The sequence below is a fragment of the Sphingomonas sp. genome (genome assembly GCF_051962185.1).
Lineage (GTDB): Bacteria > Pseudomonadota > Alphaproteobacteria > Sphingomonadales > Sphingomonadaceae > Sphingomonas.
The window spans coordinates 1-55,147 of sequence record NZ_JBQCCN010000131.1 but is presented as its reverse complement, the minus strand read 5'-3'; the positions used below and the strand labels follow the sequence as shown (position 1 = coordinate 55,147).

Here is a 55,147-nt window from a genome sequence, read left to right as displayed (position 1 = left end):
CCCCGCGGTCTGGGCCGCGCGGTCGACCGAATGGCGCAAATTGCTGCTGCTCGTCGCCAGCTGGATATTCTACGGCGCCTGGGACTGGCGGTTCGTGCCGCTGCTGATCGGCTCGGCGTTGATCAACTGGGGCGTCGCAGCGCTGATCGCGCGAAGCGAGGTCGAACGGATCCGCAAGGCGCTGCTGATCGGCGGCGTCGCGGCCAATCTGCTGGCGCTCGGCTTCTTCAAATATTTCGACTTCTTCGCCGAACAGGCGGGCAGCCTGTTGACCTTGTTCGGCATCGGCCAGGACGCCCCGCTGATGCAGGTCATCCTGCCGGTCGGCATCTCGTTCTTCACCTTCCAGGGGATCAGCTACGTTGTCGACGTGCATCGCGGTCGCGTGCCCGCGGCACGGCTGCTCGACATATTGCTGTTGATGTCGTTCTTCCCGCATCTCGTCGCCGGGCCGATCGTCCGTGCCGCCGACCTCGTGCCCCAGTTCCAGCAGACCCCGAAGCTCAATCGCGGCATGGTGTCGATGGGGCTGCTGCTGATCGTCTGGGGCTTGTTCAAAAAAGCGGTCATCGCTTCCGAACTCGCGACGCAATTCGTCGACCCGGTATTCGCCGCGCCGTCGGCGCACGGCTCGCTCGACCTGATCCTCGCGGCCTATGGCTATGCGGTCCAGATCTATTGCGACTTCTCGGCCTATTCGGACATGGCGATCGGTATCGCGGCATTGCTCGGCTATCGCTTCCCGCGCAATTTCGACCGGCCGTATCGCTCGGCCTCGTTGCAGGAATTCTGGCGGCGCTGGCATATCAGCCTGTCGCGCTGGCTGCGCGATTACCTCTATATCGAGGCGCTGGGCGGCAGCCGCGGCGGCAAGGCCAGGCTCTATCGCAACCTGATGATCACCATGCTGCTCGGCGGGCTGTGGCATGGCGCCGCCTGGACCTTCGTGATCTGGGGCGGCCTGCACGGCGCGGCGTTGGTGGTCGAGCGCGTCTGGGCGACCTCGCCGCGTACCCGCGAAATCGTCCTGCCGCATTGGGCCAAGGTGGTGCTGACCTTCCATGTCGTGACGCTCGGCTGGATCTTCTTCCGCGCCGCGAGTTTCGGCGATGCTTTGTCCTACCTCGGCGGGATCGTCGCCCCGGCGACCGGCGCGATCACCGTCACGCCGCTGGTCGTGGTGCTGATCGCCTTCGGCCTCGCCATCCACGCATTGCGCTGGGATTCGATGGCGCGGCTCGCCGAGCGGCTGCGGGCGCTCCCCGCGCCGGCGCTCGCCGGGGCGTTCGTCGCGGCGATGCTGGTAGTCGATGCGATGCGCTTCGAAGGGATCGCGCCCTTCATCTACTTCCGCTTCTAAAGGGAAAGCCGGTGTCCGACCTCTACGAATTTCCCGCCGATCTGCCCGACCAGGGCGATAACGGCCGCGCCACGCTCCAATGGACCGGTGGCGTGATCGCCTTGACCACGCTCGGGCTGGCGCTGCTCAACCCGACCGCGATCAGCGGCTGGCTCGACGATCTGCCGCCCGGCCCCGCCACCGTCCGCCTCACCGCGATCGGCGACGGCTGGGCGGAGACCGCCGACCGTATCGGCCTGGCGGCGGGGCACGCCCGGCTTCACGCCGCATGGAAGAGCGCCGAGCGCACCGACTGGCGCGGTCGCCAGCCGGTCGAAATGGCGGCGACCGACGCGGTCGCTAATCCGTAAGGTCGCGCAGGCAGGCGATCAGCGTGCGCCGGGCGAGCACGATCTTGAAGTCGTTATGCCCATGGCCGCGCGCGCCCTCGAGCAGCGCATCGGCCGCCGCCTCGAACGCCTCGGTCCCGGCCGGCCGACCGACCAATGCCGCCTCGGCCTCGGCGCTGCGCCACGGCATCGGCGCGAGCCCGCCGAACGCCAGCCGCGCCGATGTCACCACGCCGTCCTCGACCGCCACCGCCGCCGCGACCGACACGAGCGCGAAGGCATAGGACGCGCGGTCGCGTACCTTGCGATAGAGCTGGCGGCCGGGTGGGGGCGCGGGCAGTTCGATCGCGACGATCAATTCGCCCGGCCGCAGGTCGGTCTCGACCTCGGGCGTGTCGCCGGGCAGCCGATAGAGATCGCCGAGCGCGATCCGCCGTCCCTCACCGCCGGGCAACGCCGTCACCACCATTGCGTCGAGCGCACGCAAGGCCACCGCCATGTCCGACGGATGCGTCGCGATGCATTTGTCCGAAATGCCGAGCACCGCATGGATGCGGTTGAACCCGCCGATCGCCGCGCAGCCGCTGCCGGGGTCGCGCTTGTTGCAGGCCGCCGCGGTCTCGTAGAAATAATAACAGCGCGTTCGCTGCAGCAGATTGCCGCCGGTCGACGCCTTGTTGCGCAATTGTGCCGACGCCCCCGCCAGCAACGCGCGGCTAAGCATCGGATAATGGCCGCGGACCAAAGGATGCGCGGCGAGGTCGCTATTGGGCACCAGGGCGCCGATGCGGATACCGCCGCCTTCCGTTTCCTCGACGCGATCGAGCGCCAGGCGGCTGATGTCGACCAGCTTGGCGGGCGTCTCGACCTGCAATTTCATCAGGTCGATGAGATTGGTCCCGCCGGCGATGTAGCGCCCGCCATCAACGCCCGCCGCCAGCGCCTGTTCGACGCTTGCCGCGCGCGCATAATCGAACGGCTTCATTCCGCCGCCTCCGCGACCAGGCCCTCGCCATCGGCCACCTCGCGGATCGCCGCGACGATGGTCGGATAGGCCGAGCAACGGCAGATGTTGCCGCTCATCCGCTCGCGTATCTCGGCATCGGTCAGCGCGACCTGGTCGAGATCGCCGCTGACATGGCTCGGCCAGCCCTTCGCCACTTCATCGAGCATGCCCGTCGCCGAGCAGATCTGCCCCGGCGTGCAATAGCCGCATTGGAAACCGTCATGGTGCAGGAACGCCGCCTGCAAGGGGCTGAGACGGTCGGGCGTGCCGAGCCCTTCGATCGTCACGACGTCGTCGCCGTCGTGCATCACCGCCAAGGTCAGGCAGGCATTGATCCGCCGCCCCCCGACCAGCACCGTGCAGGCGCCGCATTGGCCATGGTCGCACCCCTTCTTGGCGCCGGTCAGCCCGAGATGTTCGCGCAGCAGGTCGAGCAGGGTCGTGCGGATGTCGGCCTCGACCTCCCGCGCTTCGCCGTTGACGGTGATCCGCATTGCCTTCTCCCGGGAGTCGCCGCGCGGTGTGGAACAAGCACCGAAACGGCACATTTCTGCGACAATTGGAATGTAGTGGCGTCCACTGCTCCCGACCAGTAGCGGAATAGAAATGCGTCGTTCGTTCAGCCTTGCCCTGTTGCTTGCCGGCAGCGCCCCGGTCGCACTCCATGCCCAAACTGCCCCTGCTCCCCCTCCCCACCCTGCGCCGGCCCCGACGCCGACGCCCGCCGCGGCGCCGCAATCGGACGACGATGGCTCCGACGAAGGCGACATCGTCGTCACCGGCTCGCGCGCGTTGCCCGGCGCGGTGGTCGGCGACATCCCGCCCGAACAATCGCTCGGCCCGGCCGACGTCCGTTCCTATGGCGTCAACAGCGTCAGCGACCTGCTGAACGAGCTCGCGCCGCAGATCCGCAGCGACCGCGGCTCGGGCGGCGCGCCGGTGGTGCTGCTCAACGGCCGCCGCATCTCGAGCTTCGCCGAGATTCGCGACCTGCCGACCGAGGCGATCGCGCGCGTCGACATCCTGCCCGAGGAAGTCGCGCTCAAATACGGCTATTCGGCCGACCAGAAGGTCGTCAACATCGTCCTGCGCCCACGTTTCAAGGCGATCACCAGCGAGCTCGGCGACCAGGTCGCGACGGAGGGCGGGCGCAACACGCCGTCGGGCACGCTCGACGTCGTCACCATCCGCCGCGACAATCGCTTGAGCCTGCATGTCGGCTACAGCCAGAGTTCGCCGCTCTATGAGAACGAGCGCGATATCCTGCCGCTGGCGAGCACGCCGACGCCGCCCGGCACCGTCGATCTCAACCATGACTTCGACCAGCGCCCCTACCGCACCTTGCTCTCGTCGAGCCGCAATTTGCAGACCAACCTGGTCTATGCGCACCCGCTGGGCCGGGTGAACGCGACGATCAACGGCTCGTTCCAATATACCGATTCGACCGGCGCGCAGGGTTTGCCGACGTTCGATCTCACGTTGCCGGCGAGCAATCCGTTCTCGACCGCGCCCGGCACGACCGAGATCGACCGGGTCGCGACGGGCTTCGATCCGCTCAGGCAGCGCAATTCGGCGCTGACCTATCACCTCGGTACCGGCTTCAACGGCCAGTTCGGGACGCAATGGCGCTGGTCGCTGACCGCCAATTACGATCGCATCGACAGCGAGAATTTCGGCGAGACCGGCTTCATCGTCCACGATCTGAATGCCCGGCTCGCCGCCGGCGACCCCAGCTTCAATCCGTTCGGCCCGATCGACCCGCTCGATTATCCCATCGCGCCGGCCAATCGCGGCCAGTCGACCTCGAACAGCGGCACGGTCGACGCGCTGGTCAACGGCAAATTGATCAAGCTGCCCGCCGGCGAGATCTCGACCGCGATCCGCGTCGGCGGCTCGCTGTCCAGCCTCGACAGTCAGTCGTACCGGTTCGATACGCAAAGCGCGCTGGCGACCTCAACCGCCGGGTCGACCCGGCGCAACGAAGCATCGGGCCAAATCAACATCGACGTGCCGATCGCCAGTTCGTCGAAGAAGGTCCTCGCCTTCCTCGGCGACCTCTCGATCAACGGCAATCTCGCGGTCCATCAATTGTCGGACTTCGGCACGCTGACGACGCGCGGCTATGGCGCCAATTGGCAGCCGATCCATGGCGTGCGCCTGATCACGTCGGTCACCGACCAAGACGACGCCCCGTCCGCCGCGCAACTGGCCAACCCGGTCGTGGTCACGCCGAATGTGCGCGTGTTCGATTACGTGAAGGGCGAGACGGTCAACGTCACCAGCACGACCGGTGGCAATCCGTTCCTCAGGGCGGACAGCAAGCATACGTTCAAGCTCGGGCTGACGCTGAAACCGTGGGACAAGACCGACTTCACACTGACCGCCAATTATATCGAATCGCATGTGCGCAACGCGATCGCCGGCTTCCCGGCGGCGACGGCGGCGGTCGAGGCAGCCTTCCCTGGCCGCTTCACGCGCGACGCCGACGGCGACCTGACCTCGATCGATACGCGATCGGTCAATTTCGCGCGCACCGACCGGTCGGAGCTGCGCTGGGGCTTCAACATCTCCAAGCCGATCAAGTCCAAGCTGCAGAAAGAGGTCGAGGCGTTCCGCGCCGGTACCGGCCCCAATCCGTTCCAGGGCCTGCGCCTGCCGGGCGGCCGCCGCTTCGGCGAGCGGCCGCAAGGTGGTGGCGGGCAGTCCCAGGGCAATGGGGCCAATCCCAATACGACGGGCACGCCGCCGCAGGACGGCAGCAATCCCAATGCGACCGGCACGCCACCGCCGCAGAACGGCGCGACCGGCGGTGAGCGCCCGGGCGGCGGACGCTTCGGCGGGGGCGGTTTCGGCGGCGGGGGCCGTGGCTTCCGCGGCGGTGGCGGCGGGCGCGGCGCGTTCGGCGGCGGCGGTGGGCGGCTGCAATTCGCTTTCTACCACACCTGGCATTTCACCGACCGAGTCGAGATTTCGCCGACGCTGCCGACCATCGACCTGCTCAACGGTGGCGCGATCGGCTCGGGCGGGCAATCGCGTCACGAGTTCGAGATGCAGGCGGGCTATTCCAACAACGGCATCGGCGTGCGGCTGTCGGGCGACTGGCAGAGCGGCACGCGCGTGCTGGGCGGCACGCCGGGAACGCCGAACACGCTCGATTTCTCGAGCCTGGGCACGCTCAACGTGCGGCTGTTCGCCGACCTGAGCCAGCAACTCAAGTTCATCAAGAAGAACCCCTGGGCGACGGGCATGCGGGTGACGTTGGGGGTCAGCAACCTGCTCGACAGCCGCCAGCGCGTCCGCGACGCCAACGGCCAGACGCCGATCAGCTACCAGCCCGATTATCTCGACCCGATGGGACGGACGATCAAGCTGAGCATCAGGAAGGTGTTCTTTTAAGGCGGAGCGTCCCCCGGAATAGCGACGCTATTCCGGGAGAGAGGCCGGCCCGGCCGGCGGCGCCACAAGGCGCCGACCGACGACGCGGCTTCGCGCGTCGCCAAGCCTTTACAACCCCACCCGCTTCTCCAGCCACCGCGCCGCCGCGTCGGGACTGACCTTCCCGTCATCGCGAGTGACCATGTAAGTCGCCTGCCGCATCGCCTCGACCGATACTTTGCCGATCAGCGGCTTGAGCACGGCGATCATCCGCGCATCCCCGGCGTGGCGCGGCGCGATCGTCAGGATCGCGTCGTAATTGGGGATCGCTCCCCTGGGATCGCTCAGCACGGTCAGCCGGTCCGCCGCGATCCTCCCGTCGGACGAAAAAGCCGAGATAACGTCCGCCTGCCCGCTTTCGAGCGCTCGGTACATGAAGGTCGGGTTGTAGGCGTTGGCCGAGCCGAAGCGGATCGGATAGGCGGCGCGCACCGCCTTCCACTCGGGCCGCTCGAGAAATTCGAGATCGGCGCCGAAGTCCAGCTCGGGCGCCTTCGCCACCAGATCGTCGAGGCTGGCGATCCCCAGTTGCTTCGCCCGATCGCTGCGCATCGCGAAGGCATAAGCGTTCTCAAACCCCAGCCGCCCGAGCAGGTTCAGGCCCTGCCGGCCTTGCCACGCCCGGATCGCCGCCAGCATCGCGTCGCGCGACGGCATGTCGGTCCGCTTCATCTCGTTGGTCCAGATCGTGCCGGTATAGTCGACCGCGACGTCGACATCGCTCGACGTCAGCGCGGCGAACATCACCCCCGACCCCAGCCCTTCCTTGTAGCGCACGCGATACCCGGCCGCCTCGAGCCGATGCCCGATCACGCGCGCCAGGATATATTGCTCGGAAAAGCCCTTGGCGCCGATCGTGATCGTCGCCTGGCGCGCCGGCAGGACTGGAAGCAGCGCAACGACGACGCCCAAGGCGAGCATCCCGAGCGCGATCCACGCGCCGACCCGCCGGCGTCGCGCGATACCGCGCTCGATCACCCCGAGCAAGGCGTCCACCGCGAGCGCCAGCCCCGCGGCGGCGGTGCAGCCAGCCAGCACCAATGCCCAATTCTGCGTCTGCAGTCCGGCGAAGATCATGTCGCCCAGGCTCGGCTGGCCGACCGTGGTCGACAGCGTCGCCGCGCCGATCGTCCACACCGCCGCGGTGCGGATGCCGGCCATCAGCACCGGGGCGACCAGCGGAGCCTCGACCAGGCGCAGCTTCTGCCAGGCGGTCATGCCGACGCCGTCGGCTGCCTCGATCACCGCCGGATCGATCCCGGCGAGCCCGGTCACCCCGTTCCGCAGGATCGGCAGCAGAGCATAGAGCGTCAGCGCGAGCAGCGAGGGCAGGAAACCGAGTGCGGGAATGCCACCGCCGACCAGCGCCGAGAGCGACAGCAGGATCGGGTAGAAGAGCGCGAGCAGCGCCAGGCTGGGGATGGTCTGCACGAGGCTGGCGAACCCAAGTGCGATACGGCCGACGAGAGGCACGCGCGCGGACCACACCGCCAGCGGCAGGCTGAGCAGGATGCCGAGCACCAGGGCGCTCATCGCCAGCAACAGATGCTGGGCGAGCAAGTCCGGCACGCGAGCGAGCGCGTCGAGGAAGTCGGTCACTTAAAAAATCCTCCCCGGAACGGGGAGGGGGACCGCGCGGCGCAGCCGCGTGGTGGAGGGGGCCTTCCGCTTACTCGCCTCCTGGCTCGTTGCTCGTTGGTCGCGGGCCCCCTCCACCAAGCCGCTGCGCGCCTTGGTCTCCCTCCCCGTTCCGGGGAGGAATTGGGAATTCCCCTCATTCCCCCATCTCCAGCGCACCGAGCCGTTTCATCTGCTCGCGCGGCACCGCGACCAATGCTTGCGCGATCGCGCCGCCCTCACCCGCCAGCAACGCGCGCGGCGCCGCGTCGGCGACGATCCGGCCCTTGTCCATCACCAGCACGCGGTCGGCGAGCAGCAACGCCTCGGCCATGTCGTGGGTGACCATGATGGTGGTAAGTCCGAGCCGGTCGTGGAGCGCGCGGATCGCACCGCCCAATTGGTCGCGGGTCACCGGGTCGAGCGCGCCGAACGGCTCGTCCATCAGCAGCAGCCGCGGCTCGGTCGCGAGCGCACGTGCAACGCCGACCCGTTGCCGCTGGCCGCCCGACAAGGCGTCGGGCATCCGGCGCGCGACGTCGGCCGGCAAGTCGACCAGGTCGAGCAACTCGGCCACCCGCTCACCCGGCCGCTTCTCGCCTTCGAGCCGCAAGCCGATCGCGACATTCTCGGCAACGGAGAGATGCGGGAACAGCCCGATGTTCTGGAACACATAGCCGATCCGCCGCCGCAGCCGGAACGGGTCCTCCGCGTCGACCGCCTGCCCGTCGATCGCGATGCTGCCGCTGCTCGGCGCGATCAGCCGGTTGATTGTCTTGAGCAGCGTCGACTTGCCCGACCCCGAGCTGCCGACCAGAGCGACGAAGCTGCCCCCGGCGATCTCGACCGTTACGTCGTCGACCGCCACCGTCCCGCCGGAATAGGTTTTGGTCACGCCCAACAGGGCGACGGAGGGGCCTTGCGCGCTCACCGCGCCGTTGTGCTGAACCATCGGCGCGGGGTCAAACGCTCGAATTCGTCGCCCCGGGCTTGTCGCGGGGTCCACCGTGCCGCAAACCTTGCGCCGAGAGGCACGGTGGATGCCGGCACGAGGCCGGCATGACGACGAAGCCGAAATCAGGGGAGGGCGCATGACGACCAAGGCGATCTTCATCACCGGCGGTGGATCGGGCATCGGGCGCGCGGTCGCGCAACGCTTCGCGCGCGAGGGCTGGCGCGTCGGGCTCGCCGACGTCAACGCCAAAGGCCTGACCGAGACCGCCGCGCTGCTGCCCGAAGGCATGAGCGAGACGTACATCATGGACGTGCGCGACCGCGATTCGTGGCGGAACGACCTCGACGACTTCACCTCGAAGACCGGCGGCCGGCTCGACGTGCTGTTCAACAATGCCGGCATCGGCACCGGCGGCCCGATCGCCGAGATGAGCTTCGAGGACCTCGACCGCGTCGTCCAGATCAACCTGGTCGGCGTGCTCAACGGCGCCAAGATCGGCCATGGCTATCTGGCGAAGACGCCGGGGTCGTGCCTGCTCAACACCGCGTCGGCCTCGGCGATTTACGGATCGGCCGGCCTGTCGGTCTATTCGGCGACCAAGTTCGGCGTGCGTGCGCTGACCGAGGCGCTTGACGGCGAATGGCATGGCGACGGCATCAAGGTCCGCGACCTCGTCCCCGCCTTCATCGACACGCCGCTGCTCCAGGGCCCGATCGAGGGCAGCAACCGCAATATCCGCGAGACCGTGACCGAGGCCGGCCTCGAACTGAGCAGCGCGACCGATGTCGCCGATGCGGCGTGGAACGCGGTCCATGGCGACCACGTCCACACTTATGTCGGCAAGACCGCGTTCCGCATGAAATTCGCCGCGCGCTGGATGCCGGGCCAACTCCGCAAGATGATGCGGCGCGGGATCGCCAGCCCGGAATAGGCGGCAGGAGGTGAGCGACATCTCCTTCCGGCTCGACGGCCTGCTGCTCGGCATGGCCATCGTCGCCGGTGGCAGCCTGTTCCTGCTCATCGCGATCATCTCGGCGCTGGCGACGTTGTTGGCCGACGGGACGGGCGTCGCCGCTTGGAGAGTCCCGCGCACCAGCTTTTATCTGGTCCTGGCGCACGTCGTCGCTTTGCTGATCCTCATCCTGCTTGTCGACCGTCTCCGCATCCCAACGGGCCCCGACTGGATCGACTGGCTGGCGATACCATGGGGGGGCGTCATCCTGTGGGGACTGATCAAGCTCGTGCGTCGGCGATTGCGATGATCGCCCCTTTTCGACATATTATGATACAGTGTTACACAAGCTTGCCTTGACCGCTCTCATCGTCTGTTGTGGATTGGCCTCCTGCACTCGATCCGATCGGAAGATGCCCTCGGCCGACACGCAATGGCGGAATGCGGGGTGGCACTACAGATTTGAAAAGAGAGACAAATCCGGCGCTGCTCTCTATCGCTTCCACGATAACGGCAGGGACCATTTCATGGCGTTGTGCAGCGGCGTCCCGATCTTCCTGCTCGTGAATGGCGACTATGATCGGTCGGCTCGGTCGTTTTCGCTGGAAATAGATTCCCGTCGCTGGACGCTGCCCAGCGAACCCGCTGAGCATGGCGATTCGCTTTTCATCAACGACCCGAAATTCACCGACTATTTCGCTCAAGCGAAGTATCGCATCGCCTATCGCGTCGGCACCTGGCAAGTCGCGTTCGCGCCTGGTCCGATGCTCGGCCGATTGATCAAGGAATGTAGGTCGTAGCGCTGATCAACCACGATAAATCGTATCCCCCGTCTCCGCTCCGCCGCGATCCTTTACGTGGTCGATAAAGGCGCGCAGCTTGGGCAAGACTTGCCGCCGGCTAGGGTAATAGAGAAACAGGCCGGGAACGGTCGGGGCGACATCGGAGAGCACCGCCTCCAGCCGGCCAAGGCCCAGTCCCTCGGCAGCGACCGGCGCGGGGACTTGCGCTAGTCCCAGGCCGTCGACCGCCGCCCCCACGAGGGTCGGGTAATCGTTGGCGATGAATGGACCCGGCAGGTCGATCTCGACCGCGCCATTGTCATCGTCGAACGCCCAGGGCGCGAGCGCACCGCCCGACCGGCGTAGTCGCAGGCAGGCGTGGCCGCGCAAATCCTCGGGTCGTGCCGGCCGCCCACGGCGATCGAGATAGGCCGGGCTCGCGACGACCACGAGCCGGAAGGGCGGCGTCAGCCGCACCGCCACCATGTCGGCCGCGACGAACTGACCAAGTCGCACGCCGGCGTCGAACCCCGCGGCCGCGATATCGACCAGTTCCTCGCTCGCCGATAGCTCGACTTCGATGTCCGGATAGGCCTGGCAGAACGAGGCCACGAGGGGTTCGAGCAGCAACGGCACCGCGGCGCGCGGCACCGACAGGCGCAACCGGCCCGACGGCCTCTGCCCCAGATCGCGGGCAATCTCGCCAGCCGCCACCAGTTGCTCGAAAGCCGGCCCGGCGCGCTCCAGGAAAGCCTCGCCCACCTCGGTCAAGCCGACGCTGCGCGTGGTGCGGAGGAACAAGGCCGCGCCGATGCGTGCTTCGAGCGTGCGGATCGACTGGCTGACCGCCGAGGGCGTCACCCCGAGTTCGGCCGCCGCCCGCCGGAAATTGCGGTGCCGCGCGACGCTCAGGAAGACCTCGACGCCGTCCACCGCGCCTTGCCGAATTGTGAAGTTCTGCTTCATGGCTCGTGCATCATATCGCCGATAGTCGGCCGCGAAAACGGCCCCTACTTCGCCCCGACACGCTTGGGTGACGGACCCAGCGCGGACGAGGAGCCGCACATGCCGGTGGCGATGATTTTCCAGGTTCAGATGGTGCTGGGCTATGTCGCGTGGCTCATGTGGCTGGCCGGTTACGGCCTGCCACGGGCGAGAACGATGCCGCCCGAAGCGGTGCATCGCGCCATCGCCACGCTGCACGGCTTTCGCTTCTTCGGGCTGGTGTTCATCGTACCCGGCGTGGTCGGCCCGCATCTTCCCGGCGAATTTGCCGTCGTTGCCGCTTATGGGGATTTCCTGACGGGACTGCTCGCGTTGCTGGCGCTCGCGACGTCCCGGGTGCGGCCGTTATTCTGGGCGTTCACCATCGCCTTCAACGTCACGGGAATCGGCGACTTGCTGATCGACTATTACCACGCGGTGCGGCTCGGCCTTCCCGAGGCGGCGGGCGATCTCGGTGCGGCGTATCTCGTCCCGGTCCTCTATGTGCCGCTCTTAATGATCACGCACATCCTCGCCTTTTACCTGCTGTTTCGTCAGGCGCGGCGAGCGAACCGGGTAGCCATTCCGTCCTGAGATCTGCGAGCGGCAGCGACGCGCCTAATCGACCAGGTCGTCGATCGCCTCGGCCATCGTCACGTCGCGGTGCGACAGGCCCCCCGCGTCGTGGGTGGTCAGCGTGATGTCGACGCGGTTCCACACGTTCGACCATTCGGGATGGTGGTCGTGCTTCTCCGCCAGCAACGCCACGCGCGTCATGAAGGCGAACGCTTCGCTGAAATCGTCGAAGGTGAAGCTGCGGCTGATCGCGTCGCGGCCCTCGTCATAATCCCATTCGTCGAGCTCATCGAGCGCCTCGCCGCGCTCTTCGTCGCTCAGTTGCTCGACCATCGGCTGTCTCCCGTTGCTTGCCGCCGCGATGGATAACGGCCTATGCCGCTCGGCATGAGCGGGCAAGAGGCACGGCGAGCGCCGAGCGCGGACGAGATCGAGGCGATCGCGCGCCAAACCCTGGCGTCGCTGCCCGACGCGTTTCGCCGCCACATCGGCGAGATCGTGCTGATCGTCGAGGAGTTCGCCGATGACGAGACGTTGGACGCGCTGGGCATCGAGAGCCCGTTCGACCTGACCGGCGTCTATCACGGCCGGCCGATCGGCGAGAAATCGTCGATGGAATCGGGCGCCCTGCCCGACCGCATCCATCTCTATCGCCGCGCGATCCTGGATGAATGGGTGGAGGACGGTGAGGACCTGGCGACGCTCGTGCGGCACATCGTGATTCATGAGGTGGGGCACCATTTCGGGTTGAGCGACGACGACATGCACCGGCTCGAGGACGAGGCGTGAGGGGTATCGATCGCCCGTATCCCCTATCGCCGCCAATCCCACGAAAGCGGGGACCCATCGCCGATCGGTCGGACTGGCCGCGAGGATCCGGGTTGGGCCCCCGCGTTCGCGGGGGCGACGAAAAGGGCAGCGGATGCTGACGTTCGAGTCGGTGACCTGCGTGCGCGGCGGACGCGTGCTGTTCGAGACCCTGTCGTTCGCGCTGGAGGCCGGCGGCGCGGCGTTGATCACGGGCCCCAACGGCGTCGGCAAGTCGAGCCTGATCCGGCTCGCCGCCGGCTTGCTGCGGCCGGTCGCCGGGAAGATCGCCGGCGATGCCGCCCGCGCACTGCTGACCGAGCAAGCGTCGCTCGACGAGGAATTGCCGCTCGCCCGCGCGCTTGGTTTCTGGGCCAAGCTCGATGGCGGGCGCGACGTGGGCCGGGCGCTCGATGCCCTGGCGCTCGGCGACCTCGCCGACGTTCCCGTCCGCCTGCTCTCGACCGGCCAGCGCCGCCGCGCCGCGATCGCACGCGTCGTCGCGAGCGGCGCCCCGCTGTGGCTGCTCGACGAACCAGCCAATGGTCTGGATATCGCGGCATTGCGATTGCTCGAAAGCGCGATCTCACGGCATCGCGACACGGGCGGAGCAGTGCTGGTGGCAAGTCACACGCCGATCGCGCTGCCCGGCGCGCGTACGATCGATCTCTCGATCGCTTTCCGGGGAGGCGCAGAATGACGTCGAGCCTGCCCGCGCTCATCCTCCGCGACCTGCGGCGCGCCTGGATCGGCGGCGGCGCCTTGCTGCCGGTCGCCTTCTTCCTGCTCGTGGCAATCCTGTTTCCGTTCGCGGTCGGCCCCGACGCCAGGTTGCTCGCGCGGGTTGGTGGCGGGGTGTTGTGGGCGGCGGCGTTGCTCGCCGCGCTGATCCCGATCGAACGCCTCGTCGCCCCCGATCTCGCCAGCGGAGTGATCGACCAATTGCTGACCCGCGGCCAGTCCGCCGCGACCATCGCCTTCGCCAAATTGGTCGCGCATTGGCTCGCCTTCGCCCCGCCGATCCTGCTCGCCGCCCTCCCCGCCGCCGCGCTGCTCGACCTGACGCCCGACACGCTCCTCCGCGTCGAGATCGGCCTGCTGATCGGTACCCCCGGCCTCGCCGCGCTCGCGCTTGCCACCGGCGCGTTGGTCGCCGGCCTGCGCGGCGCCGGCGCGATCGCGGGGCTGCTGTTGCTGCCGCTCGCGGTGCCGCTGCTGATCTTCGGTGCCGGCAGCCTGGACGGCGGCATCGGCGCGTTCAAATTGCTGGGCGCGGTCAGCCTGCTGCTGGTCGCGGGGGCGCCCTTCGTGGCGGGGGCCGCAATCCGGGCGGGGCTCGATTAGCCAGCGCCCTGACCCCTCTCAATCCAACATTCCCTGGCCGTAGATATCCAGGTCGAGAAGCAATCCTCTCTCAGCGAGACGTTCCAGCGTTCGGGATTGCAACGTCAGCCCCTCGTTACCGCCAGCGAGAAACAAACCGCAGAATATCCGGCCACGAAACCGCTGCGCGAGGGCGCGCCACATAGGGAAGTCGTCGCTCAACCCGTCCAACAGTTCATTGATCTGGCCGTCCAGGTCGCCAGGCTCGCGGCGATCCACTCTCAACCGCCACGATCCGGTACCCGCCACCTTCTCAGCCCCGCGTGCCGTTAACCAGATTCCACCCTTTCGGACGCCCACCTGCGGTTCGCAGCCCAACCGCGCGGTAATTTCGTCGGGGTCGAGTTCATCCCCGAAAAACCCGAGCGAAGCAGCGGACTTGTGCAAAACACCCATGCGTCCCGATAACACGCTGGCGGTGACGTGGCACCAAGTTGATCCGGCGATTATTAATGGGGTCAGCGACTCCACCGCGCCCAAATCGCGGTGGGCAGTAACAACCCGCGCGTTTCCTCGCGCACCGCGAGTTCGCCGGCTTCGACCTTGCCCGGCAGATCGGCGAATGCCTGGCTGACCAATTCGCCGATCGCCAGCGCCGACATGCGCACCGCATAGACGGTCAGGAACAGGAAGCGCGAGCGGTCGTCGAGCAATTGGCGGCAATCCTGGATCAGGCCGGGCAGGCCTTCCTCCAGTCGCCACACCTCGCCCTCCGGCCCGCGGCCGAACTTCGGCGGATCGAGCAAGATGCCGTCGTAGCGCCGCCCGCGCCGCACTTCGCGCGCGGCGAATTTGGTCGCGTCGTCGACCATCCACCGCACCGGACGATCGTCGAGTCTTGCCAGCCGCGCGTTCGCACGCGCGGCCTCGACCGATTTCTTCGAGGCGTCGACATGGACCATCTTCACGCCCTGCGACGCCAGCGCCAGCGTACCGACCCCGGTATAGCCAAACAGGTTGAGCGCTTCGGCCTCCTCGACGCCGGCCAGCCGCTCGCGCATCCAGCTCCATACGGGCGCCATGTCGGGGAAGAAGCCGAGATGGCGGAACGGCGTGGTCTGCGCGGTGAAGCCGACGTCGCCCCATGTCATCGGCCAACCGTCGCGCGGGACCTGCCCGGTGAATTGCCAGCGCCCGCCGCCTTCTTCATCGGAGCCGGGAATGAACTCGCCATCGGCTTTCCACTCGGCGCTGGCCGGCGCCCACATCGCTTGCGGTTCGGGGCGGATGAAGCGGAAGCGGCCGTAGCGCTCAAGCTTGCGGCCGTGGCCGCAGTCGATCAGCCCGTAATCTGCCCAGGGCTCGCCGATCATGGTGTGGAGGTTCATGCGGCAGCCCTCGACATGCCCTCACCCTTCCGGCGCTGCGCGCCTCCCTCCCTCTCCCGCATGCGGGAGAGGGAAGGGGCCCATCGCGCCAGCGATGGGAAGGGTGAGGGCGTGTCGATCATGCTGCCGTCCGCGCAACGTACTCGGTCACCGCATCGAACGTCGCCGGCAGCGTCTCGTATCGCTCCGCCCGCTCGAACAGATCCCCCACCCGCGCCGGCAGTACCGGCCGCACGCCGGTCGCGCGCTCGACGGCGTCGCCGAACTTGGCCGGGTGTGCAGTCGCCAGCGTCACGATCGGCGCGTCGATCGCCGCCTGGCGCGCCGCGCTCAGCCCGATCGCGCTGTGCGGATCGATCACTTGCCCGGCACGCTCGCAGGCCCAGCGCATCGCCAGCGACATGTCGTCCTGGTCGATCCGCGCGCTGGTGAACAACGCCACCGCGCCCTCGCGCTGTCGGTTGGTCAGGCGCATCGCCTTCGACGCTTCGAATCCCGCCATCTGCGCCGCGAGTGCGGCGCCGTCGCGACCGCCGACGTCGAACAGCAGCCGCTCGAAATTGGAACTGACCTGGATGTCCATCGACGGCGTCGGGGTCGGCACCACGCCGGCCGCCGAATAATCGCCGCTCGATAGCGCGCGATGGAGGATGTCGTTGACGTTGGTCGCGACGATCAGCTTCGCCACCGGCAGGCCCATTTTCGCGGCGACATAGCCGGCGAAGACGTCGCCGAAATTGCCGGTCGGCACCGAGAAGGCGATCGCCCGCTCAGGCGCGCCGAGCCGGACGCCGGCGTAGAAATAATAGACCACTTGCGCCATCAGCCGCGCCCAGTTGATCGAATTGACCGCCGACAGCGTCAGATGCCCGAGCGGCCCGGTGCCCGCGACAGTGGCGTTGACCATCGCCTTCACCATCGCCTGGGCGTCGTCGAAACTGCCCTCGATCGCGATATTGTGGACGTTGGGCGCCAGCACCGTGGTCATCTGGCGGCGCTGCACGTCGGACACCCGGCCCTTGGGATGGAGCATGAAGATCTCGACCCCGTCGCGTCCGGCGACCGCGTCGATCGCCGCCGATCCGGTATCGCCGCTGGTCGCGCCGACGATCGTCAGCTTCTGGTCGCTGCCCTTGAGGAAACGCTCGAACAGCAGGCCGAGCAATTGCAGCGCGACGTCCTTGAACGCCAGCGTCGGGCCATGGAACAGCTCGAGCAGCCAATGCTGGTGATCGAGCTGGACCAGCGGCGTCACCGCGTCGTGCGAGAAGCGGCCATAGGCCTGGGTGCACAGATCGCGCAGTTCGTCCTCGCTCAGCGCGTCGCCGACGAACGGCGCCATCACCCGGACGGCGGTCTCGACATAGGACAGACCGGCCAGCGCGGCGATCGCGCCGCGGCCCAACGCCGGCCATGCCTCGGGCAGATAGAGGCCGCCGTCGTTGGCCAGCCCGGCCAAGGTCACTTCACGAAAACCGAGCGCGGGCGCCCGCCCACGCGTGCTCACATAATGCATCGTTACCCCTTGTGCGCGCGGCGGCGCAGCGCCAGCAGATAGATGACCAAGGCGACGCCGGCGAACAGGAACCATTGCACCGCATAGGCCAGGTGATTGTTGGGGATCGAGTCGATGCTCGGCATCTCGTTGGCCTTGAGCCCAGCCGGCGGGGTGTCGGCGACCAGCATCAGTTCCTTCGGATGAGCCTTGCCGAACAGGGTGGCGATCAACGGCACGCTCGACGGCGCATGGCTGATCATGCCCCTGACCTTGCCGCCGCTCCATTGCGGTTTGTAGGCTGCGTCCGGCGTGGTGCCGAGCTGGACCGAAAAACCCGGGCCTTCCGCGCCGGTGGCGCAGCGCGCGATCACCCGGAAGCCGGCTTTGCCCGCGCCCTGCAGCGACAGGCTGACCGGCTTGAGGCAAAAGGCGCCAGCGCGCCGGAACAGCAAATTGTCGCCGATCGGCGGATTGGGAAAGGCGATCGGCGGCAGCGACGGATTGGCGGCGAGCACCTTGAGCTCGGCGAGTTTTTCCACACGGCGCTGCAATTGCCAGAAGCCGAGGCCGATCATCGCCGCGACGGCCAGTGCGACCAGGATCGTCGCTATGATCGGAAACCGTTTCATCGCGCGTCCTCGCTGCGCGCCTCGCGCGCCTTGTTGCGATATTCGAGCGCGAGCAGTCCCGCTTTCGAGACGCGCAACGCCGCGACGACCGCCGCCGCGCTCAGCGGCACCCAGATCAACACATGGACCCAGAAAGGCGGTGAGAGCGACAGCTCGAGCACGATCGCCGCGGCGACGATCGCGCCGCCCAGGACGAGAATCAGCAATGCCGCCGGCCCGTCCCCGACATTGAACGCGGAGAAATCGAGCCCGCAGGCCTTGCAGCTATCGGCGAAGCGTATCCAGCCCGCGAACAGCGTCGGCGCGCCGCAGCGCGGGCACAATCCCTTCAGCGCGACCTCGACCGGCGCGACCGCGACGGGCCGAGCGCCCGCGTCGGGTCGCGCCTCTTCCATCAGCCGGCGTGGACGGGTGCGCCCCAGCCGCCCCAGACGTAGATCGTGATGAACAGGAACAGCCACACGACGTCGACGAAATGCCAGTACCAGGCTGCCGCCTCGAAGCCGAAATGCTGCTTCGGCGTGAAGTCGCCCTTGTATGCGCGGATCAGGTTCACGGTCAGGAAGATCGTTCCGATCAGCACGTGGAAGCCGTGGAAGCCGGTCGCCATGAAGAACGACGCGCCATAGTTCAGGCCCTTGAAGGGGAACGGCGCGTGGGCATATTCGTATGCCTGGATCGAGCTGAACAGCACGCCGAGCACGATCGTCAGCCACAGGCCCTTCTTGACGCCGTCATTCTCGCCGACGCCGATCAGGCCCCACAGGCCCTTCTTCTCGCCGCCGCGCTGGTTGTGGATCAACGCATGGTGCGCCCAGGTCACCGTGGTACCCGAGAGCAGCAGGATGATCGTGTTCAAGAGCGGGAATTCGAAGGCGTTGATGACTTCGATGCCCTTGGGCGGCCAGATCGAGGCGGCGGCGACATTCTCGGTCGCCAGGCTCGCGGTCTTGCTCGCCGCGTCCCAGATCACGGGCGCGGGAAACAGCGAAAAGTCGAAGAACGCCCAGAACCACCCGACGAAGAACATCACTTCGGACGCGATGAACAGCACCATGCCATAGCGCAGGTGGAGCTGCACGACCGGCGTATGGTCGCCCTGATGCGCTTCCTTGATGACATTGGCCCACCACGAGAACATCGTGAACAGGACCAGGATCGCGCCCATCCCGAACACCAGCGGACCGAGGTGCGCGCCCTTCATCCACATGATGCCGCCCGACGCGAGCACCAGGGCCGACATCGCGCCGATCAGCGGCCAGGGGTCGGGTTGCAGGATGTGATAATCGTGGTTCTTGGCGCCGGCCATGTCGGTCCCCGTTAGACTTGTTTGATTAGGCCTCTAGCTCGGCGTTTTCGCGGAATCTACCGGGTAAAACGTATAGCTGAGCGTGATGGTCTGGATATCGCGGCCGTCCGGGTCCTTGAGGATCGCCGGATCGACGAAGAAGATCACCGGCATGCGCTGCGTCTCGCCCGGCTTGAGCGTCTGCTGGGTGAAGCAGAAGCACTGGATCTTCTTGAAATAGATGCCGGCCTGCGCCGGGGTCACGTTGAACGTCGCGGTACCGGTAATGGTCTTGTTCGACAGGTTTGTCGCTGTGAAGAACGCCATGTCGCGCGCTCCGATGTCGATCGTCTCCGATTCGAGTTCGGGCTTGAACGCCCATTTCATGCCCGGCGCGACGTTGGTGTCGAACGCCACCGTCACCTTGCCGTCGACCGCGCCCGGCGCCCGTAGCGCGCGGCCGGTGGTGCCGTTGAGCCCGGTCGCCTGGCAGAACACGCGATAGAGCGGGACGCTGGCCCAGGCGAGACCGGTCGAACACGACAGGCCGAGGACGGCGAACAGAGCGGTACGAGTCGTCCGGTTCATTTGCTCCACCCCAAACCGATCTTCGCGATCGCGAGCGCGAAGATCAGGACCACCAGCACGCCCAGCACCACCGCCAGCGCGCGCGCATTGCGGCGCTGCGCCGCGAGCCTCTGTTCGTCCGGCGTCATGCCAGCCACCGATCGACGACCACCGCGCCGAACAGAATGAAGAGATAGGCGATCGAATAAGCGAACAGCCGCTTTTCGGGACGCATGCGATCGTCCACGCCGGTCGTACGGAACGTGATCCGCGCCGCCAACAGGGCGACCCACGCGGTGGCTGCCACCGCTACCCCGCCATAGATCGCGCCGGTCAGCCCGAGCGGCCAGGGAGCGATCGCCGCCACCGCCATCGGAATGGTGTAGAGCCCGATCTGCGTGCGCGTCGCGCGCTCGCCCGCCACCACCGGCAGCATCGGGATGCCGGCATTGGCGTAATCGGTCTTCACGAACAGCGCGAGCGCCCAGAAATGCGGCGGCGTCCACAGGAAGACGAGTGCGAACAGCAGCAGCGGCAGCGGCGCGACGCTGCCGGTCGCCGCGGCCCAGCCGAGCAACGGCGGAAACGCGCCGGCGGCACCGCCGATGACGATGTTCTGCGGCGTCCGCGGCTTCAGCCAGATCGTGTAGATGAAGACGTAGAACAGGATCGACACCGCCAGGATGCCGGCCGCCAGCAGATTGGTCGCGAGACCCATCAGCAGCACCGAGAAGACGGCCAGCCCGACGCCGAAGTGCAGCGCCGAGTCGCGCCTCATCCGCCCCGCCGGAAGCGGCCGGCCGCGCGTTCGCTTCATCTGCGCGTCGATATCGGCTTCGTACCATTGGTTGAGCGCACCAGCCGCGCCCGCGCCGAGCGCGATGCACAGGATCGCGACGAAGCCGATCACCGGATGGATCGCGACCGGCGCCGCGAGCATGCCGCACAGGCCGGTGAAGACGACGAGCGTCATCACGCGGGGCTTGGTCAGCGCCAGAAAATCGCGCCAGTCGGCGGGAAGAGCGATCGTCTCGGTAGTCATGGGTTGAGGGGCCTATAGGCGGCTCTGGCCGGAGTGCAAAGCCGTTGCGCCGAAACGAAAACGCCCCGGATTATATCCGGGGCGCGATCGTTGCCGGTGGCTACCGATCAATGATGATGGGAATCACCCGCATCTATCACCGGCAGCGTCTCGAACTGGTGGAACGGCGGCGGGCTCGACAGCGTCCATTCGAGCGTCGTCGCGCCTTCGCCCCAGGGATTGTCGGGCGCCTTCTTGCCGAAGAACAGGGCGTAGATCAGGTTGATGAAGAAAATCCCCATGCCGATCGCCATCGTCGTGTAGCCGTAATCCGACGCGATGTGATTCCAGTACGCCTGGGCATCGACATAGTCGGGATAGCGGCGCGGCATGTTCTGCAGGCCGAGGAAGTGCATCGGGAAGAACAGCACGTTCACGCCGATGAAGAACACCCAGAAGTGCGCCTGGCCGAGGAACTCGCTGTACATCCGCCCCGACATCTTCGGGAACCAGTAATAGAAGCCCGCGAACAGCGAGAACACCGCACCGAGCGACAGCACGTAGTGGAAGTGCGCCACGACGTAATAGGTGTCCTGGACGTTGTCGTCGATGCCGCCGTTGGCGAGCACGACGCCGGTCACGCCGCCGACGGTGAACATGAAGATGAAGCCGAGCGCCCAGACCATCGGGGTCTTGAAGCTGAGCGAGCCGCCCCACATCGTCGCGATCCACGAGAAGATCTTGATGCCGGTCGGAACCGCGATGACCATCGTCGCCGCGGTAAAATACATCTTGGTGTTCACGCTGAGGCCGGTGGTGAACATGTGGTGCGCCCACACGATGAACCCGACCACGCCGATCGCGACCATGGCATAGGCCATGCCCAGGTAACCGAACACCGGCTTCTTGGAAAAAGTCGCGACGATCTGACTGATCATGCCGAAGCCTGGCAGGATCATGATGTACACTTCGGGGTGGCCGAAGAACCAGAACAGATGCTGGTAGAGGATCGGGTCGCCGCCGCCATCCGCCTGGAAGAAGGTCGTGCCGAAGTTACGGTCGGTCAGCAGCATGGTGATCGCCGCGGCGAGCACCGGCAGCGCCAGCAGCAGCAGGAACGCGGTGACCAGCACCGACCACACGAACAGCGGCATCTTGTGCAGGGTCATGCCCGGCGCGCGCATGTTGAAGATGGTGGTGATGAAGTTGATCGCGCCCAGGATCGAACTCGCGCCCGCCAAATGGAGCGACAGGATCGTCATGTCGACCGATGGCCCCGCCTCTTGCGTCGAGAGCGGCGCATAGAGCGTCCAGCCGGTCCCCGCGCCGCCGTCGGCACCGCCGAAGAAGGGCGAGGCGAGCAGCAGCGAGAAGCTCGGCACCAGCAGCCAGAACGAGATGTTGTTCATGCGCGGGAACGCCATGTCCGGCGCGCCGATCATCAGCGGCACGAACCAGTTGCCGAAGCCGCCGATCATCGCCGGCATGACCATGAAGAACACCATGATCAGGCCGTGCGCGGTCACCAGCACGTTCCACAAATGGCGCGCCTGGTCGAGATTGACGTCGCCGCCGCCCCGGATGTGGTTGAGGATGTTCGCCCAATGGCCGAGATGCTGGATGCCCGGCGAGGCCAGCTCGACGCGCATCAGCCCCGAGATGGTGCCGCCGATGATCCCCGCGGTGATCGCGAAGATCAGGTACAGGGTACCGATATCCTTGTGGTTGGTCGACATGAACCAACGAGCGAAGAATCCCGGCTTGTGATCGGCACCATGGTGGTGCTCCTCATGGCCATGATGCGCCTCGAAGGCGTTCGGGGTGAGGGCGATATCGCTCATTGATCAGTTTCCGGTGTTGCCGGCGCCCGCCGGGTTGGCGGTGGCGGCTTGATTCGTGACGGGAGCAGGCGTGGCGGCGTTGCCGGCGACGGGGCCCTCGGGAGCGGCCGGGGTCGTCGCGTTGGTCGTGGTGGCCGGAGCCGCCGCGGCGGCGTCCGGCGCGCCGGCGACCTTGCCGCCCTTGGCCACGACCCATTTGTTGAAGACGTCGAGCGGAACCGCTTCGACCGCGATCGGCATGAAGCCGTGCTTCGGCCCGCACAGTTCCGAGCATTGACCGAAATAGACGCCCGGCTTCTCGATGGTGAAGCTGGTTTCGTTGAGGCGGCCCGGGACGGCGTCGAGCTTGATCCAGAAGGCGGGGATGGTCCAGCTGTGGATCACGTCGGCCGAGGTGGTGATCAGGCGGATCGGTACGCCGACCGGCAGCACCACTCGGTTGTCGACCGCGAGCAGGCGGGGACCGTCGGCGTCGGTGCGCGCGCGCTCGCCGGGAGCGGCCTCGTCCTTTTCCTTGAGGATGTTGGCGGTGATCTCGAACCCGCCGTTATCGGGGTAGGAATAGGTCCAATACCATTGGTTGCCGGTCGCCTTCAGCGTGATCGCGTTCTTGGGCGCGGGCTTGTACTGGCGCGAGAGCAGGCCGATCGACGGGATCGCGATCAGCACCAGGATGATGACCGGGACCAGCGTCCAGATCACTTCGATCACGGTGTTGTGTGCGGTCTTCGACGGCACCGGATTGGCGCGACGATTGAAGCGCGCCACCACGAACAGCAGCAGGAACAGGACCAGGACCGAGATCGCGACGATCACCGGCAACAGGATCGCGTTGTGCATCCAGGCGGCGTACCGGCCATTGTCGGTGACCTGCGGCTGGAGCTTCCAGCCGCCCGGAATCGGCTGACCGATCGTCGGATCGATCTTCATCGCGGGCGCACCGTCGACCGCGAGCAGCGGGTCGTTGGCGGCGGGCGTCGCTGCGGCGGCCGGGGTCGCCTTGGCGGCAGTCGCGGCGGCAGGGGTCGTGGCCGTCGGTGCGGCGCTGGTCGCCGCCGTCGTCGCGGCGGTCGCGGGCGGCGGTGCCGCGGGCGCCTGTGGCGCGGCCTGGCCGGCGCCGGCGAGCATCAGCCCCGCCGCCAGCATCGCTGTTTTCACACCCAAAAAGCGCATGTCGTCGCGTCACCCCGTTTGTCGTTTGAGCCGCCATGGCGGCCCGGTCAGTCGCGGATTTTGCCCGTCTGGCCCGGGCCTATACGCCGCTCGCGTCGCAATCTTCAAGGCGCGGGAGTCGTTTTTAGCGACAAGCCGGCGTTGCGCCCCGCAAACCACGCCCGTATCTGGGGCCCGGATGAGCGGTTCCCTATCAGATCGCCTGCGGCTGGGCGTCAACATCGATCATGTCGCAACCGTCCGGAACGCGCGCGGCTCCGGCTATCCCGACCCGGTGCGCGCGGCGTTGCTCGCGGCCGAGGCGGGTGCCGACGGCATCACCGCGCATCTGCGCGAGGATCGCCGTCACATCACCGAGGACGACATCGCCCGGCTGTCGGCCGAGCTCGGCATCCCGCTCAACCTCGAAATGGCGGCGACCGACGAAATGCTCGGCATCGCGCTGCGCCACCGCCCGCATGCGGCGTGCATCGTGCCCGAAAAGCGCGAGGAGCGCACCACCGAGGGCGGACTCGACGCCGCCGGGCAGCACAATCACCTGGCGCCGATGGTCCGCGCCTTGGGCGAGGCCAATATCCGCGTCTCGTTGTTCATCGAACCCGACCCGCGCCAGATCGAAGCGGCGCTCAGCCTCGGCGCACCGGTGGTCGAGATCCACACCGGTCGCTTTTGCGAACTCGAGGGCGAGGAACGCGCGGTCGAGCTCAAGCGAATCGCCGACGCCGCCGCGCTCGCGGCCAAGAACGGGATCGAGCCGCATGCCGGCCACGGCCTGACCTTCGACAATGTCGTGCCGATCGCCGCCATCCCGCAGATTCGCGAGCTCAACATCGGCCATTTCCTGATCGGCGAGGCGATTTTCGACGGGCTCGCGCCGGTAGTGAGAAGGATGCGCGCGCTGATGGATGAGGCGCGGTGAGGGTAATCCCGCAAATCCTCCCCCTTCATGGGGAGGGGGACCGCGCGGCGCAGCCGCGTGGTGGAGGGGGTTCGCCTCCTCGGAATCGCTTGGTGCCCGCCCCCTCCACCAAGCCGCTTCGCGTCTTGGGCCCCCTCCCCGTAAACGGGGAGGATTGATGATCATCGGCCTCGGTTCCGACCTCTGCAACATCGAGCGGATCCAGAATTCGCTCGACCGCTTCGGCGAACGATTCGAGAATCGCGTTTTCACCGAGATCGAGCGCGCCAAGGCGAATCGGCGCCCGTTCACCAAGGCGGGTACGCTGGCCAAGCGCTTCGCCGCCAAGGAAGCCTTTTCCAAGGCGGTCGGCACCGGGTTCAAGGCCGGCGTCTTCATGAAGGACCTCGGCGTGGTCAACGCGCGATCGGGCGCGCCGACGCTGGCGCTGACGGGCGGCGCCCGCGCGCGGCTTGACGCGCTCACGCCGGCTGGCCACGTGTCTTATATACATGTAACACTTACCGACGATCACCCTTGGGCGCAGGCCTTCGTGGTGATCGAGGCGCGGCCGGCGTCGGATGATGCTATCGGGCCGAACGAGACCGGGAACGATGGATGAGTGACGAGTTGGCGTTGAACGACGGAGAATTCGAGCCCGCGACGGCACCGGCGGACGCCGCCGGCCCGCCGGCCGGCGACAAATGGCGTGCGCGTGCCAGGGCGACCTGGCGCGAGATCGCCGGCCTCTTCTGGCTGGTGCTCGCCGTCCTCGGCTTCCACAGCTTCATCGCCAAGCCGTTCTACATCCCGTCCGAATCGATGCTCCCGGGGCTATTGGTCGGCGATCAGCTGGTCGTGACCAAATACGCTTATGGCTGGTCGTTCATTTCCCCGACTATCCCCAATCCGGTCGCGATGTGGCACAGCCTCGTCCAGCACAGGCAGGAAGAGAGCTGGGGCGTCCAGCTGCCGTTCGTCCATGGCCGGCTGTTCGGCCGCATGCCCGAGCGCGGCGACGTCGTCATCGTCACGCCGCCCGGGCGCAACACCGATTACATCAAGCGCGTCGTCGGCTTGCCCGGCGATCGCATCGAAGTGCGCAACGGCGTCCTCGTCATCAACAACGTGCCGGTCAAGCGCGGGCCGCTCCATTATGTCGACGTCGCCGATTACGGCGGGATGGCGCTGCCCGCGCCCGAACAGGGGACGACGTGCGACATTCCCGGCGGGCTGCAAGGCCCGGCCGGCAAGCAGACCTGCCGCCTGCCGCTGGTTCGCGAGACTCTGCCCAACGGCCGCAGCTACGAGACCGTCGACCTCACCCATGGCGAACCAGGGACCGGCCCGCTCTATTACGAGGGCGATAATTACGGGCCGATCGTCGTCCCCAAGGACCATGTCTTCCTGATGGGCGACAATCGCGAGCGGTCGGCCGACAGCCGCATCTCGCTCGATCTCGGCGGCCTCGGCGGCCCGGTGCCGTGGGAATATATCGGCGGCCGTGCCGAGTTCATCACTTTCTCCAAGAACGGCCACGCGACCTGGAACCCGCTGACTTGGTGGAACGGGTTGCGCGGCGGCCGCGCGGGCATTTCGCTTCATCCGGCACGAGACAAATAGCGTGGCGGACGAGCCCCAGACGCTGGTCGCCGAGCCCAGCCCGCACGAGATGCGCAATCCCGAGACGCGGCGCGAATTGCGTCGCGCCGCGGTGTGGCTGGGACTCGCCGCGACGATGGCGCTGGTGGTCATCCTGATCCAGCCGATCCTGATCATCCTGGCGGGGCTGGTGTTCGCCTCGATGCTCGATGGCGGCGTGCGGCTGCTCGGCCGCATCCTGCCGATCCCGCGCGGCTGGCGGCTGCTGATCGTCGTCGTGCTGACGATCCTGTTCATCGGCACCACCGTCTATCAGACCGGCGCGGGCATCGTCGTGCAGTTCAAGCAACTCCAGGCGACGCTGGAGATCCAGGCCGACAAACTGTCCGAATGGGCGGCGATGCAAGGCATCCTGCCCGGCGCCGACGATCTCAAGGGGCTGGCGCAACAGGCGCTGGGGTCGGTCGGCAAGCTGACCAGTTGGATCGGTACCGCGCTCGGCGCGATCACCACCTTATTCATGATCATGGTGATCGGGCTGTTCGTGGCGATGGAGCCGCGTATCTACGACCGCGGCCTGCAATGGATGGTGCCCAGCGACTATCGCGCCGAATTCGCGCTGACGCTGGGCCGGATGGCGACGCAGCTTCGCCGGCTGCTCGCCGGACGTCTCGCCGGCATGGCGTTCGAGGGCGTGGTGATGTGGATCGCGCTCAGCATCGCCGGCATCCCGATGGCGTTGGTGCTCGGCATCATCACCGGCATGCTCGCCTTCATCCCCAATATCGGTGCGTTCGTCAGCGGCGTGCTGATGATCTCGGTCGGGTTCAGTGCGGGAATGGACAAGGGCCTGTGGGCGATCGTGATCTATTTCGTCATCCAGACCTTCGACGGCTGGGTGGTGATCCCGCTGGTCGCGCGGCGCACGGTCGACCTGCCGCCGGCGCTGACGCTGTCGATGCAGATCCTCGCCTCGACGCTGTTCGGCGTGCTCGGCCTCGCGCTCGCCGATCCGCTCACCGCGATGATCAAGGTCGCGCTCGAGCGCAATTCGGAACGCACCGCCGAAGAGGATGCGGAGGCCGCCGCGGCCGGGATGGGGATGCTGTGACGATCCGCCTGCACGATTACTGGCGCTCGTCGGCGAGCTATCGCGTGCGCATCGCGCTGGCGATGAAGCAGGTTCCGTACGAACGCCACGTGGTGGACCTGCTCAAGCGCGAGCAGGTCGCGCCGGACAATCGCGCGGTCAATCCGCAAGGGCTGGTCCCGACGCTCGAGATCGATGGCCATGTCATCGGGCAGAGCCTGGCGATCATCGATTATCTCGACGCGCGCTTTCCCGAGCCGCGACTCGTGCCGACCGATCCGTTCGCGCGCGCCAAGACGTGGCAGCGTGCGCTGGTAATCGCCGCCGACATCCACCCGGTCGACAATCTGCGCATCCTGCGCCGGTTGAACGAGATGGGGGTGGACCAGGCCGGCCGGGACGATTGGTACCGCCACTGGATTCTCGAGGGATTCGCCGCGCTGGAGGCGATGGCCGGCGACGGGCGGTTCATGGGCGGCGACGCGCCCGATTTGTCCGACGTCTGCCTGGTACCGCAGATGTACAATGCCCGGCGGCTCGAAACCCCGCTCGACGCTTTCCCGCGACTGGTGGCGATCGATGCGGCGCTGACGGCACACCCGGCGGTCGCCGCGGCGCATCCGGACCGGTTCAGCCCAGCCGGCTGAGCTTGCGATCGAGCACCAGTTCCTCGAACAGCCGGACATAGCGTTCGACCGAATCATGGCCGCGCTCGGGCACCGGATCGGGGCGGGGGCGCCCGGGGGCGAGCCAATGGTCGAACGCCGAGACCAGCGCAGCCGGATCGTCGGTCGGGACGATGCTGCCGAGATGCGGATGCGCGACGATCTCGCGAATCGCGACGCTCGATTCGGTCGTGACCACCGGCGTGCCGAGCGCCAGCGCTTCCTGCAGCACGCCGGGAACGCCCTCGAAATCGGACGTCAGCACCAAGGCGCGCGCCTGAGCCAGGGCGGGACGCGGGTTGGTCGAATAGCCGGGCAGATGGACGCGCGCGCGCAGGCCCAGCGTGTCGATCTGATTCTCGAGTTCGTGGCGAATCTCGCCCTCGCCGACGATCATCAGCTTGGCGTCGCGCCGTTCGACCCGGGCCAGCGCGTCGATCGCCCGATCCCAGCGCTTCTGCTGGGTCAGGCGGCCGATCCCGATCAGATAATCGGCACCGGGCAGAGGTGGCGTCGGCACGCCGATCGGTTCGGCGCTCGGTGGATTGGGGATGACGCTGACGCGATCGGCGCCGATCCCGGTCATGCGCACCGTCTCCTCGGCCATCGCGGGGCTCATCGCGATCAGGTGGTCGATGAAGCTCGGATAGGTCCTGAGGAAGGTATGATAGCCCTGCGCGACCGGGAAATGCTGGTCGTCGCGATCGAGTCGGTTGGAGACCTTGCCGACCACCGGCGGACAATCGCGGCCGAGCCGCAGCTTCAACCACGCGACCGCGCTCGAATAATGATTGCCGGGGCAGAATACGAGATCGGGGGCGACCGCCTTAACCGCGTTGGGCAGAGCGCGGATCATGCCAAGATGCGTGGTACCGAGCTCGATCAGCCGCACGCCGTCGGGGATTTCAGCGGCAAGCGGTCCCTGCGCGTCGCTCAGGACGAGCGTGACCTGTTGCCCCAATTCGACCCAACCGCGGACCATGCGTAGCATCGCGCGCTCTACCCCACCGCCTTTCAAGCTGTGAGCGAAAGTCAGGATTCTTACGGGGGCGTAAGGACTGAGCATGAATGCGCCCGCTAACTCCGATTTGTGGCAAAAGTTTCTCAAGCACGAAAAAATTGCGGCAGAGCGATGAAATTACCGCCCAACCGATGCTGCAATGCAACATAATACTTGCCATTCGGTCTTGCCACCCCCAAATCGCGCAGCATTCGCGGCGACCGTCCTATCGCAGGGTCGATTGTCGCTCTCGTGCGTTGCCGTTAAGCGGCCATGATTTCCGGGCAGGTCGCGATTTGTATGGATTTGCCCCCGGTTGGACACACTGATGTTGGAGCGTCGATGAACAGCGGCTTTGTCGGGGCATCCACCAATCCGGCCGCCAAACTGGCACCGAAGATTGCCGATGCAGCGGAGGATCTCGCCGGGCTCGAACCCGTCAAGACGCTGAAGAGCCGCTGGCCGATGATCATCGCCGGCGTGCTGAGCCTCGCGATGATCGCGGGTCTGGCCAAGCAATTGCTCGGCTCGGGCCTGGCCGGCCTCAGCCATGCCGCGCCCGATTCCTGGCTCTACTATATCGTCTTCGCGTTGCTCTACATCTCGCCGCCGACCGGCGATTACATCATCTTTCGCCGCTTGTGGAAAATCCCGCTCGAGGGGTTCGGCGCGCTGATCAAGAAGCGCATCGCGAACGAGGCGGTGGTCGGCTATTCGGGCGACGCCTATTTCTACGCCTGGGCGCGAACCCGCGCGTCGATGGTCGCCGCGCCCTTCGGCGCGGTCAAGGACGTCTCGATCCTCTCCGCGATCTCGGGCAACATCATGACGCTGGTGATGACCGCGCTCGCCCTGCCCTTCGCGCTCCAGGTGCTGCCCGAGCGTTACTACACCGGCCTGTTCGTCGGCATCCCGGTCGTGATCGCGATGTGCCTGCCGTTCCTGATCTTCTCTCGCAAGGTATTCTCGCTCGACCGGAAGACCTTGTGGTGGATCTTCTGGGTGCACGCGATGCGCCTTTCGGCCGGGTGCCTGCTGATCGCTTTCGCCTGGCATTTCGCCTTGCCGGGGGTCGGCATCGGCGCATGGCTGATCCTGTCGGCGGTGCGCATGCTGGTGTCGCGGCTGCCGTTCGTGAACAAGGACCTGGTCTTCACCACCATGACCACCGCGATCATCGGCGCGGGCAACGATTTGTCCAACCTGATCGCCTTCACCACCGCGCTGACCCTGGTCGTCCATGTCGCCTTCGCCGCCTTCTTCGCGGCCCAGGCGGTGATCAGGCGCCAGATCTGAGGCGCCGGCGATGCTGGTCGTCGACGTCAACGAATTCTACTCGCCGACCGGCGGCGGCGTCCGCACTTACATCGATCGCAAGATGGCGATCATGGCCGACATGGGCCACGAACTGGTCTGCATCGCCTGCGGCAAGGAAGACCGGGTCGAGGAACGCGCCGGCGGCGGCAAGGTCATCTACGTCAAGTCGCCCGGGCTGCCGTTCGACAAGAACTATGGCCTGTTCTCGCGCTACGAACCGATCTGGCGCTGGCTCGACGAACTGAAGCCCGATGTGGTCGAGACCTCGTCGCCATGGCGCCCGGCCTGGATCGTCGGCAAGTGGCAAGGCCCCGCGCTCAAGTCGTTCTTCATGCATAACGACAATATCGCCGCCTATCCGATGCGCTGGTTCGAAGGCGTAGCGGCGCCCGAGCAGATCGAGAACGCGTGCTTCATCTATGCACGCTACATGAACCGCTTCCTGGAGCTCTACGATACCGTCGTCACCAATGGTCCCGCGCTGCAGAAACGGATGGCGCGGCGTGGCGTGCGGGTCGACGCGGCGATGACGCTGGGCATCGAACGCAGCCATTTCTCACCCGATCTGCGCGACGAGCGGCTGCGCGCCGCCATGCTGCGCCAGCTCGGCCTGCCGCCCGAGGGGCATTTGCTGATCGGGATCGGCCGCCATCACGGCGAGAAGCGTTGGCCGCTGGTGATCGACGCGGTGCGCATGGCCGGGGACAAATTGCCGGTCGGCCTGATGCTGCTCGGCACTGGGCCCGAGAGCAAGAAGCTCGAGGCGCGGATCGACGGCAACCCGCATATCCGCCTGTTTCGCCCGGTCTACGCGCGGAACGAACTCGCCCGCATCATGGCGAGCGCCGACGGCTTGATCCACGGCTCCGAGGCCGAGCCGTTCGGGCTGGTGCCGTCCGAGGCGATGGCGTCGGGCCTGCCGCTGGTCGTCCCCGACACCGGCGGTTGCGCCGAGGTCGCCGATCCTCTGACCAGCGAGACCTCTCGCGCCCGCAATGCCGGTTCGGCGGCGCAGGCGATCCTTCGGTTGTTCTCGCGCGAGCCGGCGATCCTGCGCAAGGCGGCGGTGGTCGCCGCCGGCCGGGTGCGGACCGATCGCGAACATGCCGTCGACCTGATGGCCTATTACCAGTCGCTGATCGACGCCCGCGACGGCGTCGCGCTCAGCGCAGCACGTAGAGCGTAAACTTCCCGTTCAACCGCGCGATGCCGACCGCGCGCGGCGCCGCGGCGGCCGCCAGTTTCGCTTCCAGCGCGGCGTCGCCGCCTTCCGCATCGGCATCGCCCCCAACCAGCACCGCCTGGGGCAAGGTCGCGGTGTCGAGCGTCTTGGCCGAGACCAGATTGAGCTTCCGCTCGCTCGCCGGGTCGAGCAGGTCGTGGCTGCGGAAATAGAACGGCCCGGCGGCGAAACGCGGATCGATCGATCGCCCGGTCGCGGCGACATATTGCGGCGAGAGGGTCGCAACCGCGCCAGTCACCCCCTGCTTTTCCATCGCCACGGTCAGCCGCGCGCCATCGGTCACCGCATTGGCCATCGGCGCGCCATGCAAGGCGGTCAGCACCACTGCCTCGACGGAGGGGGCCAGCCCGGCGCAGAAGAAGGTCACGAACGCGATCCTTTCCCATCGGCCGGGCGGCGACATCTCCCACAGCAGCGCCAGCCGCACGAACAGGGGCGGCAGCACCGGCAACAGATACTGCCGCCAGGTCGGCTCGGGGAGCAGGGCCGCGACGAGGCCGGCGAGGATCATCACGTCGAGCAGGCGCGCTAGGCCCTGCTCGTCGCGCCGCCAGCGCGCGGCGACCGCGACGATCGCCGGCAGCGCCGTGCCGAGCGCGAGAAACTTGAACGTATCGATCGCCTTGAACCCCAGCGACAATTTGAACGCGCGGCCGGCGTCGCGATACATCTGGTCGGGCGCCAGCGCGGGGAAGGTCAGCACCTCGAACCGCGCCGCCTCGGGCGCCTGCGCCACCATCCAGCCGACGAAGGCGACCACCGGCAGCGCGCCGAGCGCGATCATCACCGGCCGATGCCGGCGGTCGAGCAATGCCCAAAGGAAATAGGCCGCAGCGGGGATTGCGTAGCTGATCTTGGTCCCCGCCGCGAGCGCGAGCAGGAAGCCGGTCAGCAGCGCCTGCCCCGTCGATCCCTCGCCGCGCGCCGCGCGCACCATCAGCACCAGCGCACCGGCCAAAGCGGCGGCGGGCAGCGCGTCGTTGCGCGCGGTGCCGGCGCTGAACAGCAGGATGTCGGTCCCGGCGAACAAGGTCGCGACCATGATCGCCATTCGCGGCGTGGTGCCGGCGGCCTTGGCGGCACGCCCGACCATCAGCACCGCCACGGCGCCCAGCACCGCGTTGAGCACGCGCAGCGCCGGCCAGGCGAGCGCGCCCATCCCGACCGCGAACGGCGCGAACAGCATCGGCTGCAGCGGCGTCTGGAAATAAGCGAAGTCGCGCCACGGGAGCGCGTTGCCCGCCAGGATCGCGGCGGCGACATATTGGCTCTCGTCATGATTGACCGGCCGCAGCACCGACAGCAAGGCGAACAGGAAGATCAGCCCCAGGATCAACGGCGCGCCCGCCTGTCCCCCGCGCATCATTCGTAGCAACATGATCGCGTCCGTACCGGAGCCGACACGAACGCGCCACATCAAGCGCGCCGGGCGGGCGGCGAAAATGTTTCGGGTCGCTTATCCGACGCGACCCGAGGGGCGACGCGCCGATGGTCGGGGAGTGAAGGCGCCGGTTATCGCCTAGCCACGCACCGCGGTCAGGAAATAATCGAGCTTGGTGTCGTCCCCTACCGCGAAGCCCTTGCCCGGCGAAAAGGTCAGGCCGCGGACGTCGACCACCGTCAGCCCCGCCGCCTCGACCAGCGCGGTGAGCTCGTCGGGAGTCAGGAATTTGCTCCAGTCGTGGGTGCCCTTGGGGATCATCCCGCTGCCCTCGCCGACCGTGATCATCGCCAGCCGCGACAGCGCGGTGCGGTTGGGCGTCGACAGGATCATCATCCCGCGCTCGGCCAGCGCGCCGGCCAGCCCGGCGACGAACGCCGCCGGGTCGGTGACATGCTCGATCACTTCCATCGAGGTGACGAGGTCGAAGCGCTCGCCGCCCAGCAACTCGACGCTGCCCGTACGATAGTCGATCGTCAGCCCGGATTGCACCGCATGGGCGCGCGCCACGCCGATATTCTCCGCCGCGGCATCGATCCCGGTGACCTCGGCACCCAGCCGGGCGAGCGGTTCGCAGAGCAAGCCGGCGCCGCACCCCACATCGAGCGCCTTCCTGCCTGCGAGCGGCGTATAACTCGCCATGTCGCCGCCCCAATGCGCGTCGAGCTGCTGCCGGATATAGCCCAGCCGTGGCGGATTGAGCTTGTGGAGCATCGCCGACGAGCCCTTTGCGTCCCACCAATCCCTGGCGAGCTTGCCGAAATGCGCGGCTTCCTGCGGGTCGATCGTCGTCGCTGCCGTCATGGTCCCGCTCTAGGGTCCGTGGTCGATCGCGGCAAGGATCGCGATCGTCCGGCTGTCGCCCAATGATCCCGGGGCAAAGAAAATGTTGCGGATGTTACGGTTGCGCTGAGGGGTGCGCCTTCCTATCAGGCGCCCCTTCTCCACCCAAGGACCCGCGATCGTCCCATGGCCTCGACCCCTGCCCGTATCGTCATGAAGTTCGGCGGCACGTCGATGGCGGGCATCGAGCGCATTCGCAGCGTCGCCAATCGCGTCAAGCGCGAGGTCGATGCCGGCAACCAGGTCGCGGTGGTGGTCTCGGCGATGGCCGGCGAGACCGACCGGCTGGTCAATTTCTGCCGCGAGGCGTCCTCGCTCTACGACCCGCGCGAATATGACGTCGTCGTCTCGGCGGGCGAGCAGGTCACGTCGGGGCTGCTGGCGATCGCGCTCCAGGCGATCGGCGTACCGGCGCGAAGCTGGCTTGGCTGGCAATTGCCGATCCATACCAGCGACGCCCATGCCTCGGCCCGGATCGAGGAGATCGATACCGAGGCGCTCGGCCGCGCGCTCGCCTCGGGCGAGGTCGCGGTGATTCCGGGATTCCAGGGCGTCGCCGACAGCGCCGAAGGCGAACAGGGCCGCGTCACCACGCTAGGCCGCGGCGGCTCGGATACCTCGGCGGTGGCGGTGGCGGCGGCGATGAAGGCCGATCGCTGCGACATCTATACCGATGTCGACGGCGTCTACACCACCGACCCGCGCATCGTGCCCAGGGCGCGCAAGCTCAAGAAGGTCACGTACGAGGAAATGCTCGAGCTCGCGAGCGTCGGGGCGAAAGTGCTCCAGACGCGCTCGGTGGGCCTGGCAATGAAGGAAAATGTCCGCGTCCAGGTGCTGTCGTCGTTCACCGGCGACGACGCCCCGATGGCGGACACGCTGCCCGGAACGATGATCGTGGGCGAAGAGGAGATCGACGACATGGAGCGCCAGCTGATCACCGGTATCGCGCACGACAAGAACGAAGCGAAGCTGACCCTGACCAACGTGTCCGACACGCCGGGATCGGTCGCCGCGATCTTCGAACCGCTGGCCAAGGCCAATGTCAACGTCGACATGATCATCCAGAATATCGCCCATCAGACGGCGGGCCATGCCGGATCGACCGATGTCACCTTCACCGTTCCCGCGGTCGACCTCGCGCGCACTATCCAGGCGCTGACCGCCGCCAAGCAGGCGATCGGCTTCGACGAACTGGTCCACGACACCCGCGTCGCCAAGATCTCGGTGGTCGGCGTCGGCATGAAGAGCCATGCCGGCGTCGCGTCGAAGATGTTCACGACCTTGGGCGAGCGCGGGATCAACATCCAGGCGATCTCGACCAGCGAGATCAAGGTCAGCGTGCTGATCCACGAGGACGAGACGGAACTCGCGGTGCGGGTGCTGCATACGGCCTATGGGCTGGATGCGGAGGAAGCGGCGTAAGCGCTGCTTGGCCAAGCAACGCTTTCCGATCAGTTGCCTGATTCTTTAGCGTCATCCCCGCGAACGCGGGGACCCATCTCCCATCAGCGGCCCAGAATGCGCCAGACGTAGTGGCGGATAACGCAGGAGATGGGTCCCCGCTTTCGCGGGGATGACGGTTATAGCAATGCTCGGCCTTCACTCCCCGATCACATGCAGCACCAGCGTCCGCGCATGCGGCGCATGGCGGTGCTCGAATACATAGATGCCCTGCCACGTCCCCAGCGCCGGGCGCCCTTCCACCACCGGAATCGACAGGCTCGCTTGCGTGAGCGCCGCGCGCAGATGCGCGGGCATGTCGTCCGGCCCTTCGTCGTCATGCTCATACTCGCCGCCCTCGGGCGCGATCCGTGCGAAATAACGTTCGAGGTCGCGCCGCGCGGCGGGGGCGGCATTCTCCTGGATAACGAGCGACGCCGAGGTGTGGCGGATGAAGACCGTCAGCAGGCCGGTAGCGATCCCGCTCTCCGCCACCCAGCGGCAGATCGCGTCGGTGCAGTCGTGCAATCCCTGACCCGGCGTCCGGACGGTCAGCCGCGTATTTTCCTGCCGCATGACGCGGGCTTGCCCCAAACCCCCGGCCAAGGCTAGGCCGGCGTCATGAATGCTTCTTCCTCGATCGGCGCCGAGCGCCTCCAGCGCCGCATGCAGCGCGGCGTCGATTTCCTCGGCTGCGAGGTCGCCATCCTGTGCGGCGCGATGTCCTGGGTCAGCGAGCGCAACCTGGTCGCGGCGATGTCCAATGCCGGCGGTTTCGGGCTGATCGCGTGCGGGGCGATGACGCCCGAGTTGCTCGACAAGGAAATCGCCGGGACGAAGGCGCTGACCGACAAGCCGTTCGGCGTCAATCTGATCACGATGCATCCGATGCTGTTCGACCTGATCGAGGTCTGCAACAAGCACGACGTCGGCCACGTCGTGCTGGCGGGCGGGTTGCCGCCGGCGGGATCGCTCGACGCGATCAAGGCCAACGGCGCCAAATTGATCTGCTTCGCGCCGGCGCTGGCGCTGGCCAAGAAACTGATCCGATCGGGCGTCGACGCGCTCGTCGTCGAGGGCATGGAGGCCGGCGGGCATATCGGCCCGGTCTCGACCAGCGTGCTGGCGCAGGAAATCCTGCCCGAGGTCGCCGAGCAAGTGCCGGTGTTCGTCGCCGGCGGGATCGGCCGCGGCGAGGCGATCGCCGGCTATCTCGACATGGGCGCGGCGGGCGTCCAGCTCGGCACGCGCTTCGCCTGCGCGACCGAATCGATCGCCCACCCCAATTTCAAGAAGGCGTTCTTCCGCGCCAGCGCGCGCGACGCCGTCGCCAGCGTCCAGATCGATCCGCGCCTGCCGGTCATCCCGGTCCGCGCGCTCAAGAACGCCGGCACCGAATTGTTCACCGCCAAGCAGGTCGAGGTCGCGCAGGCGCTCAACGAGGGCGCGGTCGAGATGGCCGAGGCGCAGCTCCAGATCGAACATTATTGGGCCGGGGCGCTGCGCCGCGCGGTGATCGACGGCGATGTCGAGCATGGCAGCCTGATGGCGGGCCAGTCGGTCGGCATGGTCAAGCAGGAAGAGCCGGTCGCCGACATCATCGCGCAATTGATGGGTGAAGCCGCGCACGCGCTGGAGAAGCGGGCAGCGTAGCTTCACTCAGCGAGGAAGCTTTCCCCTCGCGCCCGCGCTAACTCGCGATGTCGGGTGCCAACGTCAGGCCATAGTGGCGCGGCGAGCCCGCTGATCGCGGCGGACGGCAAGCAGCGCTGCGATCCACAACGCGCCCGCGGCGGCAAGGCCGGCGACTGTGTCGCCGAGCGGCGTCGGCGCCAGCAAGCCCGCGACCGCCGCCAGGATCAGCGCCCCGCCCAACCAGTAAAAGGGCCTGAAGAGTGTGGCTCGGGCGATCGGCAGGAAGTGGAGGCCGACCACCAGCGCCATCGCCGGCAGCAGCAGATCCGGCCGATGCAGGTTCCGGACGAGATTGACGGCGACGAAAATGCCGACGCCCTCGCCGATGCTGCTCCACATGATGACTCGCCTGGCGCGCGGCGAGGGTGCCATGCCGTGCCCGGGTTGGCGGAGCGTCTGCGCGGCCAGGGCGGCGATGACGAGAAACAGCACCAACGGCACCGCCAGCATCGCGCCGCCGAGGTGATATTGCAGGGCCAGAGTCAGCGTCGCGAAGACCGACCCGAAAAAGCCCATGATGATCGCGCCCCAAGCCCCCATTATCCGCTCCCCGCAGGTTTGAAGGGGGCCCACTAAGGCGCGGCTGGAGACTGGTCCAGTGCCGGAACAATTGGTGTCGAGCCCCTGCCCCAGGACGATCCCTAATTGATGGGCTCAGGCGCAGGTCGTTCGCTGGTTGAGGCACAGCGATTTGGTCCAGCCGATGCCGTGCTTGACCCGGATCTGCATGAAATCGCCCCAGCATGCCAGGACATGGACTTGCTGGTCGGGGTCCTCCGACGCGAGGATCTGCCGGCTACGGGCATCGTGGTCCGCGCGGATCGGCTCGCCGTTGATCAGTCCGTCGGCGCCGAGCACCGACCGATGCATATAGCCCCGGCCGCGATAGACCGTCCGGCTGTCGTCGCCGACCAGATCGGCGCGATCGATCAGGAACCAGTCGCCGTCCTGGGCGACGATATGCACTTCCAGCCAGTCGTCCACATTGCGCGACGTGCGCAGGGTCGCGATCACGGCGCCGCCGGGCGCCTTGCGGACATTAGTGCCGCCGGGATCGGGATCGATGACGCTCATCATCACGTTGCAGGCCGGGCCGGCAGGTGGCGGTGGCGGCGGCGGGGATCCGACGGCCGACAGAAGCAGCGGCACGGTAAGAAGCACAATCTTCATCGGCCAGTCCCCGGTCGCGCACGATGCGCGCCGCCACTTTTACATCGCGGCGCGACCGCCCGCCAGCTGGCGTCGAGTCAGGCGGCGGGCTTCATCGGCGGGCGCGACGTGGCGAGCAGCCAGAGTTCCTGGAGGCATTGCCACACCCAGATCGCCCCGACCACGACGATCGCCCAGTGGATCGCCAAGTTCACGCTGCGATCGATGGCGGCGATGTCGCCATGGGTGATCGTCCCGCTCGCGGTCAGCCAATGGCCGGCCCGATAGATCACCCCGCACAAGGCCAATCCACCCGCCGCGGTCCCGACCGACAGCACAGCACGCACCGCCTTCCACCGCGGCCGCAGCCACTGGACGATCGTATAGATCAACCGCGCGACCATCAGCGCGCACACCGGCCACCAGACGCTCGCCCAGACCGGGTCGGGTGTCAGCACCAGCCCTTTGACATTGCCGTAATAGGTCGGGAAAGGCACCAGCCCGCACCACCACAGGATGAAGTACCCGCCGATCGCGACTTCGAACGCCGACCCCCAGGTACTCGGCTGCTTGTCCTTGACCTCGGGCAATTCCTGCGGGCGCCATTTGGCGAGATAATCGGCCGGAAAACCGCCGCGCTCGAGCGCGTAGAAGATCGCGACCACGGTACCGAAACCGAGCATCGCCGAGCTCAGGATGTCGGTGCAGGCGCGGGCGATCGCCCGGATCGGATCGACATGACCGAACACCACGCCGGAGGCGGCATCGATCGCGAACACCACGACCAGGAACATCGCGACGATGCGCAACGCCATGACGAAGAACGGAAAGGCGTCGGGCCCGATCAGATATTGCCGCGGCCGATAGCGCGAGGCGATGATCAGCGGATGGCCCATGTCCTTGACCAGTGCCGCGACCTCGCTCTTGTCGAGCGGGCGGTCGAGCGCCTCCTCGCGCGCTTCCTGGCGCGTGAGCAAGTCGTCGCGGATCTCCGCGATGATGTCCTCGGCCTTATCGGCGGGCAGCCGCCGCGCGATCGCGGCGAGATAGCGGTCGATCAGGTCCATCTCATATGTCCTTTTCGGTGAGGCGCAGGATCGATTCGGAAATCGCGTTCCATTCGTGGAGCAACGCCGCCAGCGTGTCGGTGCCGTCGACCGACAGGCGGTAGAAGCGCTTGGTCCGCTTCGCCTCCTCGCGCCATTCGCTGATCAGCAGGCCTTGCGATTCGAGCCGTCGGAGCAAGGGGTAGAGCGCGCCCTCGTCGATCGGCAGGCCGGCCTCCTCCAGCGTCTGGCGCAATGTGTAGCCGTAGCGTTCCTCGCGCAGCGCCCCCAGCACAGCCAGCACCAGCGACCCGCGCCGCAGCTCGATGCGCAATTTCTCGAACAGGTCGTCATCGGTCGGCATGGACTGTGCTTCACATAGTGTGTGACATACACTGTATGATACACAGTAATTGAGGAGTCAAGGCCAGCGATGTCAAGAGGGGTGCAAGCGATGGCCAGGAGTACGCGATGGACAGCGAACGGGGCGGATTACCGATACTGGATTTCGCCGACGCGGCGGCTTGGGAAGCATGGCTGGCGGCGAGCGCGGACGGCAACGCAAAGGGCGTATGGCTCAAGATCGCCAAGGCGGGGAACCATGCATCGCGCCTGACCAAGGCGCAGGCGATCGACGCCGCGCTGTGCCACGGCTGGATCGACGGCCAGATCGACAAATATGACGAGGCCTGGTTCCTGACCCGCTTCACCCCGCGCAAGCGCACCAGCAAATGGTCGGAGAACAACCGCAAGCGTGCCGAAGCGCTGATCGCCGAGGGCCGTGTGACGCCGGCCGGCTTGGCGGAGATCGAAGCGGCCATGGCAGACGGCCGGTGGGATGCCGCTTACGCGCCGGCCTCCACCGCCGCGGAGCCGGACGACCTGAAAGCGGCGCTCGACGCGGCGCCCAAGGCGCGGGCGTTCTTCGACACCCTGGTCGGGGCCAATCGCTACGCCATCCTCTACCGCGTGCAAACCGCGAAGAGACCCGAAACACGCGCCGCGCGAATCGCGAAATTCGTCGCGATGTGCGAACGGGGCGAGACGATCCATTGAAGTCGCCATCTGACTGAATTGGCCGCATCGGTCGCTTCACGACTCGCCGGACTGGGCCGGCGGCTCATCGCAAAAAGCGGCTAACATGCCGCTAATCAAAGATAAATCGCCGACACCGTGCTAGGCGCATCATCGTTCGCCTAGCGGGGGAATGCGTATGCCGAGAATCCTGGTTGCCGACGACGACGACCTGCTCGGCGAATTGGTGCGTTTCAAGCTGGAGGCGGCGGGCCACGACGTCACCATTCTCGGCGATGGCGCGGCCGCGCTGGATGCCGCGTGCAGCGGCGATTTCGATCTGGTGGTGCTCGACGCGATGATGCCCGTGATGTCGGGATCCGACGTATTGCGCTCGCTCGCCGACGAGCGACCGGACTTGCCGGTACTGATGTTGACCTCGCGCAAGGCGCAGGCCGATGTGCTCGCCGCGCTCAAGGCCGGTGCCCGCGATTATCTCACCAAGCCCTTCATCCCCGACGAACTGGTGGCCCGGGTAGGCACCATCCTCAAATCCGGGCGCGGCGATTGATGGCCTCCATGGTGTTGCCATTGCTGCTCGCTGCCCAGGCCCAGCCCGCCGCACCGGCGGCCGACCGCGCGGCGATGATCGCGTCCGCTCGCGCGGCGATCGAGCGCCAGGACGATCGGGCGGCGATCGCGACGCTGGAGACGGCGCGCGCGGCCCATCCTGACGATCCCGAAATCCTGCGCCTGCTGGGCAGCGCCTACGCCTATGACCATCGCTATCCCGAAGCGATCGCGACGCTGCGGCGCGCCGAGCAATTGGCGCCCGCCGACCTCGACATCAAGGCGGCGCTGGCCCGTGCCTACCTCTGGTCGGGCGATCGCGACGCCTCGCGCGCCGAGGTCGCCGCGATCGTGGCGAGGGACCCGGGCAATGCCGACGCGAAGCAGATCACCGCGCAATCGAACGCGCCCGCCGCTCGTCGGTCGGGAATCTCGCTGGGCGAGGCGCTGTCGCATGTCGCCATCGACGGCGGCGAGGATCGCACTTGGTCGACGACCACCCTCGCCGCCTTCGCCCCGCTCGGCCCGACGACCGTTGCGACGCTGACCGCCGAGCGTGAGGATCGCCAGACGATGATCGACACGCGGATCGAAGCGCGCGTCGATCATCGCTTCGGTGGCGGGTTTCTCGGTCATCTCGCCTTCGCGGGCACCCCGAACGCCGATTTTCGGGAGCGTTTCAGTGTCGCGGCGGGCGTCGAGGCGCCGGTCGTACAGGGGCTGACTCTCCTCGCCGACGTGCGGCGGGCGTGGTACGGCAAGGGCGTCGCCGTCGTCGCGTTCGAGCCCGGCGCGCGCATCGACTGGCGCTCGGCCGGGTTCAGCGTGACCGCGCGAATGATCAATATGTGGGACGAAGCGGGTACGTACCGCACCGGCGTGTCGTCGCGGATCGACAAGGAATTCGCCGGCGGTGCGACCCTCTATGCCGGCGCGGCGACCTATCCCGACACCGAGACCGGGATCACGCGCCGGGTCGACGCCGCCTTCGCCGGCGGTTCGCTGCACCTGTCCGACCGGCTGACGATGCGCCTCGGGGTCGATTACGAACGACGCAAGGCGAGCTACAGGCGAACCGGAGCTTCGCTGGGCCTCCAGCTTCGGTTCTGACGCGATGCACGGGATCGATCCGGGCGATCATGTCGCCAGGCTGGCCGAACTGATCTCGCTCTATGGCGCATTGGGCATGGCCGGGCTGTTACTGTTCCTGGTGATGCGCCGCGACCGGCGCGAGCGCGGCCGCGCGCGCGAACTCGCGCGGATGCGCGACCTGACGCGCGAGATCATGGCGCTGATCGGCGACCCGTCGATCGCCCGCCCGACCTTCGATCGTGCCCAGCCGCGGGCGCGCCTCGCCGCGATCGGCAATATCGGCCAGCTGGTGCGCGGCGACGATCGCGATCGGCTGATCTCGTTCGTCGAGGAACAGCATCTGCTCGATCGCGCGATGCGCGAGGTCGGTCGCGGCTCGCGTCGCAAGCGCGTCGAGGCGATCAGGCTCGTCGGTACGATCGGCGGCCCCCGTGCGGTCGACACGTTGCGCGACGCATTGGCGAAGGAGCGGGACGAGGATGTCCGGCTGGAAACCGCGATCACGTTGGCCAGGATCGATGGACTGCCGCCGCCCGACACGCTGATCGCGCAATTGCGGCTGGCCGAGGCGCCGATCACGCCGCTGCACCGCGCCTTGTTCCGGATGCTCGCGGCACGGCGGCCGGCCGAACTGTTCGCGATCGTCGCGGCCGATCTTCCCGCGCCGATCCGGGCACTGGTGGTCGACGCGCTCGGCTGGACCGAGGATTATGCCGCGCTCGACCTGCTGGTCGATGCCGCGCGCGATCCACATCCGCCGGTCCGAGTCGCGGCGATCGATGCCGCCAGCCGCATCGGCCATCCCAAGGCGTCGCGATGGATCGTCGACTTGCTCGACGATCCCGAGCCGACCGTCCGCGCGCGGGCGATCCGGGCGTGCCAATCGCTCGACCTCAGGGCGGGCCTGCCGGCCATCGCCCGCCTGCGGCGCGATCCCTCGCCCTGGGTGCGGTTGCGCGCGCAACAGGCCGAGCAGGCCCTGGGGGTGGCATGAACGCGGCCGCCATTCTCGAGACCGCCCGTACCGTCGGCATCACCACCCTGATCGCAATCAGCATCCTGTGCTTCCTGGTCGTCTCCATCCGGAACCTGGTATCGACGATCCAGCTGCTGCTCGCCGCGCGCGTCTTCGCGACACGGATCCGTCCGGCGGCACGTTCCTACGATTTGTGGACCCGCTACGCCGACCTCGCGTTGCCCGTCTCGGTGATCGCACCATGCTTCAATGAGGAATTGTCGATCAACGACAGCGTCCGCGCGCTTCTCGCGCTGGAATATCCCGATCACGAGGTGATCGTCGTCAACGACGGCTCCAGCGACGGCACGCTGGCAGCGCTGATCGACGGGTTCGACATGCGCCCGATCGAGCGCGAGCAGATCGCCACACTGCAACAGACGCGGGTCAGGGGCATCTACGGCTCGGCGCGCTATGCCAATCTGATCCTCATCGACAAGGAGAACGGGCGAAAGGCCGATGCGGTCAACGCCGGGCTGGGCTTTGCCGCGGCGCCGCTGGTCTGCGTCATCGACGCCGATTCGATCATCGAACCCGACGGCCTGCTGCGGGCGGCCGAACCGTTCATGGCCGACGACGGCCGCCTGCTCGCGGTGGGCGGCGCGATCCGCATCGCCAACGGCTCGGTCGTCGAGGGCGGGCACGTCCGCGACATCCGCTTGCCGCGAAGCTGGCTGCCGCGCTTTCAGATCCTCGAATATCTCCGGGCGTTCCTGACCGCGCGCATCGCCAATGCCGAACTCGGCATGCTGATGCTGATCTCGGGCGCGTTCGGCATGTTCCGGCGCGAGATGCTGGTCAATATCGGCGGCTATCGCCACGACACCGTGGGCGAGGATCTGGAAGTGGTCATCCGGCTCCACCGCAAGATGCGCGAGGAAAAGAAGCCCTATCGCATCACTTTCGTGCCGGAGATCGTGTGCTGGACCGAAGCGCCGGCGTCCTGGCGCGGGCTACGCAACCAACGCGCCCGGTGGCAGCAAGGGGCGATGGAGACGATCACGCGCCATGCCCGGATGATCCTCAACCCGCGCTACGGCCGGATCGGCATGGTCGCCTTCCCGCTGATCGTGATCGAGGACGTGCTCGGCCCGCCGTGCGAGCTGTTCGGCTATCTGTTGATTCCCCTGCTCTATTTCATGGGCATCGAGTCGGGGACGGTGGTCGTCGCCTTCTTCTCGATCACCGTGCTGTTCGGCACCGCGCTCAGCCTGGGCACGCTCGCGCTCGAGGAAGTGCAGCTTCGGCGCATGCCGAGCGCACGCGATCTCGCGCTGATCGGGCTGGCTGCGGTCATCGAGAATCTCGGATACCGTCAGGCCAATCTGGCCTTTCGCATTTACGGCGCCTGGCGGTTCTTCAAGAAGGACACGCGCTGGGCCAGCGCCGGTCGCGCCGGGTTCGCGCGGCAATGACGGCACGACCGACCGGCTTCCCGATCCGGGTGGCGAGGCGTCGGCAGGAGGATGTAGATGGCTGATCGCCCGCAATGGTTGCCCACCATGCTCGCCTTGCAGGAAACGGTCGCCGCGCGCGCCGCCGACTTCGACCGCATCGCCGACGCGGTGGTCGAGCGGACGCTCGACATCCTGCCCGCGGCGACCGGCGCGATCATCGAAATTCGCGAAGGCGACGAGATGGTCTATCGCGCCGCGAGCGGGGCCGCCCTGCTGCAGCTTGGCCTCCGTCTCAAGCTTCGCGGCAGCCTGTCGGGGCGGTGCATCGCCACCGGCCAGCCGCAAATCTGTCACGACAGCGAGGTCGACGATCGTGTCGACCGCGTCGCTTGCGAACGGGTCGGCGTGCGCTCGATGATCCTGGTTCCCTTGCCCTATCAAGGAAAAGTGGCCGGTGTCCTCAAGGCCTATTCAGGCGACCCGAACGCGTTTTGCGACGCCGATCTCGACATCGCGCGACTGGTGGCGGGCCCGGCGATCACCGGTCTGGCCAATGCCGGGCATAACGACGCGCTGCGGCGCTTCGCGGCCACGTTCGACAAGGCGGCGGTCGGCATCGCCCACGTCTCGCCCGATGGCCGCTTCCTGCTGGTCAACGACCGTTTCGCCGCGATCTCGGGCTATGACAGCGACGAACTGATCGGGCTGCACTTCCGCTACATCTCGCATCCCGACGACTATCTGGAGGAAGCCCGGCGCGCGGCGGGCCTGCTGGCGGGCGAAGCCGATTCCTATGCGATCGAGAAGAGGTACGTCCGCAAGGACGGATCGATCGTGTGGATCATGCTCACGGTCTCGCTGGTCCGCGACGACGCCGGACAGGCCGACTTCTTTGTGTCGGTGGTCGAGGATCTTTCGGCGCAGCGGACCGCCGAGCTCGCCAACGAAGCCAAGTCGGCGTTTCTCGCCAACATGAGCCACGAGATCCGGACGCCGATGAACGGCATCCTGGGATTCGTCGACTTGCTGCTCGACGCGGAATTGCCGAGCGAGCAGCGCCGTCAGGTCCGGATGATCGCCGATTCCGGCCGGGCGCTGATGCGGCTGCTCAACGACATACTCGATCTGTCCAAGATCGAAGCCGGGCTGATGGACATGGTCAGCGAGCCGTTCGAGCTGGCGCACGCGCTCAACGCCTGTCTCAATCTCGTCCGCCCTTCGGCCAACCAGAAGGGTCTGGCGCTCGACGCGGCGATCGATCCCGCCTTGCCGCACATGGCGATCGGCGACGGCCTCCGGCTGCGGCAGATCGTGCTCAATCTCCTTGGCAACGCGGTCAAGTTCACCACATCCGGATCGGTTTCCCTGGTCGCTCGCGCGCTGCCCAATGCGCGGCTCGAAGTCAGCATCGAGGACACCGGCCCCGGCATCGCCCCCGACCGCCAGGCCGCGATCTTCGACAAATTCGTCCAGGCCGAACCGGGCACCGCCGGCCGCTTCGGCGGCACCGGACTAGGGCTGGCGATCAGTGCGCAGCTGGCGCGGCTGATGGGCGGGTCGCTCACCCTCGACAGCGCGCTCGGCCGCGGCAGCCGATTCTCGCTGGTCGTCCCGCTCGAAGCGCATTGCGACGTCACGCCGCCGCCACCGCCCGCTGCACCGAAGGAAAAGGTCGATTTCGACGGCGCCAGGATCCTGGTGGCGGAGGATCACGACATCAACCAGATGCTGATCCGGGCGATGCTCCAGCGCCTGGGATGCGCGGTCGACATCGCGTCGGACGGTGCCCAGGCGATCGAACTGGTGGAACAGGCCCGGGAACGGGGCGCGCCTTACGCGCTCGTCCTGATGGATATCCAGATGCCGGTCATGGACGGCATCGAGGCGGCGCGGGCGTTGCGGTCGCGCGGGATCGACGCGACGGTGCTACCGATCATCGCGTTGTCGGCCAACGCCCATCACGAGGATATCGCCGCCACGCGCGCCGCCGGCATGCAGGCGCATCTCACCAAACCCATCCGCCTCCCGTCGCTTCGCGAGGCGCTGCAGGCCTGGCTACCACCGCGTGAGGCGGCGAGCGACCGTTCGGACGAGCAAGCCCTGATCGACTCGCTGCGCGACCGCTATCTCATGCGTCGCCGCGAAGTGGAGGGCGCCGCCCGGACACTTCTGGCCATGGCGGCTCCCACCGCCGAAGCGCGTCGCGCGCTCGGCGAACAAGCGCACAAACTGGCCGGCAATGCCGCGACATTCGGTGAGCCTGAAGTCGGCATCGCGGCGCAGGAGATCGAAGAAGCGGTCACCGCGAATAGTGCGGAAACCGCGCTCGATCCGCATGCGCGCGCCGCGATCCAGCGATTCCTGGACCGCTGCACCAATCACGCCTGACCTGGCGTCGGATGTCCTCGGGACCCGGGCAACTATGCCGGCGTCGCCTTGGCACTATTCCTTCGCAGCTTTCCGGTAGCGGTTGATCGCGGCGCCGAGGAAGGCGGTGCGGTCGCGGTCCTCGTCGCGGACCTTCACTCGTGCGCGCATCAAATCCTTCCAGCCGATATAGCCGACCAGCGTCCCGGTGCCGGGCGCGACCACCGGCAGGTGCGCGATGTTCGCCTTCATCAATTTTTCGGCGAGGCTTTCGAGATATTCGTCGGGATCGGCGACGATGATGTGCGCCCCGGCGAGCAACTCGGCCAGGCTGGTCTTGCGATGCTTGCCCGCCCGGCGCCAGCCCATCACCGAAGGCGGGTCGATGATGCCGAGCACGCGGCCGTCCTCGCCCACCACCGGAAAGCTCGGGTGGCGGCGCTCAGGCGCGGTCAGGAAGCTCACCGCCTCCTGCAGCGTCATCGAACCCGGCACCGATTGCACGTCGCGCGTCATCACGTCGCTGACCCGCGTCAGCACGAATGGATCGACGCGATATTCGCGCACGATATGGTGCCCGCGCCTGGCGATCTTCTCGGTCAGGATCGAGCGCTTCATGAGCAGCACGGTGACGAGATGCGCGGTCGCACAGGCCGCGATCAACGGCAGCAAGACGTGGGTGTTGCCGGTCAGCTCGACCGCGAAGAAGGTCGCGGTCAACGGCGCGCGCATCGTGCCGCCCATCGTCGCCGCCATCGCCAGCAGCGCCCAGAAGCCCGGGCTCGCCGCCGGCAGCCAGCCGCTCAGCGCCGCGCCCATCGCCCCGCCCATGATCAGCAGCGGCGCGAGGATGCCGCCCGACGTGCCCGACCCGAGCGCCACCGCCCAGATCACCGCCTTCACCACCAGCAGCAACAGCGCGATCTTGAGGATCGCCCCGCCGGCCAGCATCCGCGCGATATTGTCATAGCCGACGCCCAGCGCATGCGGGTCGACCAGCCCGCCGATGCCGACGACCAGCCCACCGATCATCGGCCACCACATCCAGTGGATCGGCAATTTGAGGAACCCGTCCTCGCACGCATAGACGAGTTGGGTCAGGATGACCGACAGCAACCCGCCGGCGATGCCGATGAACACCCAGCCGGCCAGGCCCTCGACCCCGATCGCCATCGCGCCCTCGAACGGAAACAGTGGTGCCGGCATGTGCAGCGCGGTGCGGCCGATCTCGGCGATGATCGCGGCGACCGCGACAGGCACGAAGCTGCGCGGTGTCCATTCGAACAGCAACAGCTCGACCGCGAGCATGATCGCCGCGATCGGGGTACCGAACACCGTGGTCATGCCCGCCGTGGCGCCCGCGACCAGCAATGTCTTGCGCTCGTTGTCGCTGACCGGCAGCGCCTGCGCGATCAGCGACCCGATCGAGCCGCCGGTCATGATGATCGGCCCCTCGGCGCCGAACGGGCCGCCGGTGCCGATCGAGATCGCCGACGAGATCGGCTTGAGGATCGCCACCTTGATGTCGAGCCGCGAGCGCCCGAGCATGATCGCCTCGATCGCTTCGGGAATGCCGTGCCCGCGGATCTTGTCGCTGCCGTACCGCGCCATAAGCCCGATGATCAGCGAGCCGATCACCGGTACCAGCACCGACGACAGCCCGAGCTGGTGATCGCCCAGGTTGAGGTTGGCGAAGCTGAACCTGCCGAGATAGGCGAGGTTGGTACACAGCCGAATGAGCCCGAGCAGCGCGATCCCGCTGAACAAGGCCGCCACCGCGACGATCACGGCGATCAGCGAAATCAGCAGAACGCGCGGCTCGGTGGTGAAATCGCCCAGCCGGCGATCGATGCGGTCGTTGCTCAAATTGGTCGCTTCCTGACAAACGCGCGGGGGCGGCGTGCCGACGGCCTTTCGCAGCATTCCTATCGTATTGCGATATAAAAAAGTATAACCGCGCGATCGCGCATCGATCCGTTCGACAGCCCGACCGCAGACAGCTCGCTTCGCAGCGAGCGGTAGTCGCCGCTACCCCGCGATCAATTCGCGGATCCGGTTGGCCAGCGCGTCCATCGCGAACGGTTTGGTCAGGACGTGCATTCCGTCCCCGAGCCGGCCGTTGCCGATCACGGCATTTTCGGCATAGCCGGTGATGAATAGCACCTTGAGGTCGGGCCGCTCGACGCGCGCGGCGTCGGCCAGCTGGCGGCCGTTCATCCCCTTGGGCAGGCCGACGTCGGTCACCAGCAATTCGATCCCGGCATGGTCCTTGAGCAGGGCCAGCCCGGCGGCGCCGTCGCTCGCCTCCATCATATTATAGCCGAGATCGACCAGGACATCGGCGATCAGAGCGCGGACCGCCGGTTCGTCGTCGACCACCAGCACCGTCTCGCCTTCCGCCGAGGGCAACGCCTCGCGCCGCGCCTCGCCAATGCTGTGGTCCTCGTCCTCCGACAGCACCCGGGGGAAATAGAGCGTCATCGTCGTGCCCCGACCGAGCTCCGAATAAATCCGCACCTGTCCGCCCGATTGCCGCATGAAGCCATAGATCATCGACAGCCCGAGCCCGGTGCCCTCGCCCAGCGGCTTGGTGGTGTAGAAAGGGTCGAACGCGCGCTCGATCGTCTCTGGCGACATGCCGGTGCCGGTGTCGGTGACCGCCAAGGCGACATATTGGCCGGGCGGAAGGCCGCGGTCGCGCGCCGCGGTCGGGTCGAGCCATCGGTTCGCCGTCTCGATCGTGATGCGCCCGCCGTCGGGCATCGCGTCACGCGCGTTGATGCAGAGGTTGAGCAGCGCGTTCTCGAGCTGGTTGGGATCGATCAGCGTCGTCCACAGCCCCGCCGCCTGCACCACTTCGACCTCGACCGCGGGCCCGACCGAGCGGCGCAGGAAGTCGTCCATGTTGGCGATCAGCCGGTTGATCACGGTGGGCTTGGGATCGAGCGTCTGGCGGCGCGAGAACGCCAGCAGGCGATGCGTCAGCGCCGCCGCGCGGCGAGTCGCGGCCTGCGCCATCTCGATATATTTGTCGACTTCGCCCGAGCGGCCCTGCCGCATGCGCAACTGGATCAATTCCAGGCTGCCCGAGATGCCGGTCAGCAGATTGTTGAAATCGTGCGCCAGTCCGCCGGTCAGCTGGCCGACCGCCTCCATTTTCAGCGCCTGGCGAAGTTGCTCCTGCGCCGCTTCGCTCTCGCGCGTGCGTTCCTCGACCTGGCGTTCGAGCGAGCCGGCGAGCTCGGCCAACGAAAGTTCGGCGTGGCGGCGTTCGATCGCCGCCGGGGTACGATCGGCGACGTCGCGGACGAAGGCGAGGTCGGCGGCACTCCAGTCGCGCGGATTCTTGTCGTTGAGATAGAGCAAGGCGACGAAATCGTTATGATCGACCACCGGCATGTTGAGTACCGCGCGGGCGTGGATCGCCTCTAGCGCGTGGGCCCGGTCGGCGGTTCGAGGATCGTTGCGCGCATCGGCGATGGCCACTGTCTCGCCGCGCTTCAGGTTCTCGATATAGGATCCATAATCGCGGAAATGCAGCACGCCCGCGAGCGTTTCGGTCCCCGCGCGATTCCAGTCGCGCTCGATCGTGATCGTCTCGGCGACCGGATCGATGACGCCGTACCCCGCACGGCTGACTCCCAATGTCTCGCCGAGAATCTGGGCGGCGAAGAACGACATCTCGGCGGGGTCGGTCATGTGGCGCAGGCCGTCGCCGAGCGCGAGCAAGGCCGCGCGGCGGCTCTCGGTTTGGCGCCGTGCGGTGATGTCCTGCGTCACCCCGACCATCCGCACCGGCTTGTCGCGCAAGTCGCGCTCGAGCCGTCCGTTGACTTGCACCCAATGGATCGATCCATCGGGCCACAGACAGCGATATTCGATGTCGTAATCATCGCCCGAGGCGATCGACTCGTGCACCGCCGCCCGCATGCGGTCGCGATCGTCGGGGTGAATCGAGGCGAGAAGTTCGGGGAAAGTGAAGGAATCCTCGACGCCGCGCCCGTAATGCGCCTTGCTCTCGTGCGAGGCGCTCAGGTCGTCGGTCTTGAGCTCGATCGACCAGGCGCCGAGTCCGCCCGCGGCCAGAGCGACACGCAGCCGTTCCTGGCCCGCACGGATGTCGTCGAGCCGTTCGCGCGCCTCATATTGCCGCAGCCGTGCGCGCCGTGCGGCACGGGCCAGGCTGAGCAGCGTGGTCGGATGAAACGGCCGTTCGAGAAAGGTGACGTTGCCGAGGATTTCGAGCAGCCGCACCGCGCTCGGATTGCGCTCCAGTCCGCCGCCGCGCGCGGTCAGCACGATGAAAGGAAAGTCGGACCATTCGGCCTGGTCGGCGATGAACGAGGCGAGATCGCGCAGGTCGGCGCCGCGCAGCGCATCCTCGGTGACGATGGCGAAGCCGGCGCCGCCGCGCAACGTCCGCGCCAGTGTCGGGATGTCGGGGACCGAGGTCGCCTCCAGCCCGCCCTCGCGCAGAATCGCTTCGGCCACCGCAGCGTCGCGGCCATGCGGTGCCAGGATGACGGCACCTTGGGAAATGGTGCGGTTCAAGAGCGGCTCATGCTTTGCTCATGTCGAGCAGCCCGGCGGTATCGCCGACGAGGTTCGGCACGCCCCGCAACACGCCCTGAAAGCCGGTCAGCGGTTCGCCGAGCGTGATGCCGTTGACGCCGATCATGAATTCCCTGATCGTATCCTCGTGCGTGCCGGTCCGTTTCTTGACGATCGAGATCGCGCGGCGGACCTGGCCCAGCGCCTCGAAATAGCGCAACAGGATCACGGTATCGGCCAAATAGGTCACGTCGACCGGCGCCTTCATGTCGCCGACGAGGCCGTGCTGGGCGACGGTCAGGAAGGTCGTGACTCCCTGGCGGTTCAGATATTGCAGCAATTCGTGCATATGCAGGACCAGCGCCTGCTCCTCGGGCATCGCCGCCTGATAGCCGTTGAGGCTGTCGATCACCACGGTGCGGGCACCGTGCTTCTCGACGCAGACGCGGACGCGTTCGGAGAATTCGCCGGGAGTCAGTTCGGCGGCATCGATCTGTTCGATGACCAGCCTGTCCGAATCGACCATTGCCTGCAGGTCGATGCGGAGCCCTTTCGAGCGTTCGACCAACAGACCGAGCTCCTCGTCGAAAACGAACATCGCGGCATTTTCGCCGCGCTTTATCGCCGACTGGATGAAGCTGAGCGTGATCAGCGACTTGCCGGTGCCGGCCGGCCCAAGGATGAGATTACTGGCACCGCGTTCGAGCCCACCGCCGAGCAATTGGTTGAACGCGGCATTGTCGATCGCCACCGTCTCGCGCTTGAAACCGGCGCGATGCTCCGCCGACACCAGGCGCGGGAAGACCCGGACGCCGCCATGCTCGATCACGAAATCGTGATAGCCGCCGCGATAGCGCCGCCCGCGATATTTGAGCACCCGCATCCGCCGCCGCTCGGCACCGTAATTGGGGGACAATTCCTCCAGCCGGATCACTGCATGCGCGACGCTGTGCACGGTCTTGTCCATCACGTCGGCGGTCAGGTCGTCGAGCATCATGACCGTCGCCTCGTTGTGGGCGAAATAATGTTTGAGGGCGAGGATCTGTCGGCGGTAGCGCAGCGAACTCTGCGCGAGCAGGCGGATTTCGGACAGGCTATCGAGCACCACGCGCGACGGCTTCACGCGCTCGAACGCCTCGAAGATACGCTTGGTCGTCTCGCCCAATTCAAGATCGGAGGAATAGAGCAGGCTCTGCTGCTGCTCGTCGTCGAGCAGGCTTTCGGGCGGGACGAGCTCGAATACCTCGAACCCCTTGCCGAAGCTCCAGCCGTGCGAAGCGGCGCCGGCACGCAACTCCTCCTCGGTTTCCGACAAGGTGATGTAGAGCACCTTCTCTCCGGCCTCGGCGCCGGCCATCAGGAACTGGCTCGCCAGCGTGGTCTTGCCGGTGCCGGGACTTCCTTCGACCAGAAACAAGCGCCCCTTCGAAAAACCGCCGGACAGGATCTCGTCCAGTCCGTCGACCCCCGTTGCGCAATTCTCCATCCGACACCTGTTCCATGCTTGGCCTTCAGCCGGTCCTATCAGTACGGCTGCGTTACAGTTTTGATCTGCGTCAATGCGCGAACCGCCGGATCGATCCATCGGCCTTTTTTGAGACGAATTGGCCTCGCGGCCGGCTAGCCGGCGCCGACATTCATCCTGAACGCCATCTTCATCCCCTCTATCAACCACTTGGCAGCCGAGTCGGCGTGACCCTCCGCCGGCGCCACGGGGGTGGCGCAAAAGGGGGGTTGTTCCATGCGTATCCTATCCATCCTGTTGCCTGCCGCTGCCATGCTGACGGGTGCTCCGACCGCGGCCCAGACCTTCCAGCCGGCGGTGGTGTCGACCACGCTGCCGCCGCTGGAGGCGTTGTGGCATCTTCGTGTCGCCCTGAACGTCGCCGCGCTCGGCTGCCGCGATGCCGATGAAGCCATGACGGTGGCGTCGTACAATGCGTTGATCCACGGCCAGGCGGATGAACTGTCGCAGGCCGATGACGCGGTCAGCGCCGACTACAAGGCACGCTACGGCGCGGCGTGGGAAGACGCGCGCGAGCGCGACATGACCAAGCTCTACAACTACTTCGCGCAGCCCGGGGCGCAGGCGCAATTCTGCGCCACCGCCAAGGACACGCTGGCGCGGGTCGCAAGCGTGCCGGCGCAGGATCTGCCGGGCTTCGCCCGCGCCGCGCTTCCCGCGCTCGAGGAGCCGTTCTGGCCGACCGCGCCGGCGGCGAGCCTCGTCGCGGCCGAGCCGGGCGACGCCATGCACGGGCCGGTCGCGACGACCGCGATCTCGGCGTCAGTGCCGCTCGCGCCGGGCGTGCCGCTGCGCTGAGCGGAACATCGCGAACCGCATCTTAACCATCGCCGCCGCATCGTGCGGACCCGCCAGGGGCGGTGATGGAGATGCGTATGGCTCGCTTGTCGCGCGCGCTGGTTCTGCCCGTGATCCTCGCAGGGTGCGCGCACCGAGCGCCCGCGCCGGTCGCGGTGGCGCCGCCCATCGTCGCTCCGCCGCCGTCGGTCGCCGTCGCGATGCCCGCGGGTGCGAGTCCCAACATGCAGATTCCCGCGGCCCTGCCCGACGGCAGCTATCCGACGCCGAGCCTGGGGCTGAGCCCGAAGGCGGCGATGTGGCATTTGCGGGTGGCATTGAACGTCGCGGCACTAGCGTGTCGCGGACCGGCGGGGGATGAGATCGCGGCGCGCTACAATGCGCTGATCGTCGGGCGGAAGGGCGACTTTGCCGGGGCGCAGGCCGCGGCGTTCCAGGAAGTCCGATCGAGCGGGGCGAAGGATCCGCAGGACGCCTGGGACGACGCGATGACCCGGCTCTACAATTATTACGCCCTGGCGCCGGCGCGCGACGGCTTTTGCGCCGCGGCCGATCGCGTGCTGACCACGCTTCCCGCGGTCGCGGCGGACGGGCTGGCGGCCTATGCGCCGATGGGATTGGCCGACCTCGACCGGCCGTTCATCGATTTCTTCCGCGCCTATGACGCGTGGCGCTACCAGCGGCAGCCGGTCGCGAGCATCGCGACGGTGGCGCCGGTGACGGTCGGGATCGCGCCGCAGGCGGCCGCCTCGCCTGCCATCCCCGCGACCGCGACGACGAAAGTGCCCGTCCTGACGGTCGATCCGGCGGTTTTCCGGTAATCCTTTCAGCCTCTCCAACGTCATCCCGGCCTTGTGCCGGGATCCACCGATCCGCATGCTCATCGAGCACGGCGCTTGCTGCACGGTGGATGCCGGGACGAGCCCTGCATGACGGTTGGAGCAGTATCCTGGACCGCCCGTTCTCCCGTTGCGAACCACGGCTGCAATTCTTCGAATGTCAGGTCATGGCGCGCCCCGCAGCAACCTGCTAGCGCAGCATCATGGCCGTCACCGCCGCCGCTTCCGCCCGCGAAATCCTGGTCCGCCTGCACGACGTGATGGCGGCGCGGTCGAGCGCGCAGGCGAAGCTCGACGCGGTCACGCGGATCATCGGTGAGGCGCTCGATAGCGAGGTCTGCTCGATCTATCTGCTGCGCGAGGGGCTGCTCGAACTCTACGCCACCCGCGGCCTCGACCAGGCTGCGGTCCACGTCACCAAGCTGGCGCCGGGCGAGGGCCTGGTCGGCACGATCGCGCAGAATGTCGAGACGCTGAACCTCGACGAGGCGGCGTCGCATCCCGATTTCGCCTATCGCCCCGAGACGGGCGAAGACGAATTCCACAGCTTCGCCGGCGTACCGATCATCCGCCGCGAGCAAGCGGTCGGCGTGCTCGCGGTGCAACATGCCGAGCCGCGCAAGTACGACGATGTCGAGATCGAGGCGTTGCAGACGGTCGCGATGGTGCTCAGCGAGCTGATCGCCAATGCCGGGCTGATCGACCAGCGCGGCGACGCCGCCACGCGCCCGCAATCGACCGCGGCGACGCGGATGGAAGGGCTCAAATTGGTAGAGGGCATGGCGATCGGCCACGCCGTCTATCACCAGCCGCGCATCACCATCGAGCATACCGTCGCCGAGGACATCGAGGCCGAGCGCCACCGCGTCTATGCGGCGTTCGACAAGATGCGCGAGCAGATCGACCGCATGGCGCAGCAGGCCGAGTTCGGCGTCGACGGCGAGCATGAGGAGGTCCTCGCGACCTACAAGATGTTCGCGTACGACGAGGGCTGGTCGCGGCGGATCAACGAGGCG

Annotated in this window: 56 protein-coding genes (1 of these 56 cut by a window edge); 28 read left to right on the top strand and 28 right to left on the bottom strand. The window is 67.1% G+C overall.

The features are described 5' to 3' along the window. Both ACTHJR_RS07770 and ACTHJR_RS07765 read left to right on the top strand, forming a co-directional pair. Positions 1–1,360, top strand: partial view of an MBOAT family O-acyltransferase gene (locus ACTHJR_RS07770; protein ID WP_440522554.1) — the 3' portion only. The gene continues 47 nt to the left of window position 1, outside the view; 1,360 of the gene's 1,407 nt are visible here — the last part of the coding sequence; the start codon falls outside the window, past its left edge; its stop codon occupies positions 1,358–1,360. An 11-nt stretch (positions 1,361–1,371) separates the two neighbouring features. Next, positions 1,372–1,710, top strand: a complete 339-nt coding sequence (locus ACTHJR_RS07765) for a hypothetical protein (RefSeq protein ID WP_440522553.1) — start codon at positions 1,372–1,374, stop codon at positions 1,708–1,710. Here ACTHJR_RS07765 and ACTHJR_RS07760 read toward each other — a convergent pair. Both ACTHJR_RS07760 and ACTHJR_RS07755 read right to left on the bottom strand, forming a co-directional pair. Then, a complete protein-coding gene (locus ACTHJR_RS07760) occupies positions 1,700–2,674 on the bottom strand; it encodes an FAD binding domain-containing protein (RefSeq protein WP_440522552.1) in 975 nt (324 codons plus the stop codon). The genes ACTHJR_RS07765 and ACTHJR_RS07760 overlap by 11 nt on opposite strands. Then, positions 2,671–3,189, bottom strand: coding sequence for a 2Fe-2S iron-sulfur cluster-binding protein (locus ACTHJR_RS07755; RefSeq protein ID WP_440522551.1), 519 nt, complete (start codon positions 3,187–3,189; stop codon positions 2,671–2,673). The genes ACTHJR_RS07760 and ACTHJR_RS07755 overlap by 4 nt, the downstream gene beginning before the upstream one ends. A 112-nt stretch (positions 3,190–3,301) precedes the next feature. Here ACTHJR_RS07755 and ACTHJR_RS07750 point away from each other — a divergent pair, with 112 nt between their 5' ends. Beyond that, positions 3,302–6,091, top strand: coding sequence for a TonB-dependent receptor (locus tag ACTHJR_RS07750; RefSeq protein WP_440522550.1), 2,790 nt, complete (start codon positions 3,302–3,304; stop codon positions 6,089–6,091). A gap of 108 nt (positions 6,092–6,199) precedes the next feature. On the opposite strand, the gene ACTHJR_RS07745 is transcribed toward ACTHJR_RS07750, so the two are convergent. Both ACTHJR_RS07745 and ACTHJR_RS07740 read right to left on the bottom strand, forming a co-directional pair. After that, on the bottom strand, positions 6,200–7,729 hold the full coding sequence (locus ACTHJR_RS07745) for an ABC transporter permease/substrate-binding protein (protein ID WP_440522549.1): 1,530 nt from the start codon (positions 7,727–7,729) through the stop codon (positions 6,200–6,202). A gap of 175 nt (positions 7,730–7,904) precedes the next feature. Then, positions 7,905–8,699 (bottom strand): ATP-binding cassette domain-containing protein, encoded by a 795-nt coding sequence (locus ACTHJR_RS07740; protein WP_440522548.1) that lies wholly within the window; start codon positions 8,697–8,699, stop codon positions 7,905–7,907. Positions 8,700–8,838: 139 nt separating this feature from the next. Between ACTHJR_RS07740 and ACTHJR_RS07735 the strand changes: the two genes are divergently transcribed. The 3 genes from ACTHJR_RS07735 (at position 8,839) to ACTHJR_RS07725 (ending at position 10,454) form a co-directional block, all read left to right on the top strand. Further along, positions 8,839–9,633, top strand: coding sequence for an SDR family oxidoreductase (locus ACTHJR_RS07735; protein ID WP_440522547.1), 795 nt, complete (start codon positions 8,839–8,841; stop codon positions 9,631–9,633). Between the two features lie 10 nt (positions 9,634–9,643). Further along, on the top strand, positions 9,644–9,964 hold the full coding sequence (locus ACTHJR_RS07730; protein ID WP_440522546.1) for a hypothetical protein: 321 nt from the start codon (positions 9,644–9,646) through the stop codon (positions 9,962–9,964). 217 nt (positions 9,965–10,181) lie between these two features. Then, positions 10,182–10,454 carry a hypothetical protein gene (locus tag ACTHJR_RS07725; RefSeq protein WP_440522545.1) on the top strand — a complete coding sequence of 91 codons (273 nt, stop codon included), beginning with the start codon at positions 10,182–10,184 and terminating at the stop codon, positions 10,452–10,454. Positions 10,455–10,460: 6 nt separating this feature from the next. Here ACTHJR_RS07725 and ACTHJR_RS07720 read toward each other — a convergent pair whose 3' ends face one another. Then, complete coding sequence (locus ACTHJR_RS07720) at positions 10,461–11,402, bottom strand: LysR family transcriptional regulator (RefSeq protein WP_440522544.1); 942 nt, start codon at positions 11,400–11,402, stop codon at positions 10,461–10,463. Positions 11,403–11,501: 99 nt separating this feature from the next. Here ACTHJR_RS07720 and ACTHJR_RS07715 point away from each other — a divergent pair, with 99 nt between their 5' ends. Further along, positions 11,502–12,014: a hypothetical protein gene (locus tag ACTHJR_RS07715; RefSeq protein WP_440522543.1), complete on the top strand. Its 513-nt coding sequence runs from the start codon at positions 11,502–11,504 to the stop codon at positions 12,012–12,014. Positions 12,015–12,038: 24 nt separating this feature from the next. On the opposite strand, the gene ACTHJR_RS07710 is transcribed toward ACTHJR_RS07715, so the two are convergent. After that, a complete protein-coding gene (locus ACTHJR_RS07710; protein WP_440522542.1) occupies positions 12,039–12,482 on the bottom strand; it encodes a 4a-hydroxytetrahydrobiopterin dehydratase in 444 nt (147 codons plus the stop codon). On the opposite strand from ACTHJR_RS07710, the gene ACTHJR_RS07705 reads away from it, so the two are divergent. The 3 genes from ACTHJR_RS07705 (at position 12,384) to ACTHJR_RS07695 (ending at position 14,147) form a co-directional block, all read left to right on the top strand. Beyond that, a complete protein-coding gene (locus ACTHJR_RS07705; protein ID WP_440522541.1) occupies positions 12,384–12,785 on the top strand; it encodes a metallopeptidase family protein in 402 nt (133 codons plus the stop codon). The two genes, ACTHJR_RS07710 and ACTHJR_RS07705, sit on opposite strands and share 99 nt — an antisense overlap. A gap of 133 nt (positions 12,786–12,918) precedes the next feature. Continuing rightward, positions 12,919–13,503 carry a heme ABC exporter ATP-binding protein CcmA gene (gene ccmA / locus ACTHJR_RS07700; RefSeq protein ID WP_440522540.1) on the top strand — a complete coding sequence of 195 codons (585 nt, stop codon included), beginning with the start codon at positions 12,919–12,921 and terminating at the stop codon, positions 13,501–13,503. Then, a complete protein-coding gene (locus ACTHJR_RS07695) occupies positions 13,500–14,147 on the top strand; it encodes a heme exporter protein CcmB (protein WP_440522539.1) in 648 nt (215 codons plus the stop codon). Before ccmA ends, ACTHJR_RS07695 begins: the two co-directional genes overlap by 4 nt. An 18-nt stretch (positions 14,148–14,165) precedes the next feature. Here ACTHJR_RS07695 and ACTHJR_RS07690 read toward each other — a convergent pair whose 3' ends face one another. The 11 genes from ACTHJR_RS07690 to coxB form a co-directional block, all read right to left on the bottom strand. Then, a complete protein-coding gene (locus ACTHJR_RS07690; RefSeq protein ID WP_440522538.1) occupies positions 14,166–14,657 on the bottom strand; it encodes a DUF4279 domain-containing protein in 492 nt (163 codons plus the stop codon). Then, positions 14,645–15,514, bottom strand: a complete 870-nt coding sequence (locus ACTHJR_RS07685) for a class I SAM-dependent methyltransferase (RefSeq protein WP_440522537.1) — start codon at positions 15,512–15,514, stop codon at positions 14,645–14,647. Before ACTHJR_RS07685 ends, ACTHJR_RS07690 begins: the two co-directional genes overlap by 13 nt. Positions 15,515–15,632: 118 nt before the next feature. Continuing rightward, positions 15,633–17,030 carry a threonine synthase gene (gene thrC / locus ACTHJR_RS07680; RefSeq protein WP_440522536.1) on the bottom strand — a complete coding sequence of 466 codons (1,398 nt, stop codon included), beginning with the start codon at positions 17,028–17,030 and terminating at the stop codon, positions 15,633–15,635. Positions 17,031–17,032: 2 nt separating this feature from the next. Further along, positions 17,033–17,641: an SURF1 family protein gene (locus tag ACTHJR_RS07675; RefSeq protein ID WP_440522535.1), complete on the bottom strand. Its 609-nt coding sequence runs from the start codon at positions 17,639–17,641 to the stop codon at positions 17,033–17,035. Beyond that, positions 17,638–18,036, bottom strand: a complete 399-nt coding sequence (locus ACTHJR_RS07670; RefSeq protein ID WP_440522534.1) for a DUF983 domain-containing protein — start codon at positions 18,034–18,036, stop codon at positions 17,638–17,640. Before ACTHJR_RS07670 ends, ACTHJR_RS07675 begins: the two co-directional genes overlap by 4 nt. Beyond that, positions 18,036–18,950, bottom strand: a complete 915-nt coding sequence (locus ACTHJR_RS07665) for a cytochrome c oxidase subunit 3 (RefSeq protein ID WP_440522533.1) — start codon at positions 18,948–18,950, stop codon at positions 18,036–18,038. Before ACTHJR_RS07665 ends, ACTHJR_RS07670 begins: the two co-directional genes overlap by 1 nt. Before the next feature lie 33 nt (positions 18,951–18,983). Continuing rightward, a complete protein-coding gene (locus tag ACTHJR_RS07660) occupies positions 18,984–19,517 on the bottom strand; it encodes a cytochrome c oxidase assembly protein (protein ID WP_440522532.1) in 534 nt (177 codons plus the stop codon). Beyond that, positions 19,514–19,645 (bottom strand): hypothetical protein, encoded by a 132-nt coding sequence (locus ACTHJR_RS07655; protein ID WP_440522531.1) that lies wholly within the window; start codon positions 19,643–19,645, stop codon positions 19,514–19,516. The genes ACTHJR_RS07660 and ACTHJR_RS07655 overlap by 4 nt, the downstream gene beginning before the upstream one ends. Beyond that, positions 19,642–20,538, bottom strand: coding sequence for a heme o synthase (locus ACTHJR_RS07650; protein WP_440522530.1), 897 nt, complete (start codon positions 20,536–20,538; stop codon positions 19,642–19,644). Before ACTHJR_RS07650 ends, ACTHJR_RS07655 begins: the two co-directional genes overlap by 4 nt. Positions 20,539–20,645: 107 nt before the next feature. Beyond that, complete coding sequence (gene ctaD / locus ACTHJR_RS07645) at positions 20,646–22,358, bottom strand: cytochrome c oxidase subunit I (protein WP_440522529.1); 1,713 nt, start codon at positions 22,356–22,358, stop codon at positions 20,646–20,648. Between the two features lie 3 nt (positions 22,359–22,361). Next, positions 22,362–23,531: a cytochrome c oxidase subunit II gene (gene coxB / locus ACTHJR_RS07640; RefSeq protein WP_440522528.1), complete on the bottom strand. Its 1,170-nt coding sequence runs from the start codon at positions 23,529–23,531 to the stop codon at positions 22,362–22,364. Positions 23,532–23,709: 178 nt separating this feature from the next. Here coxB and ACTHJR_RS07635 point away from each other — a divergent pair, with 178 nt between their 5' ends. From ACTHJR_RS07635 to maiA, 5 genes are all read left to right on the top strand, one after another. Further along, positions 23,710–24,450, top strand: coding sequence for a pyridoxine 5'-phosphate synthase (locus tag ACTHJR_RS07635; protein ID WP_440522527.1), 741 nt, complete (start codon positions 23,710–23,712; stop codon positions 24,448–24,450). A 157-nt stretch (positions 24,451–24,607) separates the two neighbouring features. Next, the gene (acpS, locus tag ACTHJR_RS07630) at positions 24,608–25,051 is read left to right on the top strand and encodes a holo-ACP synthase (protein ID WP_440522526.1); all 444 of its coding nucleotides are present in this window, start codon (positions 24,608–24,610) and stop codon (positions 25,049–25,051) included. Then, entirely contained in the window at positions 25,048–26,052 is a 1,005-nt protein-coding gene (gene lepB, locus ACTHJR_RS07625; RefSeq protein ID WP_440522525.1) for a signal peptidase I, read from the top strand. The genes acpS and lepB overlap by 4 nt, the downstream gene beginning before the upstream one ends. 49 nt (positions 26,053–26,101) lie before the next feature. Further along, positions 26,102–27,142: an AI-2E family transporter gene (locus tag ACTHJR_RS07620; RefSeq protein WP_440522573.1), complete on the top strand. Its 1,041-nt coding sequence runs from the start codon at positions 26,102–26,104 to the stop codon at positions 27,140–27,142. Beyond that, positions 27,139–27,768, top strand: coding sequence for a maleylacetoacetate isomerase (gene maiA, locus ACTHJR_RS07615; RefSeq protein ID WP_440522524.1), 630 nt, complete (start codon positions 27,139–27,141; stop codon positions 27,766–27,768). Before ACTHJR_RS07620 ends, maiA begins: the two co-directional genes overlap by 4 nt. Here maiA and ACTHJR_RS07610 read toward each other — a convergent pair. Further along, positions 27,752–28,852, bottom strand: coding sequence for a glycosyltransferase (locus ACTHJR_RS07610; protein WP_440522523.1), 1,101 nt, complete (start codon positions 28,850–28,852; stop codon positions 27,752–27,754). The genes maiA and ACTHJR_RS07610 overlap by 17 nt on opposite strands. A gap of 276 nt (positions 28,853–29,128) precedes the next feature. Here ACTHJR_RS07610 and ACTHJR_RS07605 point away from each other — a divergent pair, with 276 nt between their 5' ends. After that, positions 29,129–30,082: a hypothetical protein gene (locus tag ACTHJR_RS07605; protein WP_440522522.1), complete on the top strand. Its 954-nt coding sequence runs from the start codon at positions 29,129–29,131 to the stop codon at positions 30,080–30,082. A 10-nt stretch (positions 30,083–30,092) separates the two neighbouring features. Beyond that, on the top strand, positions 30,093–31,289 hold the full coding sequence (locus tag ACTHJR_RS07600) for a glycosyltransferase (RefSeq protein ID WP_440522521.1): 1,197 nt from the start codon (positions 30,093–30,095) through the stop codon (positions 31,287–31,289). Here the strand turns inward: ACTHJR_RS07600 and ACTHJR_RS07595 are convergent. Next, positions 31,267–32,712 carry a DUF2029 domain-containing protein gene (locus ACTHJR_RS07595; RefSeq protein ID WP_440522520.1) on the bottom strand — a complete coding sequence of 482 codons (1,446 nt, stop codon included), beginning with the start codon at positions 32,710–32,712 and terminating at the stop codon, positions 31,267–31,269. The genes ACTHJR_RS07600 and ACTHJR_RS07595 overlap by 23 nt on opposite strands. Before the next feature lie 153 nt (positions 32,713–32,865). Further along, positions 32,866–33,591 (bottom strand): bifunctional 2-polyprenyl-6-hydroxyphenol methylase/3-demethylubiquinol 3-O-methyltransferase UbiG, encoded by a 726-nt coding sequence (gene ubiG / locus ACTHJR_RS07590; protein ID WP_440522519.1) that lies wholly within the window; start codon positions 33,589–33,591, stop codon positions 32,866–32,868. A 165-nt stretch (positions 33,592–33,756) separates the two neighbouring features. On the opposite strand from ubiG, the gene ACTHJR_RS07585 reads away from it, so the two are divergent. Further along, positions 33,757–35,055 (top strand): aspartate kinase, encoded by a 1,299-nt coding sequence (locus ACTHJR_RS07585; protein WP_440522518.1) that lies wholly within the window; start codon positions 33,757–33,759, stop codon positions 35,053–35,055. Between the two features lie 177 nt (positions 35,056–35,232). On the opposite strand, the gene ACTHJR_RS07580 is transcribed toward ACTHJR_RS07585, so the two are convergent. Next, the gene (locus ACTHJR_RS07580) at positions 35,233–35,649 is read right to left on the bottom strand and encodes a secondary thiamine-phosphate synthase enzyme YjbQ (protein WP_440522517.1); all 417 of its coding nucleotides are present in this window, start codon (positions 35,647–35,649) and stop codon (positions 35,233–35,235) included. Positions 35,650–35,694: 45 nt separating this feature from the next. Between ACTHJR_RS07580 and ACTHJR_RS07575 the strand changes: the two genes are divergently transcribed. Then, complete coding sequence (locus ACTHJR_RS07575; RefSeq protein WP_440522516.1) at positions 35,695–36,726, top strand: NAD(P)H-dependent flavin oxidoreductase; 1,032 nt, start codon at positions 35,695–35,697, stop codon at positions 36,724–36,726. 63 nt (positions 36,727–36,789) lie between these two features. Here the strand turns inward: ACTHJR_RS07575 and ACTHJR_RS07570 are convergent, their stop codons facing one another. The 4 genes from ACTHJR_RS07570 to ACTHJR_RS07555 all read right to left on the bottom strand — a co-directional run bounded on the left by ACTHJR_RS07570 (position 36,790) and on the right by ACTHJR_RS07555 (position 39,327). Then, positions 36,790–37,308 carry a hypothetical protein gene (locus tag ACTHJR_RS07570; protein WP_440522515.1) on the bottom strand — a complete coding sequence of 173 codons (519 nt, stop codon included), beginning with the start codon at positions 37,306–37,308 and terminating at the stop codon, positions 36,790–36,792. A 114-nt stretch (positions 37,309–37,422) separates the two neighbouring features. Then, complete coding sequence (locus tag ACTHJR_RS07565; RefSeq protein ID WP_440522514.1) at positions 37,423–37,938, bottom strand: hypothetical protein; 516 nt, start codon at positions 37,936–37,938, stop codon at positions 37,423–37,425. A gap of 77 nt (positions 37,939–38,015) precedes the next feature. Further along, positions 38,016–38,984 carry a hypothetical protein gene (locus tag ACTHJR_RS07560; RefSeq protein ID WP_440522513.1) on the bottom strand — a complete coding sequence of 323 codons (969 nt, stop codon included), beginning with the start codon at positions 38,982–38,984 and terminating at the stop codon, positions 38,016–38,018. Position 38,985: 1 nt separating this feature from the next. Then, on the bottom strand, positions 38,986–39,327 hold the full coding sequence (locus tag ACTHJR_RS07555) for a PadR family transcriptional regulator (protein WP_440522512.1): 342 nt from the start codon (positions 39,325–39,327) through the stop codon (positions 38,986–38,988). A gap of 107 nt (positions 39,328–39,434) precedes the next feature. On the opposite strand from ACTHJR_RS07555, the gene ACTHJR_RS07550 reads away from it, so the two are divergent. The 6 genes from ACTHJR_RS07550 (at position 39,435) to ACTHJR_RS07525 (ending at position 46,439) form a co-directional block, all read left to right on the top strand. Beyond that, entirely contained in the window at positions 39,435–40,019 is a 585-nt protein-coding gene (locus ACTHJR_RS07550; protein ID WP_440522511.1) for a YdeI/OmpD-associated family protein, read from the top strand. A 157-nt stretch (positions 40,020–40,176) separates the two neighbouring features. Then, positions 40,177–40,548, top strand: coding sequence for a response regulator transcription factor (locus tag ACTHJR_RS07545; protein WP_440522510.1), 372 nt, complete (start codon positions 40,177–40,179; stop codon positions 40,546–40,548). 8 nt (positions 40,549–40,556) lie between these two features. Beyond that, complete coding sequence (locus tag ACTHJR_RS07540) at positions 40,557–41,657, top strand: YaiO family outer membrane beta-barrel protein (protein WP_440522509.1); 1,101 nt, start codon at positions 40,557–40,559, stop codon at positions 41,655–41,657. 4 nt (positions 41,658–41,661) lie between these two features. Beyond that, positions 41,662–42,633: a HEAT repeat domain-containing protein gene (locus tag ACTHJR_RS07535; protein WP_440522508.1), complete on the top strand. Its 972-nt coding sequence runs from the start codon at positions 41,662–41,664 to the stop codon at positions 42,631–42,633. Beyond that, complete coding sequence (locus ACTHJR_RS07530; RefSeq protein ID WP_440522507.1) at positions 42,630–44,069, top strand: glycosyltransferase family 2 protein; 1,440 nt, start codon at positions 42,630–42,632, stop codon at positions 44,067–44,069. The genes ACTHJR_RS07535 and ACTHJR_RS07530 overlap by 4 nt, the downstream gene beginning before the upstream one ends. Before the next feature lie 57 nt (positions 44,070–44,126). Next, entirely contained in the window at positions 44,127–46,439 is a 2,313-nt protein-coding gene (locus ACTHJR_RS07525; protein ID WP_440522506.1) for an ATP-binding protein, read from the top strand. Positions 46,440–46,493: 54 nt separating this feature from the next. Here the strand turns inward: ACTHJR_RS07525 and ACTHJR_RS07520 are convergent, their stop codons facing one another. The 3 genes from ACTHJR_RS07520 to ACTHJR_RS07510 form a co-directional block, all read right to left on the bottom strand. Further along, positions 46,494–48,341 carry a chloride channel protein gene (locus tag ACTHJR_RS07520; RefSeq protein ID WP_440522505.1) on the bottom strand — a complete coding sequence of 616 codons (1,848 nt, stop codon included), beginning with the start codon at positions 48,339–48,341 and terminating at the stop codon, positions 46,494–46,496. Positions 48,342–48,446: 105 nt separating this feature from the next. Then, positions 48,447–50,969, bottom strand: coding sequence for an ATP-binding protein (locus ACTHJR_RS07515; protein WP_440522504.1), 2,523 nt, complete (start codon positions 50,967–50,969; stop codon positions 48,447–48,449). Between the two features lie 7 nt (positions 50,970–50,976). Then, positions 50,977–52,455 (bottom strand): ATPase domain-containing protein, encoded by a 1,479-nt coding sequence (locus ACTHJR_RS07510; RefSeq protein ID WP_440522503.1) that lies wholly within the window; start codon positions 52,453–52,455, stop codon positions 50,977–50,979. A 255-nt stretch (positions 52,456–52,710) separates the two neighbouring features. On the opposite strand from ACTHJR_RS07510, the gene ACTHJR_RS07505 reads away from it, so the two are divergent. The 3 genes from ACTHJR_RS07505 to ACTHJR_RS07495 form a co-directional block, all read left to right on the top strand. Next, a complete protein-coding gene (locus tag ACTHJR_RS07505) occupies positions 52,711–53,292 on the top strand; it encodes a hypothetical protein (protein ID WP_440522502.1) in 582 nt (193 codons plus the stop codon). 77 nt (positions 53,293–53,369) lie between these two features. Next, positions 53,370–54,113 carry a hypothetical protein gene (locus ACTHJR_RS07500; protein ID WP_440522501.1) on the top strand — a complete coding sequence of 248 codons (744 nt, stop codon included), beginning with the start codon at positions 53,370–53,372 and terminating at the stop codon, positions 54,111–54,113. 221 nt (positions 54,114–54,334) lie between these two features. Then, positions 54,335–55,147: GAF domain-containing protein (locus ACTHJR_RS07495; RefSeq protein WP_440522500.1), on the top strand; the 813-nt coding region annotated here is incomplete at its 3' end.

Excerpts from the sequence above, each read along its gene's own strand:
- ACTHJR_RS07760 (WP_440522552.1), bottom strand. The coding sequence starts at position 2,674 with ATGAAGCCGTTCGATTATGCGCGCGCGGCAAGCGTCGAACAGGCGCTG.
- ACTHJR_RS07755 (WP_440522551.1), bottom strand. The coding sequence starts at position 3,189 with ATGCGGATCACCGTCAACGGCGAAGCGCGGGAGGTCGAGGCCGACATC.
- ACTHJR_RS07750 (WP_440522550.1), top strand. The coding sequence starts at position 3,302 with ATGCGTCGTTCGTTCAGCCTTGCCCTGTTGCTTGCCGGCAGCGCCCCG.
- ACTHJR_RS07740 (WP_440522548.1), bottom strand. The coding sequence starts at position 8,699 with ATGGTTCAGCACAACGGCGCGGTGAGCGCGCAAGGCCCCTCCGTCGCC.
- ACTHJR_RS07735 (WP_440522547.1), top strand. The coding sequence starts at position 8,839 with ATGACGACCAAGGCGATCTTCATCACCGGCGGTGGATCGGGCATCGGG.
- ACTHJR_RS07725 (WP_440522545.1), top strand. The coding sequence starts at position 10,182 with ATGGCGTTGTGCAGCGGCGTCCCGATCTTCCTGCTCGTGAATGGCGAC.
- ACTHJR_RS07720 (WP_440522544.1), bottom strand. The coding sequence starts at position 11,402 with ATGAAGCAGAACTTCACAATTCGGCAAGGCGCGGTGGACGGCGTCGAG.
- ACTHJR_RS07715 (WP_440522543.1), top strand. The coding sequence starts at position 11,502 with ATGCCGGTGGCGATGATTTTCCAGGTTCAGATGGTGCTGGGCTATGTC.
- ACTHJR_RS07705 (WP_440522541.1), top strand. The coding sequence starts at position 12,384 with ATGAGCGGGCAAGAGGCACGGCGAGCGCCGAGCGCGGACGAGATCGAG.
- ccmA (WP_440522540.1), top strand. The coding sequence starts at position 12,919 with ATGCTGACGTTCGAGTCGGTGACCTGCGTGCGCGGCGGACGCGTGCTG.
- ACTHJR_RS07695 (WP_440522539.1), top strand. The coding sequence starts at position 13,500 with ATGACGTCGAGCCTGCCCGCGCTCATCCTCCGCGACCTGCGGCGCGCC.
- ACTHJR_RS07685 (WP_440522537.1), bottom strand. The coding sequence starts at position 15,514 with ATGAACCTCCACACCATGATCGGCGAGCCCTGGGCAGATTACGGGCTG.
- thrC (WP_440522536.1), bottom strand. The coding sequence starts at position 17,030 with ATGCATTATGTGAGCACGCGTGGGCGGGCGCCCGCGCTCGGTTTTCGT.
- ACTHJR_RS07675 (WP_440522535.1), bottom strand. The coding sequence starts at position 17,641 with ATGAAACGGTTTCCGATCATAGCGACGATCCTGGTCGCACTGGCCGTC.
- ACTHJR_RS07670 (WP_440522534.1), bottom strand. The coding sequence starts at position 18,036 with ATGGAAGAGGCGCGACCCGACGCGGGCGCTCGGCCCGTCGCGGTCGCG.
- ACTHJR_RS07665 (WP_440522533.1), bottom strand. The coding sequence starts at position 18,950 with ATGGCCGGCGCCAAGAACCACGATTATCACATCCTGCAACCCGACCCC.
- ACTHJR_RS07660 (WP_440522532.1), bottom strand. The coding sequence starts at position 19,517 with ATGAACCGGACGACTCGTACCGCTCTGTTCGCCGTCCTCGGCCTGTCG.
- ACTHJR_RS07655 (WP_440522531.1), bottom strand. The coding sequence starts at position 19,645 with ATGACGCCGGACGAACAGAGGCTCGCGGCGCAGCGCCGCAATGCGCGC.
- ACTHJR_RS07650 (WP_440522530.1), bottom strand. The coding sequence starts at position 20,538 with ATGACTACCGAGACGATCGCTCTTCCCGCCGACTGGCGCGATTTTCTG.
- ctaD (WP_440522529.1), bottom strand. The coding sequence starts at position 22,358 with ATGAGCGATATCGCCCTCACCCCGAACGCCTTCGAGGCGCATCATGGC.
- coxB (WP_440522528.1), bottom strand. The coding sequence starts at position 23,531 with ATGCGCTTTTTGGGTGTGAAAACAGCGATGCTGGCGGCGGGGCTGATG.
- ACTHJR_RS07635 (WP_440522527.1), top strand. The coding sequence starts at position 23,710 with ATGAGCGGTTCCCTATCAGATCGCCTGCGGCTGGGCGTCAACATCGAT.
- acpS (WP_440522526.1), top strand. The coding sequence starts at position 24,608 with ATGATCATCGGCCTCGGTTCCGACCTCTGCAACATCGAGCGGATCCAG.
- lepB (WP_440522525.1), top strand. The coding sequence starts at position 25,048 with ATGAGTGACGAGTTGGCGTTGAACGACGGAGAATTCGAGCCCGCGACG.
- ACTHJR_RS07620 (WP_440522573.1), top strand. The coding sequence starts at position 26,102 with ATGCGCAATCCCGAGACGCGGCGCGAATTGCGTCGCGCCGCGGTGTGG.
- ACTHJR_RS07610 (WP_440522523.1), bottom strand. The coding sequence starts at position 28,852 with ATGCTCAGTCCTTACGCCCCCGTAAGAATCCTGACTTTCGCTCACAGC.
- ACTHJR_RS07605 (WP_440522522.1), top strand. The coding sequence starts at position 29,129 with ATGAACAGCGGCTTTGTCGGGGCATCCACCAATCCGGCCGCCAAACTG.
- ACTHJR_RS07600 (WP_440522521.1), top strand. The coding sequence starts at position 30,093 with ATGCTGGTCGTCGACGTCAACGAATTCTACTCGCCGACCGGCGGCGGC.
- ACTHJR_RS07595 (WP_440522520.1), bottom strand. The coding sequence starts at position 32,712 with ATGATGCGCGGGGGACAGGCGGGCGCGCCGTTGATCCTGGGGCTGATC.
- ubiG (WP_440522519.1), bottom strand. The coding sequence starts at position 33,591 with ATGACGGCAGCGACGACGATCGACCCGCAGGAAGCCGCGCATTTCGGC.
- ACTHJR_RS07585 (WP_440522518.1), top strand. The coding sequence starts at position 33,757 with ATGGCCTCGACCCCTGCCCGTATCGTCATGAAGTTCGGCGGCACGTCG.
- ACTHJR_RS07580 (WP_440522517.1), bottom strand. The coding sequence starts at position 35,649 with ATGCGGCAGGAAAATACGCGGCTGACCGTCCGGACGCCGGGTCAGGGA.
- ACTHJR_RS07575 (WP_440522516.1), top strand. The coding sequence starts at position 35,695 with ATGAATGCTTCTTCCTCGATCGGCGCCGAGCGCCTCCAGCGCCGCATG.
- ACTHJR_RS07570 (WP_440522515.1), bottom strand. The coding sequence starts at position 37,308 with ATGGGGGCTTGGGGCGCGATCATCATGGGCTTTTTCGGGTCGGTCTTC.
- ACTHJR_RS07565 (WP_440522514.1), bottom strand. The coding sequence starts at position 37,938 with ATGAAGATTGTGCTTCTTACCGTGCCGCTGCTTCTGTCGGCCGTCGGA.
- ACTHJR_RS07560 (WP_440522513.1), bottom strand. The coding sequence starts at position 38,984 with ATGGACCTGATCGACCGCTATCTCGCCGCGATCGCGCGGCGGCTGCCC.
- ACTHJR_RS07555 (WP_440522512.1), bottom strand. The coding sequence starts at position 39,327 with ATGCCGACCGATGACGACCTGTTCGAGAAATTGCGCATCGAGCTGCGG.
- ACTHJR_RS07550 (WP_440522511.1), top strand. The coding sequence starts at position 39,435 with ATGGACAGCGAACGGGGCGGATTACCGATACTGGATTTCGCCGACGCG.
- ACTHJR_RS07545 (WP_440522510.1), top strand. The coding sequence starts at position 40,177 with ATGCCGAGAATCCTGGTTGCCGACGACGACGACCTGCTCGGCGAATTG.
- ACTHJR_RS07540 (WP_440522509.1), top strand. The coding sequence starts at position 40,557 with ATGGTGTTGCCATTGCTGCTCGCTGCCCAGGCCCAGCCCGCCGCACCG.
- ACTHJR_RS07535 (WP_440522508.1), top strand. The coding sequence starts at position 41,662 with ATGCACGGGATCGATCCGGGCGATCATGTCGCCAGGCTGGCCGAACTG.
- ACTHJR_RS07530 (WP_440522507.1), top strand. The coding sequence starts at position 42,630 with ATGAACGCGGCCGCCATTCTCGAGACCGCCCGTACCGTCGGCATCACC.
- ACTHJR_RS07525 (WP_440522506.1), top strand. The coding sequence starts at position 44,127 with ATGGCTGATCGCCCGCAATGGTTGCCCACCATGCTCGCCTTGCAGGAA.
- ACTHJR_RS07520 (WP_440522505.1), bottom strand. The coding sequence starts at position 48,341 with ATGCTGCGAAAGGCCGTCGGCACGCCGCCCCCGCGCGTTTGTCAGGAA.
- ACTHJR_RS07510 (WP_440522503.1), bottom strand. The coding sequence starts at position 52,455 with ATGGAGAATTGCGCAACGGGGGTCGACGGACTGGACGAGATCCTGTCC.
- ACTHJR_RS07505 (WP_440522502.1), top strand. The coding sequence starts at position 52,711 with ATGCGTATCCTATCCATCCTGTTGCCTGCCGCTGCCATGCTGACGGGT.
- ACTHJR_RS07500 (WP_440522501.1), top strand. The coding sequence starts at position 53,370 with ATGGCTCGCTTGTCGCGCGCGCTGGTTCTGCCCGTGATCCTCGCAGGG.